The sequence below is a fragment of the uncultured Bacteroides sp. genome (assembly GCF_902491285.1).
Classification (GTDB): Bacteria; Bacteroidota; Bacteroidia; order Bacteroidales; family Bacteroidaceae; genus Bacteroides.
Map to the genome: position 1 here is coordinate 1 of NZ_CABUHK010000030.1, position 53,910 is coordinate 53,910.

35 protein-coding genes, 1 tRNA gene, 3 pseudogenes and 1 riboswitch are annotated in these 53,910 nt (G+C 43.6%); of the genes and pseudogenes, 18 read left to right on the forward strand and 21 right to left on the reverse strand.

Annotated features, from left to right (window positions below; all coding sequences use genetic code 11):
- Window positions 1–324: 324 nt before the first annotated feature.
- The 8 genes from RDN93_RS09875 to mutA all read right to left on the reverse strand — a co-directional run bounded on the left by RDN93_RS09875 (window position 325) and on the right by mutA (window position 14,547).
- Window positions 325–1,884, reverse strand: a complete 1,560-nt coding sequence (locus tag RDN93_RS09875) for an endonuclease/exonuclease/phosphatase family protein (RefSeq protein WP_308745358.1) — start codon at window positions 1,882–1,884, stop codon at window positions 325–327.
- 24 nt (window positions 1,885–1,908) lie between these two features.
- Window positions 1,909–3,666: a RagB/SusD family nutrient uptake outer membrane protein gene (locus RDN93_RS09880; RefSeq protein WP_308745359.1), complete on the reverse strand. Its 1,758-nt coding sequence runs from the start codon at window positions 3,664–3,666 to the stop codon at window positions 1,909–1,911.
- Window positions 3,667–3,685: 19 nt separating this feature from the next.
- On the reverse strand, window positions 3,686–7,207 hold the full coding sequence (locus RDN93_RS09885; protein WP_308745360.1) for a SusC/RagA family TonB-linked outer membrane protein: 3,522 nt from the start codon (window positions 7,205–7,207) through the stop codon (window positions 3,686–3,688).
- 181 nt (window positions 7,208–7,388) lie between these two features.
- A complete protein-coding gene (locus RDN93_RS09890) occupies window positions 7,389–8,534 on the reverse strand; it encodes a peptidase M26 (protein ID WP_308745361.1) in 1,146 nt (381 codons plus the stop codon).
- A 32-nt stretch (window positions 8,535–8,566) separates the two neighbouring features.
- Complete coding sequence (locus RDN93_RS09895) at window positions 8,567–9,550, reverse strand: FecR domain-containing protein (protein ID WP_308745362.1); 984 nt, start codon at window positions 9,548–9,550, stop codon at window positions 8,567–8,569.
- A gap of 119 nt (window positions 9,551–9,669) precedes the next feature.
- Window positions 9,670–10,290: an RNA polymerase sigma-70 factor gene (locus RDN93_RS09900; protein ID WP_308745363.1), complete on the reverse strand. Its 621-nt coding sequence runs from the start codon at window positions 10,288–10,290 to the stop codon at window positions 9,670–9,672.
- 206 nt (window positions 10,291–10,496) lie between these two features.
- Window positions 10,497–12,644 (reverse strand): methylmalonyl-CoA mutase, encoded by a 2,148-nt coding sequence (gene scpA / locus RDN93_RS09905; protein WP_308745364.1) that lies wholly within the window; start codon window positions 12,642–12,644, stop codon window positions 10,497–10,499.
- Window position 12,645: 1 nt separating this feature from the next.
- Window positions 12,646–14,547, reverse strand: a complete 1,902-nt coding sequence (gene mutA / locus RDN93_RS09910) for a methylmalonyl-CoA mutase small subunit (protein WP_308745365.1) — start codon at window positions 14,545–14,547, stop codon at window positions 12,646–12,648.
- 258 nt (window positions 14,548–14,805) lie between these two features.
- Between mutA and RDN93_RS09915 the strand changes: the two genes are divergently transcribed.
- A complete protein-coding gene (locus RDN93_RS09915) occupies window positions 14,806–16,470 on the forward strand; it encodes a putative transporter (RefSeq protein ID WP_308745366.1) in 1,665 nt (554 codons plus the stop codon).
- 83 nt (window positions 16,471–16,553) lie between these two features.
- Here the strand turns inward: RDN93_RS09915 and RDN93_RS09920 are convergent, their stop codons facing one another.
- The 6 genes from RDN93_RS09920 to RDN93_RS09945 form a co-directional block, all read right to left on the reverse strand.
- Complete coding sequence (locus RDN93_RS09920) at window positions 16,554–17,189, reverse strand: cytidylate kinase-like family protein (protein ID WP_308745367.1); 636 nt, start codon at window positions 17,187–17,189, stop codon at window positions 16,554–16,556.
- A 52-nt stretch (window positions 17,190–17,241) separates the two neighbouring features.
- Window positions 17,242–20,001 carry an outer membrane beta-barrel protein gene (locus RDN93_RS09925; RefSeq protein WP_308745368.1) on the reverse strand — a complete coding sequence of 920 codons (2,760 nt, stop codon included), beginning with the start codon at window positions 19,999–20,001 and terminating at the stop codon, window positions 17,242–17,244.
- Window positions 20,002–20,270: 269 nt separating this feature from the next.
- Window positions 20,271–21,671, reverse strand: coding sequence for a DUF5074 domain-containing protein (locus RDN93_RS09930; protein ID WP_308745369.1), 1,401 nt, complete (start codon window positions 21,669–21,671; stop codon window positions 20,271–20,273).
- A 26-nt stretch (window positions 21,672–21,697) separates the two neighbouring features.
- Complete coding sequence (locus tag RDN93_RS09935; RefSeq protein WP_308745370.1) at window positions 21,698–22,693, reverse strand: PKD domain-containing protein; 996 nt, start codon at window positions 22,691–22,693, stop codon at window positions 21,698–21,700.
- Between the two features lie 31 nt (window positions 22,694–22,724).
- Window positions 22,725–23,873, reverse strand: a complete 1,149-nt coding sequence (locus RDN93_RS09940; RefSeq protein ID WP_308745371.1) for a YncE family protein — start codon at window positions 23,871–23,873, stop codon at window positions 22,725–22,727.
- The gene (locus tag RDN93_RS09945) at window positions 23,870–25,915 is read right to left on the reverse strand and encodes a TonB-dependent receptor plug domain-containing protein (RefSeq protein ID WP_308745372.1); all 2,046 of its coding nucleotides are present in this window, start codon (window positions 25,913–25,915) and stop codon (window positions 23,870–23,872) included. The genes RDN93_RS09940 and RDN93_RS09945 overlap by 4 nt, the downstream gene beginning before the upstream one ends.
- Window positions 25,916–26,121: 206 nt before the next feature.
- Window positions 26,122–26,334, reverse strand: a riboswitch (cobalamin riboswitch).
- A 127-nt stretch (window positions 26,335–26,461) separates the two neighbouring features.
- Here RDN93_RS09945 and RDN93_RS09950 point away from each other — a divergent pair.
- The 5 genes from RDN93_RS09950 (at window position 26,462) to RDN93_RS09970 (ending at window position 31,454) form a co-directional block, all read left to right on the forward strand.
- Window positions 26,462–27,595: an ABC transporter substrate-binding protein gene (locus RDN93_RS09950; RefSeq protein WP_308745373.1), complete on the forward strand. Its 1,134-nt coding sequence runs from the start codon at window positions 26,462–26,464 to the stop codon at window positions 27,593–27,595.
- Window positions 27,592–28,608 carry an iron ABC transporter permease gene (locus RDN93_RS09955; RefSeq protein ID WP_308745374.1) on the forward strand — a complete coding sequence of 339 codons (1,017 nt, stop codon included), beginning with the start codon at window positions 27,592–27,594 and terminating at the stop codon, window positions 28,606–28,608. The genes RDN93_RS09950 and RDN93_RS09955 overlap by 4 nt, the downstream gene beginning before the upstream one ends.
- On the forward strand, window positions 28,605–29,360 hold the full coding sequence (locus tag RDN93_RS09960; protein WP_308745375.1) for an ABC transporter ATP-binding protein: 756 nt from the start codon (window positions 28,605–28,607) through the stop codon (window positions 29,358–29,360). The genes RDN93_RS09955 and RDN93_RS09960 overlap by 4 nt, the downstream gene beginning before the upstream one ends.
- A gap of 152 nt (window positions 29,361–29,512) precedes the next feature.
- Complete coding sequence (locus RDN93_RS09965) at window positions 29,513–30,865, forward strand: MATE family efflux transporter (protein WP_308745376.1); 1,353 nt, start codon at window positions 29,513–29,515, stop codon at window positions 30,863–30,865.
- A gap of 16 nt (window positions 30,866–30,881) precedes the next feature.
- The gene (locus RDN93_RS09970; protein ID WP_308745377.1) at window positions 30,882–31,454 is read left to right on the forward strand and encodes a Crp/Fnr family transcriptional regulator; all 573 of its coding nucleotides are present in this window, start codon (window positions 30,882–30,884) and stop codon (window positions 31,452–31,454) included.
- Window positions 31,455–31,482: 28 nt separating this feature from the next.
- Here RDN93_RS09970 and RDN93_RS09975 read toward each other — a convergent pair.
- A pseudogene (locus tag RDN93_RS09975) lies at window positions 31,483–32,206 on the reverse strand (hypothetical protein); the annotation flags it as partial.
- A 252-nt stretch (window positions 32,207–32,458) separates the two neighbouring features.
- Between RDN93_RS09975 and RDN93_RS09980 the strand changes: the two are divergent.
- Complete coding sequence (locus RDN93_RS09980) at window positions 32,459–33,145, forward strand: hypothetical protein (protein WP_308745378.1); 687 nt, start codon at window positions 32,459–32,461, stop codon at window positions 33,143–33,145.
- A complete protein-coding gene (locus RDN93_RS09985) occupies window positions 33,135–34,910 on the forward strand; it encodes a DUF4303 domain-containing protein (RefSeq protein WP_308745379.1) in 1,776 nt (591 codons plus the stop codon). The genes RDN93_RS09980 and RDN93_RS09985 overlap by 11 nt, the downstream gene beginning before the upstream one ends.
- A gap of 555 nt (window positions 34,911–35,465) precedes the next feature.
- Here the strand turns inward: RDN93_RS09985 and RDN93_RS09990 are convergent.
- A pseudogene (locus RDN93_RS09990) lies at window positions 35,466–36,470 on the reverse strand (MATE family efflux transporter); the annotation flags it as partial.
- Window positions 36,471–36,622: 152 nt separating this feature from the next.
- A pseudogene (locus tag RDN93_RS09995) lies at window positions 36,623–37,021 on the reverse strand (MATE family efflux transporter); the annotation flags it as partial.
- A 75-nt stretch (window positions 37,022–37,096) separates the two neighbouring features.
- Here RDN93_RS09995 and lysS point away from each other — a divergent pair.
- Genes lysS through RDN93_RS10010 form a run of 3 tightly spaced genes read left to right on the forward strand, consistent with a single transcriptional unit; the run spans window position 37,097 to window position 41,202 of the window.
- Window positions 37,097–38,827 (forward strand): lysine--tRNA ligase, encoded by a 1,731-nt coding sequence (lysS, locus tag RDN93_RS10000; RefSeq protein WP_308745380.1) that lies wholly within the window; start codon window positions 37,097–37,099, stop codon window positions 38,825–38,827.
- 23 nt (window positions 38,828–38,850) lie between these two features.
- The gene (locus RDN93_RS10005) at window positions 38,851–39,846 is read left to right on the forward strand and encodes an NAD(P)H-dependent glycerol-3-phosphate dehydrogenase (protein WP_308745381.1); all 996 of its coding nucleotides are present in this window, start codon (window positions 38,851–38,853) and stop codon (window positions 39,844–39,846) included.
- 18 nt (window positions 39,847–39,864) lie between these two features.
- Window positions 39,865–41,202: a glucose-6-phosphate isomerase gene (locus tag RDN93_RS10010; RefSeq protein WP_308745382.1), complete on the forward strand. Its 1,338-nt coding sequence runs from the start codon at window positions 39,865–39,867 to the stop codon at window positions 41,200–41,202.
- Window positions 41,203–41,301: 99 nt separating this feature from the next.
- Here RDN93_RS10010 and RDN93_RS10015 read toward each other — a convergent pair whose 3' ends face one another.
- A complete protein-coding gene (locus RDN93_RS10015) occupies window positions 41,302–41,805 on the reverse strand; it encodes a DUF5035 domain-containing protein (RefSeq protein WP_308745383.1) in 504 nt (167 codons plus the stop codon).
- A 191-nt stretch (window positions 41,806–41,996) separates the two neighbouring features.
- Here RDN93_RS10015 and RDN93_RS10020 point away from each other — a divergent pair, with 191 nt between their 5' ends.
- The 4 genes from RDN93_RS10020 (at window position 41,997) to RDN93_RS10035 (ending at window position 47,027) form a co-directional block, all read left to right on the forward strand.
- Window positions 41,997–42,806 (forward strand): hypothetical protein, encoded by an 810-nt coding sequence (locus tag RDN93_RS10020; RefSeq protein WP_308745384.1) that lies wholly within the window; start codon window positions 41,997–41,999, stop codon window positions 42,804–42,806.
- Window positions 42,807–42,842: 36 nt separating this feature from the next.
- Window positions 42,843–43,517, forward strand: coding sequence for an HAD family hydrolase (locus RDN93_RS10025; protein WP_308745385.1), 675 nt, complete (start codon window positions 42,843–42,845; stop codon window positions 43,515–43,517).
- A gap of 50 nt (window positions 43,518–43,567) precedes the next feature.
- On the forward strand, window positions 43,568–46,420 hold the full coding sequence (locus RDN93_RS10030; RefSeq protein WP_308745386.1) for a bifunctional fucokinase/fucose-1-phosphate guanylyltransferase: 2,853 nt from the start codon (window positions 43,568–43,570) through the stop codon (window positions 46,418–46,420).
- A 181-nt stretch (window positions 46,421–46,601) separates the two neighbouring features.
- Entirely contained in the window at window positions 46,602–47,027 is a 426-nt protein-coding gene (locus RDN93_RS10035; protein WP_308745387.1) for a hypothetical protein, read from the forward strand.
- A 104-nt stretch (window positions 47,028–47,131) separates the two neighbouring features.
- On the opposite strand, the gene RDN93_RS10040 is transcribed toward RDN93_RS10035, so the two are convergent.
- Window positions 47,132–47,204, reverse strand: a tRNA-Arg gene (locus RDN93_RS10040).
- Between the two features lie 221 nt (window positions 47,205–47,425).
- On the opposite strand from RDN93_RS10040, the gene asnA reads away from it, so the two are divergent.
- Both asnA and ung read left to right on the forward strand, forming a co-directional pair.
- Complete coding sequence (asnA, locus tag RDN93_RS10045) at window positions 47,426–48,463, forward strand: aspartate--ammonia ligase (RefSeq protein WP_308745388.1); 1,038 nt, start codon at window positions 47,426–47,428, stop codon at window positions 48,461–48,463.
- Between the two features lie 5 nt (window positions 48,464–48,468).
- Window positions 48,469–49,131 (forward strand): uracil-DNA glycosylase, encoded by a 663-nt coding sequence (gene ung / locus RDN93_RS10050; protein WP_308745389.1) that lies wholly within the window; start codon window positions 48,469–48,471, stop codon window positions 49,129–49,131.
- A gap of 61 nt (window positions 49,132–49,192) precedes the next feature.
- Here the strand turns inward: ung and RDN93_RS10055 are convergent, their stop codons facing one another.
- Window positions 49,193–51,907 carry a putative LPS assembly protein LptD gene (locus RDN93_RS10055; RefSeq protein ID WP_308745390.1) on the reverse strand — a complete coding sequence of 905 codons (2,715 nt, stop codon included), beginning with the start codon at window positions 51,905–51,907 and terminating at the stop codon, window positions 49,193–49,195.
- An 89-nt stretch (window positions 51,908–51,996) separates the two neighbouring features.
- Window positions 51,997–52,533 carry an HDIG domain-containing metalloprotein gene (locus RDN93_RS10060; RefSeq protein WP_308745391.1) on the reverse strand — a complete coding sequence of 179 codons (537 nt, stop codon included), beginning with the start codon at window positions 52,531–52,533 and terminating at the stop codon, window positions 51,997–51,999.
- A gap of 70 nt (window positions 52,534–52,603) precedes the next feature.
- On the opposite strand from RDN93_RS10060, the gene RDN93_RS10065 reads away from it, so the two are divergent.
- On the forward strand, window positions 52,604–53,767 hold the full coding sequence (locus RDN93_RS10065) for a DUF1343 domain-containing protein (protein ID WP_308745392.1): 1,164 nt from the start codon (window positions 52,604–52,606) through the stop codon (window positions 53,765–53,767).
- Window positions 53,768–53,910: the final 143 nt, after the last annotated feature.

A 53,910-nucleotide genomic window follows, 5' to 3' on the forward strand; every position in this document is an offset into this window, starting at 1 on the left:
TTCCTTCTATATATCCTTCTTTTCTGGTATGAGCGCCGAGTACTTCGGCTATATCGCGTGCTACAGATGGTTTTTCGGCTATGCAAACTATCATTCTTTCTCCTCTTGTTTTTTATACTAACAGTTTGCAAAGTTACACGAATATTTGTCTAAAAGAACAATATTCTGCAGAATATGTTACTCCTACCAAAGTAAAGCACTCATAATGAGAATACGAGCAAAATAACATCCCGTTTCTTCATTCTATCTATCTGGAGTGAAAAAACGGGATTATTACATTTTAGTCAATTAGTATCCATATAGCATTCCGCACCCAATCATGTTTTATTTCAAACCTGTGAAGTCACAGAAGAGAGGATAGTGTGAAGAAGCGGTCGCAACGTCGGCTCCGGTCAGATATTCCATCACGTCGGCTTGCGTCACAGTAACGTCATGGTCTTTCAAAGATACAATAAAGTCCAGACGACGCTGTTTTCCACCGTTTTCGGTCGACTTGTCCGCACTAAGAAGATTCCAATCTTCCTTTACTTTCTTGAAGAAGTCGCTTTCCAAATTGCCTTCATTGAAATAGCCAGCCAAGAATGCCGGCTTGTTATAAGCGGACAACTTCGTATGCAATGTCTGAAGCGCCTCAATACGTTTAGCCATATCCGTATCAAAATTCGTACTAGCTACCACAAATTTCTCATATTCCACTACCATTGCCGCACGCATCTCACTCTTTCCCGGCATCTGATACCTGTCCACACTGATTGGTTCGTCTTTCGTCAATATACCTACGCCAAACTCTCCGCCCTTGTAATCAATCGCTTTAGCAAAATAATCATGCATATTACTCTTTTGCGCCAATGTATTCAACTGGTCTATGCCGCTTGAGCGCTCCGTCTCCTTATCCAGTCCCTGCAAGCAGATAATATCGGAATTCATTTTATTTATAACAGCAGCGATGCGGTCATAGTCAATAATTCCGTCCGTACCGGCACAGTTTTTCATGAAGTAATTAGCTATGCGCAAATCGCCCGCGGCTTTCGGAAATTCTTCGAGTGCCGTCACCTTGCGGAAATCGCAATAAAGAGGATAATGGTCGGAAGCCATCGAAACGTTAACACCGTCCAGATTATACACGACATTCGATTTCACCACACTCGTTGCAGGACTCTTCAATGCCACAACAAAGTCGATGCGCTTGGTAGATTGCCCCGTAGGGAAAGTATTTTCCGTAGAACTAACTACATTCCATTCCTTTTTCAACTCCGTAAAGAATGCCCCGTTCATCAAGTCTTCATTAAAGTCACCTGCCATATACACTACCTTTTTGTATTCTTTGGCAAGCTGTGTCAATAACTTCGCAGACTCTATTCTGTTATTTTCTTCCAGAGCCAGATGCGTGGAGATGACTACATAATTCTCAAATTCGGCTATGGCAGCAGAACGAAGTTCGGCACCGGGAAGCGGGTAAGTCCGTGTACTGACCGGTGTTCCTTTAAATAAAAGACCGTTTCCATATTCACCTCCCTGATAGCTGATTGACTTACTGAAATAGTGGTTCATTCCTGTTTTATCTGCCAAGATTTTCAACTGGTCGACTTTATTGCTGCGGGTAGTCATATAGTCCACTTCCTGCAAGCAAACAATATCAGGCTCCATTCCATTGATAATAGCGGTAGTTCTGTCATAATTAATCACGCCATCGCTGCCGGCACAATGCCTTATGTTAAAAGTCAGTACTCTGAGATTATCCTCTCCTTTCGGGTAAGTATAAGAAACCTCCTGCTTGCCGTAGGGTATCATATTATCGAACTTGGAGTTGTCCATGTCATCGGCACAGGACAAGTTGGCAAACACTGCTGCCAGAAGACATATATAAGAAATCATATTTTTCATAAGAATTTATATTTCTGAATCTAATTAATTAAAGTTCAATCCGTCATTCCAACCGGGATTCTGTGTGACTGCACCATTGGACAAAGTACGTTCGCTGATAGGAACAGGATATAAATAATCTCTGTCTTCATTCCATTTTTTAGTAATCAGACTATGACAGATGATATAACCGCTCTCACCGTTCGACAAACGAATCTGTTCGCCAATTTCCAGATATAAAGGTACATTTCCGGCAGGTTTCGTTCCAACGTAGAAGCAGACATCATCCGTACCGTCCTGGTCCAAATCGTAAGTACCCGGACCGGGGATATAGATTCCCAGCAAGTCATTCTCGAATAATTTTCCTTCTTTCCAGCGCATGATATCGTAATAGCGGAAACCTTCCATCGCCAGTTCGATAGTCCGTTCACGGCGAATTTCAAGAATTACCCCCTGGTTAGCTCCTTTCACATTCGGATAACCTGTGGCAGCACTCATCAGGTACGGATCCGGTTTTGAATTAGCCAGTTCCATATCCAGATTCCCCATCCCTACCCTGTCTCTGAGTAACTTGATGGATTTATTAATATCCGCCTGCTTCAAAGTTCCCAATTCGGCTTTTGCTTCTGCAAAATTCAAGTATATCTCTGCCGTACGGAACAGTGGAATATCATTGCATGATTTATTATATTCATCATAATTAGCCGTCATCGAATATTTTATCAGGTGATATCCCGTCATTGTGTAAGCAAGGTTCGGAGCCTCTTTCTTTGTACTTCCTATTCTCGTATATCCGGGAGTACGGATAGTTTGTGCCAGTCGTGGGTCCCGATTCTGACATTCCTGCTCGAAAGTCATTGTTTCATAACCGGCTTTATCCGTGAAACGGCTTCCGTCCGCCATCAGATAAGAATTCACAATCTTCTTATTTAATCCCGGGCGCCCCATCGTAGTGGCATTCTCATAATTCTGCACATTATGAAGAACAGAAAGAGAGGCTTCATAGTCGCGACCGAAAATGATTTCATCCGCTTGCAGATTCATGGAAGCGAATAAATCCCTGTAAGGTGTACTGCCCGATTTATAGAGCGTATATCCGCTTTCATTCATAAAAGTTTCGGATGCCGAGACACAAGCATCCAAATATTTCTCATAATCCTCTAATCCGTGATATTTGCGGAAAGTCCCCTCGAACAGACAGACACGGGATTTCAGTGCTAAGGCTGTCCACCGGGTCAGTATATATGCATTTTTTGTTTTCGGAAGATTGGTAATCGCAAAATCCAGGTCGGACAACATTTTCTGCATGACGAATTCCCGTGAATCCCGGGCCTTATACAAATCCGGGTCGTCCGAATCAAGTGCTTTGTCATACCAGGGAATGTCACCGTACCTCTTCACCTTCTCAAAATAGAAATAAGCTCTGAAAAAACGGGCGACACCATCATAACGGTTACGGGCATTCACATCCGTGCAGTTGTGAGAATACTGCAAATAGAAATTAATATCCCGGAGTGCAGTAAAATTCCAGCCGTTTCCCTCATCGGGGATGATACGCTGCCCGGACATTTCGAGCATCAAATCGGACTTGACAATTAAATCGGATGATTCGGAATAGATATCGGCGGCAGCCGGAATCAAGTTATTATAAAACTGGTTCGTAAACAATCGCAACTCATCCTCAGTCTTGAAGTACACATCAGGATACAGACGGTCTTTAGGTGTCTTATCCAACCAATCGTCGCAAGATACGAAAGATACCGCCAATGCGAGCAACCAAGATACTATATAAACAGGTTTCATAATTCAGATATTATTTAGTTTAAAAAGTTACGTTCACTCCAAAAGAATAGGTCTTCGACCAAGGATACAGTTTAGCGTTACCATTTGCCGACTTAATGGAGTTCTCCGCCGATGCCTGTTCCGGATCAATGTAATCACTCTTTAGTGGAGAGAAAGTAAACAGGTTCTCGCCACTGAAATAGATATGCAGGCGTTCTATCTTCACTTTCTTCGTCCATACGGCGGGAATCGTATAACCTACTGTTATATTTTTTACCCTGCAATAGGCTAGATTCTGCAAATAACGGTCGTTCACCACTCCCAAAGAACGATTATTGCCCAAAGCAAGATACCCTATCGGACGCGGGAAATAAGCATCCGGATTTTCCGGACTCCATACATTACTCAAGAAATCACGGGGAATGAATGATGAGTACGGACGCGCATACGGTCCCCAAAAGAATACGGAGTTAGTGCCCGGATACCAGTCCTGATGTCCTACGCCCTGGAGATAGATAGAGAAGTCGAAACCGTACCAGTCGAAACCACCTTGAATACTATACGTATAACGCGGCAATGAGTTTCCGATTATTTTCCGGTCACCCGGGTCATCCGCTGTATTCGAACCGGAAGATATTTTATTGTTACCGTCCAAATCTACGAACTTCATATCACCGGCATGAAGTCCCGGATTCACCTGTGCCGTGTTGATAACGAAGTTCACTGCCGTTTGGTCAACGTTATAGTTTGCCGCTTCTTCGTCCGTTCTGAAAAGTCCGTCCACTACATATCCCCAAATATCTCCCAGTTTCTGCCCGACATAATAATCGCTCAATATCTTGGACGGATTATCGAATTTCGTTATTTCCGATGTATTGTCCGCCAAGCCTACGGACAGGTTATAGCGGAAAGGCTTGTTTGCCAGCTTGAAAGCGTCGTTCCATGTCAGCATCAATTCCCAACCTTTGGTACGCAGGTTGGCTGCATTTTGCTTGGGTTCATTAGCTCCGTAAGCACCGGGAAGTTTCTTGCCGGAAGTTTGCATACCTTTGGTATCCCTGATATAAGCATCGGCAGTCAAGTTCAAACGATTATTCAAAAAGCCGAGGTCTAGTCCCACGTTCCAAGTCGAAACGGTTTCCCAAGTCAGGTCGGCGGAATTCGGATCGGAAACACTGGCATAAGAGCCTTTCTTCTGATCACCAAATATATAATTCATTGTGCCATTGGTGTTAATGGTTTGTATATAGTCATAATATCCTACCTGCTGATTTCCCAACGAACCGTACGACAAGCGTAATTTCACATTATCAATATTCTTCTTTAAGTTTCCGAAAAACGGTTCTTCACTGATTCTCCATCCTACGGAAGCTGAGGGAAAGAAACCAAAACGGTGTCCGCTTCTGAAACGAGAACTTCCGTCATAGCGTCCGCTCGTCTCAAATAAGTAACGGCCGCCCTTGTAGGAGTAATTAAGACGATAAAATGCACCTAGAAGTGCGTATTCATTCTGTCCGCCGGACATAGTCATTGCGTCACCGACTGCCAGATTCAAGTCATTCAGGTCATCGGAAAGCAACCCTTGGCGGGAGACTTTAATGTCTTTCAGACGCTTGGTTTCATAGTTATAACCAGCCATAATCTTGAACTGATGACCGGCAAAATCCAACATATAGTCACCATACACATTGAAGGCCTGATACCAATGATTGGTTTGTGTTTCTTTCAACTGATTCACACCGTTTCCGGTAGTCAGGTAGGATATTTCACCTGGATATTTGGAATAGGGCACATTCACCGTTCTGTTCATGGTTTGATAATTATAGTGCAGGTAACTGTAATTGGCACGGATATTCAGGTTTTTCATTACATTGAAACTTGCCTCAAATGTTGTGGAAAACTCATACCGCTGGTCTTCATTTTTATGCTTTCCATAAGCAAGGATAGCCCCCATCCCATCCAAAACTGCGGAATTACTCAATGAGGTCAGATACACGGCACTACCGTCAGGATTGACAGGTACAAAGCTAGCCAACGCATGATTCACAGCAGTATTAAAGTTGTTATTAATGCCCGACAGTCCCGGATAAGAGTAACTATTGTAATGGTACTTCGTATTATTGCTGATGGTCAGCCTCGGAGTTATTTTAGCCGAGATTTTACTTCTGAAGTTATATACCTTATACTTATCGGGGTTCTGCCTGAAGATACCAGTCTGGTCAACTGTATTTCCTGATAAGTAATAGTTCAGCTTGTCATTTCCCCCGCTAACACTGATATTATGCTCCCACATCGGTCTGTTTTTACGATAGAGATAATTATACCAGTCAAAATTACCGTAATATACATATGTGTCCCTTCCATCGCGTTGGTCGGTCACTACCCAGGGACGTTCCGGATTCTCCGTTTTATCATTCCGCCGTAACCAAAGCTGACGGTAATCTTCTTCCGTATAATTAGTATAAGGCTTTCCATTGTAGTTGGTATAAAACAGGTCGTTAATACCAGCCGAATAATAGCCTCTGGTTTCAAAATCGGTAGAAGTCGTCTGATTACTCCATGAGTATCTCCCATCATACGAAACGGTAGTCTTACGGGCAGACCCCTCTTTGGTAGTCACAAGAATAACACCATAAGAGGCACGCGCACCGTAAATGGCAGCAGAAGAGGCATCTTTCAGCACTGAAATAGATGCGATGTCATTCGGGTTCAAGCGATCGACATCTCCCTCTATACCGTCAATCAGAACCAGTGGCGATGCATTGCCGCTAATAGAATTGACACCACGGATATTGATAGTTGCCGAAGCCCCCGGATAGCCCGACCCGAAAGTAACATTCATATTAGGAACTGTTCCTTGCAACATCTGCGAAGCTCTCGGCACAGGTCTGTCTTCCATCGTTTTAGTGTCTACTACAGCTACGGCTCCCGTCAGATTGACTTTCTTTTGAGTACCATAACCAACGACTACCACTTCTTCCAACGTCGCTGTATCCTCACGGAGCATCACTCTCGAAGATTTCTGCAACTCGGAGACTTTGATTTCTTTCTTTTCAAACCCGATATATGACACTACGATTACCGCATTGACCGGAACGGACGACAACGTAAATTCACCATCCAAGTTTGTGACTGTCCCCATAGATTGTCCCACCACCTGTACACTGGCACCAATTATCGGTTCGCCATTCACATCGACTACTTTCCCCACAACCCGGTGTAAGGACTGTGATGGGACAGTAGCGGTATTGCGTGCTGTTTTCTTTGTGATGATAATCATCCGGTTTTGTAGCTTGTACTCTACGTCTTTATCCAAAACAGCAGCAAGCACATTGTTTACAGTTGTTTGTTGAAAGGAAGCTGTTATTCGCTTGTTTTCATTAACCTCGTCTGTTTTATAGATAATGGAGTACTTTGTCTGCCGCTCAACTTCTTTCAATACCGCTTTTAGCGGCTCATTCTTAAAGACCTTCGTAACTGTCTGCGCCCTAAATGACTGGACGCCCATACATAACAGAATCAGGAGAAACAATCTAAAAAATGAGTTTCTTCGGTCATTCATAATTTTATCAATTAAGTTGTTACAATTTAAAGTGATTTATATTTAAGGATATATATATATTCGATTGTAGTAATTTCCAAGAACCGCCTCTATAAGATAAAACAACTCATCGTCCATCTACCCAACTCCTATAAACACAAAAAAGCAGATTATTTCTGCTTTTTGTATTTATAGGCTCTTATTATTCAGACCACTGGAATATCGGATAACCGTCCGTTCCTTTTTTCCAAAGATTCGGATTCCAAGCTACGATAATATCTTCCAGCTCTCCGGTCGTTTTTGCCACTCCGTGAAATGTCGTTCCCGTAGCCGACGATTCGTCCGATGGAATAATTATACTTTCATTCACTTTCAGTACGATACCATCATAAGCATAACAATTCTCATAGCTGCCCAATGAAGCAGATACACCGACAATGCGTCCTACGGTTGACGAAGTATCTACTCCGGTCATATTACTCCATGCTGCACTGTTCTTGATGGCAATATCACTATTCTTGTCGATTTGTCCTAAAACACCACCTATGCCTCCTTTTGTCGCGCTGACCGCCCCATATGCATAACAGTTTTCAATAAAGCCACCGACACCAACTTTCCGCCCGACAATACCACCCGCTTTTCCACCGCTTGCAGCCTGGTCGTTGACCGTTGCACTTGAATAGCAGTTCTTTATATAGCTTTCCTGTCCGTCATAGCTGTTTGCCAACACACCGGCGATTCCACCAGCAGCACCGGATCCTATCACCTCACCGGTCGTATAGCAATTCACAATTCTTCCCGTCTTACTACCATTTCCCTTATCTTTAAGTCCAAGATAACCGGTGATAATTCCTATACCTTGCCGAGTGGACGAAACGGAAGCGTCAACAAAACCTACATTACGGCAATCACCACACAACACCCCAAAGAAACTCGGATAATCACCGGCAGAGCATTTAAAGTTCTTAATGACATGACTGTCTCCGTCAAAGTCTATCTCATAAGGGAAATCTCCTGAGCCATTCAATGATTGCCAATCATCAATACCTGCCATATCAATGTCAGCGCCCAACTGAAAATAAACTTTTATTCCCGATTTCAATACACTACGCATATTCTTAATCTGCGTCCCATCCATTATCACATAAGGTTTGCTGTCCGTTCCGTTTCCTTTCTCGAACAAACCGCTGGCACCGTCTCCGTCACCATCACTAGTTCCATCGTCCGTTTCCGTCTTTTCAAATGGAACACGGGTATATGAGTCTAAAGGATTAGAGTCAGAACACGAAATTGCAACAGATGCCATCATCAACAGCATCCCCAATCTGCCTATTTGAGTAATATTCATACTTGATTTCTTTACAATTAAACATAGAGTTCTTATCTTATATATATATCCTTTTCCTTGTATTCTACTTTGATAGGTATGATTTCTTTAAGCGCATCCATTACGTCTACGATTGTCTCTTTATTACGCAACGAAACACGGAACTTCATGTCGCCCAACTTCTCGGACTCCAACTGAATACGCACATCGTACTGACGGGAAAGTTTCTTCACCATCTCTCCCAATGTTATATCGTCATATTCGATTCTGTCTTCCGCCCACGCCATTGCCTGCCATGCATTGACTTTCTTTCCTTTCAACTGCCCTGTCTGCAAATCCAAAGAAATGGATTCTCCCGGCGACATCCGTATTTGTTCTTCCTTATAATTCAACTCTACCGTTCCTTCCTGTAAGGTAGTAGTTATATAAGAATCGTCCGGATAGGCGGATACATTAAACTTCGTACCTTTCACCACCACATCATATTCCTGCGTCTTTACCGTGAATCTCTTTCCATTCCGCCTGGTTACTTCAAAATATCCTTCTCCTTCCAGTTCCACAACCCGGTCGGCAGTATTGAAATGATTCGAATATCTTAGTACGGAACCTGAATTCAGCCATACGATAGTCCCATCCGAAAGCTGTATTTTACTCTTATCCCCCAGCGGGGCTTCGCAAACAAAGAACGTTTTCGGTGTAAACAGGTAAACAGTTTGCCGGATACCCAGCGTGCTACTGATAATCAACGCTACCACGGCAGCGATACGGGCTATCTTCCATATATTCAGTTTCGGTTTCTTCAATAATGGAACAATAGCTTCCTGCGTGTACATCTTATGCTTCAATGCTTCCCATTCGGCATCAGTCTGCGAATCAGACACCCGGTTGCTCATCCATTCTTTCTCCCATTGACGGAATCTGCCATAGCCACCCTCAGTCTGTTCAATACATTCAAACAGGGTCTTTTCGTCAGCTCTTGATATACGTCCTTCAAAATACTGAATAGCCAATTCTCGGATATTTTCTTCTTGCTTCATTATATTCACTTTCTATAAGATGTAACAACCCATATTTCATTTACCCAACTCCCGAAACAAAAAAAGCAGAAAAAACTTTCCTGCTTCTTATTCTTTAATATAACTAAAGAGCAAATTAATCAGTTTTGCTCCATCATCAGCCATGCCAATATCATCATATACAAATCCACCGGATAGTGCTCACTGAAATGCCTGGAAAAATATTGTAAAGCTCTTGCAATATGTTTTTCGACTGCCGTAGTCGATATTTGTAGTTTTTCCGCGATTTCCCTGTTCTTCAATCCTCTGAAACGACTTAACAGAAAAATCTCACGCGACCTGTCCGGCAACTGATTGAGCACAAAAGCAATCTGTTCCTGTAATTCATTATATAATAATTTATGTTCCGCATCCTGCATAAAGTCTGCGTAGTAGAGTCTTTCTTCTCCATCCACCTTTGCCAGATACTCCACCCGGTACTTTTCAACAATCGAGCGATGTTTTAAATAATTCAGGCATCCATTACGAACCATAGAAAAAAGAAGAGAAGTGAGTGAAAGAGCAGATAACATTTCACGACGTTCCCAAAATCGCAAGAAACACTCCTGAATAATATCACGGACTGTTTCTTCATCTTCAATAAAACGGATAGCATACCCTCGCAAACGAGGATAATAACTCTTGAACAGAAACTCAAAAGCCACATTATTGCCTCTTTTCAGCTCCCCCAATAATTGTTTATCATCCATGAAATCTACCATAGTTTAGAATTTTATACGCAAAGGTACGGTCCAATAGTTAACAAAGTGATGACAATATTATGAATATTTTTTCAATAAATCAAATTTAAGGTACTTTTTATAAAATCCCCCAAAGGGAATATTTCAATAATAGGATACAAAAAAAGGGTCAGCAACTGACCCTTTTTTAATTATCATTTCATGGTTTATACAACCCGTTGATTGCCTTATTCTTCATCCATAAGAATTTCCAAAATCTGACAAGCAGCTTTCGCAACCGGAGTACCCGGACCGAAAATAGCGGCTACACCTGCCTTATACAAGAAATCATAATCTTGTGCAGGAATAACCCCACCGGCAATCACTACGATGTCTTCACGTCCCAGTTTCTTCAACTCTTCGATAATCTGCGGAACCAATGTCTTGTGTCCGGCAGCCAGTGAAGAAACACCCACTACGTGAACATCGTTTTCTACTGCTTCGCGAGCCGCTTCCGCAGGAGTCTGGAACAATGGCCCCATGTCCACGTCGAAACCGCAGTCTGCATAACCTGTCGCTACCACCTTGGCACCACGGTCGTGACCGTCTTGTCCCATCTTTGCAACCATGATACGAGGTTGACGTCCCTCTTTTTTCGCAAACTTCTCTGCCAGTTCACAAGCACGCTTGAAGTCGCTATCGTTTTTACTTTCTGATGAATACACGCCTGATATCGTTCTAATTATTGCTTTATAACGTCCTACAATCTGTTCGCACGCATAAGAAATTTCGCCCAAAGTAGCACGAACACGAGCTGCTTCAACTGCCAGTTCCAGCAAGTTACCCTTGCCAGTCTTCACACATTCAGTGATAGCAGCCAATGCTTTATCCACTTCTGCCTGATTACGTCCTTCTTTCAAACGTTTCAGGTTTTCAATCTGTTCAAGACGAACGGCAGTATTATCAATTTCAAGAATATCAATTGGAGCTTCTTTATCCAGACGATACTTGTTCACACCAACAATAGTCTGCTGACCGCTGTCGATACGGGCCTGTGTACGTGCGGCAGCTTCTTCAATACGCATCTTCGGAATACCGGTTTCGATAGCTTTCGCCATACCGCCCAGTTTTTCGATTTCCTGAATGTGTTCCCAAGCCTTATGAGCCAGTTCGTTCGTCAGGGACTCTACATAGTAAGAACCACCCCACGGGTCAACGTTCTTACAGACATAGGTTTCTTCCTGAATATAAATCTGAGTATTACGGGCAATACGTGCGGAGAAATCTGTCGGAAGAGCGATAGCCTCATCCAATGCATTGGTATGCAAAGACTGAGTATGTCCCAAAGCAGCGGCCATAGCTTCGATACAAGTACGTCCTACGTTGTTGAACGGATCTTGCTCCGTCAATGACCATCCGGAAGTCTGTGAGTGAGTACGCAAGGCCAGTGATTTCGGGTTCTTCGGATTAAACTGTTTCACAATCTTCGCCCACAACATACGTGCAGCACGCATCTTGGCTATTTCCATAAAGTGATTGGTTCCGATTGCCCAGAAGAAAGAAAGACGCGGAGCAAATGCATCGATATCGATACCTGCCGCTGTTCCGGCACGGAGATATTCCAAACCGTCGGCCAATGTATAAGCCAACTCAATATCTGCGGTAGCACCTGCTTCCTGCATGTGATAACCGGAAATAGAGATAGAGTTAAACTTAGGCATCTTCTGTGAAGTGTATTCGAAGATATCAGAGATAATCTTCATAGAGAATGCAGGTGGATAAATATAGGTATTACGCACCATGAATTCTTTCAAAATATCGTTCTGGATAGTACCTGCCATTTCTTCGAGTTTAGCGCCCTGTTCCAAACCGGCATTGATATAGAATGCCATAACCGGAAGTACAGCACCGTTCATCGTCATGGATACAGACATCTTGTTCAAAGGAATACCATCGAACAAAACTTTCATGTTTTCCAATGAACAGATAGATACACCTGCTTTACCTACGTCACCCACTACACGTTCGTGGTCGGGGTCATAACCGCGGTGAGTAGCCAAGTCAAACGCTACTGACAAACCTTTCTGACCGGAAGCCAGATTACGGCGATAGAAAGCATTGGATTCTTCGGCAGTAGAGAATCCGGCATACTGACGGATAGTCCAGGGGCGAAGGGTGTACATTACTGAATACGGACCACGCAGATAAGGAGGAAGTCCGGCAGCATAACCGAGATGTTCCATTCCTTCGAGGTCTTCTTTTGTATAAACAGGCTTCACTTCAATGTGTTCCGGCGTTTTCCAGTCAGCGGAGATACCGTTAGCCTTTTGCCATTCAGCACCGTTAACTGGCTGAAATGCGGCATATATATCTAAGTTCTTAAAATCTTTTCTCATCTTACTTCAATAGTTTGGCGTTAAACTCTTTCAAGGTATCCAGTACGTTGACACGAACATGGATGAAGTTTTCGATACCTGCTGCTTTCAGTTCATCCATACAAGCAGGAGCACCGGCAACGATAAACATAGCGCGACCGTTCAATGCCTTGAATGCTGGAATTGCATATTCCGCATATTCATCATCACTGGAACAGATTACGACAATATCAGCTTTCGCAGCCATCGCAGCTTCCACTCCGGCTTCTACTGTTTCAAAACCGAGGTTATCAACCACTTCATAACCGGCACAAGCCAAGAAGTTGCAAGAGTATTGTGCACGTGCCTGACGCATAGCCAGGTTACCGATAGTCAGCATGAACGCTTTCGGACGTTTGCCCGATGCTTCCGTTTCAAGACGGAGTGCTTCAAATTCACTGGCAGCACGGTCGAATACCAATGTATCCACATCTTTCTCACAGGTATGGTCTTTTCCACCGCAGCAGCATTTTGCTTCAACCGGGCGTTTATCACCGGCCTTTTCATTGAAGTTAGGGAATTGGTTAGTACCCAGCAAAACTTCACGACGCTGAGCCACTGCCTTATGACGGGCTTTATTACTTTCGTTCACAGAAGCCTGAACAGTTCCGGCTTTCAATGCAGCATAGAAACCACCGGCTTCTTCTACTGATAAGAACAGATTCCATGCTTGCTGTGCAATAGATATTGTCAAGTTTTCAATATAGTAAGAACCGGCAGCCGGATCAATTACTTTATCGAAATGCGATTCTTCTTTCAACAACAGTTGTTGATTACGGGCCAAGCGTTCTGAGAAGTCGTCCGGAGTTTCGTAAGCCTTGTCAAATGGAGTGACAGTCATTGAATCTACGCCACCCAATGCAGCACTCATCGCTTCAGTTTGTGTACGGAGCAGGTTCACGTGCGCATCAAACAGAGTAAGATTGAAAGTCGAAGTTTCGGCATGAACCGCCATTTTCGCCGCGCAACGACATTCACCGTTAGGGCCTTTGTTTTCACAGTCGCGCAAGCATTCAGGATTGTAAGAAGCTACGATATTCGCCCATAACAGACGTGCAGCACGGAATTTAGCAATTTCAAGGAAATAATTGGAGCTGATACCGAAGTTGAATTTGATTTTCTTAGCCACTATAGCAGCAGGAACACCGGCATCGGTCAGTTGGGTCATATATTCGTTACCCCAAGCCAACGCATAACCCAATTCCTGTGAGATATAAGCTCCGGCATTGTTCAAAGTCAAAGCGTTCACATTCAGTACACGGTAGAAAGGAAGCGGTTGGATAGCTTCAATCAGTGCTTTGGCAGTTTGTACCATATCGCCCTTTTCCTTGCCGCGGGTCAGCATCTTGTTGAAGAAATCATAATTGATGGAACCTTTCAGCTTCTTCACATCATAATCCTTCTTTTGGAAATAAGCTACCAGCAGATTAGCCAGTTCTACAACGTGTCCCTGGCAAGTAGAGAAGTTCAGTTCAACACACTCAGCCTGAATATCATTCAACAAAGTTTCAAGATATTCTGCATTGAGTTCTTTTGCCTTTACATGGAAAGAAAGTGAATCGACACCCTTGTTCAGGATATCCAGTGCTTTCGCATTGGCCTCTTTGGGGCATTCCACTCTGATTTCCTGGCGAACCAGCCACTCATTGTTGTCTTTCTTAGTTCCTCTCAGATACGGGAATTCTCCGGGAAGCGCATCAGTAGTCTTTAAACCTTCCAGATCTTCCATCCGGTAGAAAGGTTTCACTTTGAACCCTTCGTTTGTCTTCCAAACGAGCTTCTTCTCAAAATCAGCACCTTTCAAGTCGGCTGTAACCTTCTCCATCCATTGTTCGGTGGAGACAGGAGAAAAGTCTGAGAAGAGTTTTTCTTTTTTGTCTGCCATAGTTTATCTAAAATTAAAACAAGAATTAATATTGTCTTTATTTTTATCTGTCTCTTTCCAAATGTCTGTTGTTCGACTTGCAAATATAACTAATTAGTTAAAACAAAGCTCTTTTTTATAGAAAATTCGCATAGCCCGCTTGCAGAATGTCGGACATTTGATGAATAAAATAAAAGAGAAGAAATACTTGATTTACATCAATGTTATAAGTAATTTTGCACCCGTTTTGAAAAAGACATTATAAAAACTGCTATATTTATGGATTGGTTACAAAGTTTATTGTGGGACCCCAGTTCCGTGGCACACATCGTGTTCCTCTACGCATTCGTAGTGGCAGCCGGCGTGTATCTCGGTAAGATAAAGATATTCGGTGTATCTTTGGGCGTCACATTTGTTTTGTTTGCCGGCATCCTAATGGGACATTTCGGCTTCACAGCCGATACACACATCCTACATTTCATCCGTGAATTCGGATTGATCTTGTTCGTATTCTGTATCGGTCTTCAGGTGGGGCCATCTTTCTTCTCTTCTTTCAAAAAAGGAGGAATGACATTGAACCTGTTGGCTGTAGGCATCGTAGTGTTAAATATTGCTGTTGCATTGGGGCTTTATTACCTCTGGAACGGTCGTGTGGAACTGCCGATGATGGTAGGTATCCTCTACGGAGCTGTGACGAACACTCCGGGACTTGGTGCCGCCAATGAAGCCCTGAACCAATTGAGCTACAACGGCCCGCAGATTGCGCTGGGTTATGCATGCGCATACCCACTTGGTGTAGTAGGTATCATCGGCTCTATCATCGCTATCCGCTACATCTTCCGTGTCAACATGGCGAAGGAAGAAGAAAGTCTGAAAACACAGAGCGGAGATGCACATTTAATGCCTCACATGCTTAGCTTGGAGGTGCGCAATGAATCTATCAACGGGAAGACACTGCTGGAAGTTAAGGAATTCTTAGGACGCCAGTTCGTCTGCTCCCGCATCCGTCATGAGGGACACGTAAGTATCCCCAATCACGAAACCATTTTCAATGTTGGCGACCAGTTATTCATTGTCTGCTCTGAAGATGATGCTGCTGCCATTACCGTATTTATAGGTAAAGAGGTGAATATAGACTGGGAGAAGCAAGACCTTCCGATGGTATCCCGCCGTATCCTGGTCACTAAACCGGAAATCAACGGAAAAACTTTGGGTTCCATGCACTTCCGCAGTATGTACGAAGTCAATGTAACCCGCGTTAACCGCTCCGGTATGGATTTGTTTGCCGACCCGAACCTTGTGTTACAAGTGGGCGACCGTGTCATGGTAGTAGGCCAACAAGATGCTGTAGAACGCGTAGCAGGTGTATTGGGTAATCAACTTAAACGTTTGGACACACCGAACATCATCACTATTTTCGTTGGCATCTTCTTAGGAATTCTTTTAGGCAGCCTGCCTATCGCTTTCCCCGGTATGCCGACACCATTAAAACTTGGCTTGGCCGGTGGACCGCTGGTAGTTGCCATCCTTATCGGACGCTTCGGTCATAAGTTCCACTTGGTGACTTATACGACAATGAGTGCCAATCTGATGCTTCGTGAAATCGGTATCGTGCTCTTCCTTGCCAGTGTCGGTATAGATGCCGGTGCCAATTTCGTACAAACGGTAGTCGAAGGTGACGGTCTGCTATATGTAGGTTGCGGTTTCCTTATCACAGTCATTCCGCTACTTATCATCGGTGCTGTCGCACGGTTATATTATAAGGTAAACTACTTTACCCTGATGGGATTGATAGCCGGTAGCAACACCGATCCACCCGCATTGGCTTATGCCAACCAAGTAACATCGAGCGATGCTCCCGCAGTAGGATACTCTACCGTTTATCCATTATCAATGTTCCTCCGTATTCTGACAGGACAGATGATATTATTGGCGATGATGTAAATCGAGCTTAGCATATAAGCAGTAAAGCCGGCTATATCTTTCAAAGGAATATGCCGGCTTTATTTATTTTACATATGTTCGTTTTATACTATCAACTTCAATTTCTTCACTACAAATTCTTCCACAAACCGCACGGTTTCTTCCACCCCCAAAGAAGAGGAATCCACACACAAATGATAGGTAGCTGCCGCTCCCCAAGTCTTATAACTATAATAATTATAGTATTCCGAACGTCTCTTGTCTGCTTTCTCAATAATCTCTTCCGCAGCCTCTTCATTCACCTGATGAATCCGGCATACCCTTTCAATGCGGTCTTCTTTGGAAGCTGAAATAAAGATATTTGCACAACGGGGATGTTCACGCAAGATATAATCCGCGCAACGCCCTACGAACACGCAGGACTTCTCTGCCGCCAAACGACGGATAACATCACTCTGCACCTTAAACAGAGCATCATTGCTTAGGCAATTAGTACACGGCATCGCCCCTTCACTGATAAACGGGAAGCGCATACCGAACAATCCGCCAATAATTCCCTGCGAAGCCTTTTCGTCCGCTTTCTCAAAGAATTCCTTACACAGGCCGCTTTCTTCGGAAGCCAAATTAATCAGTTCCTTATCATAGAAGTCGATTCCCAAACGAGCTGCCAACTTCTCTCCGATTTCCTTGCCGCCGCTACCCAATTGTCGACCGATGTTAATTACATAATTACCGCTCATAGTACATTTTGTTTTATGGTTTGGTAGCAAACATACGAATTATTTCTAAAACTCACATCATCAGACGAAAGTTATATTTGAAAGTAACGATGAAATATCCTTTAATTTCCTGCGTGCGGAACTCATAAAAACCATCGGCAGTGGGCATGCGATTGAAACTTTTCCGTCTCCCTAATATATCCGCCCAATGAGCCGATAACTCCGCCTTCTTCTCTTTCAGGAACCGCCAGGTAGCAGTCGCGTTCCACACAATCTCGTCATCTTCCCCTTTCTGGATATTCGTACCGCTACGCAACATATAAGCGGCATCCGTACGCAACTGCAAACCAAAAGGAAAATCCACATAACCGTCAAAACGGAAATTATAATAGCGGGTATAGTTATCATTATCATTCAGAGAATTAAGCGAATACTGGTAATTCCAGGAAGCGGCAAGTTCAAGTCCGCCCCAAGCAGGCTGATAGCCCGTCCGCACTTCGCAATCCAGTCCGACATCACGCGTCGTACTCTTCTCCGGTTGCACATTCCTGTCCTCATTTACCATACTGACACGGTTGTCATACCTTCCCCCCGAATTCAGCCTTAAAGAAAAATGTCCCCAACGCTTCCACCAGTCCGCGTTTCCATAGGTATTCCAATTGCCATTGATATTTATAGGATACGTTTCCCGCCCGCCGCTCTGTACATCATAAAGCATCACTTGTGTCACACTGTTCTGCTCCATCTGCCATCCCGCATTAGCCGATATGCCTTTAGTAGGATACTGAAAGTTCAAACGGATATTGTGAATAAACATCTGCTTCAAGTCCGGGTTTCCACGAGTGATGTACAACGGATTACTATTATCCGTCAGCGGCATCAAGGCCGATAAAGAAGGCTGCCGCGTTCTGCCGTCATAACTCAGGTTGACACGCATTTTCTCCTTTTTCTGCCACCCCACCCAAAGCATAGGCTGATAGTCAATGATATTCATCGCAGTATCCGCATGAAGCGTCCCCACTTTCCGGTCGATGGTACGTTTTTGCGGAGTGACGCCCAACGACGCATTAAACATCCAGACATCATCCGAATAATTGAATCCCACATTCAAGTCATGACCATTGCTACGGCTATGGCTCCGGTTGCTCAAACTATCCACATATCCGGTTTCATAACCGGAAGGCAGTTCACCGAAACCCGCCGAATGAGTCAATGAAGCCAAGTCATAAGTAGAGCGATTATCCCGCTCATACCGGGTACTCCAATTATATGCCGCCCGGAAATGTATCTTTTTACCGACGGGCTGAGTGAAATTCACCCCTACCCGCCATGAATTATTCCGTTGGGGAGAATCCAAATACTGATTCCGATAAAGCACCGAATCATTTCCATACTTGTCTTCCAACTTAAAATACGTTGTCTGCGACAGCGCAAAACTTTCATTATCTCCCCACGATTCCGAATTCATAATATTCACCCCAATAGTTGTCCCTTTCTCATTCAGACGCCGCATAATCCCTACCGTCCAACTGGTATTATTGGATTTTCCGTCCGAGAGCGAACGGTTCTCACTACGATTCACCTTTATACTTTCAGGGATAGATTCAAAATCTTCAAACAACCTTTCATGATTCACACTGGGCGGAGCGTCAAAAGAAGCGCTCTGGCTGTTACTTTCATTCTGATTAGGAGAAAAACCTAAATTTACATTGAAATGAACCTGTGTACGTTTATCCAGCTTACCGAATCCCATAAAACTGGAATTTATCGACCGACTTTTAGAGTTACCCTCATTGGCAGACGCAGAATACTGGTTACCGGTCTTTAGATACTGCTCCTGATACATGGAAGTAATGTTTCCATTCCGGTTGAGATTATAACTCACATTTCCGTTCAGAGTAAACTTCTTGCCAAATTTATGTGTCATATTCATCCCGATGGAATTATTGATATTATCTTTGTATGTACTATTCTGATAGCGGTTGGTAGAACGGGCGATAAAAGAAAGATTCTGTCCGTCCTTGCTAAAATAGTTCACCTGCCCTTCCAAATCCCTCTTCTTATTGTTACCATACCCTACCGTCGCATTTGTCAGCCAAGTTTTGTTCAATTCCTCTTTGGTTTGCAAGTCGAGCACATATTTCTTTTCTCCCGAGCTGATACCCGTAAACTCTTCCTCTTTTGATTTCTTATCATACACCCTTAGTTTACTAATCAAGTTTGCAGGCAGATTTTCGAGTGCCGTCTTTTTATCTCCTGAAAAGAAGGACTCCCCATTTACATTGATTTCGCTGATGGGCTGACCGTTGTAAGTCAGTGAATGATCTTTCTTGTTATACACCAATCCCGGAATACGTTTCACCAAATCTTCCAAATAAGCTCCTTCGGGAGTTTTATAGGCGGAAGCATTGATAACGGTCGTATCCCCTTCCATTACCACTTCCTGCAATTTTCCGGTCACTACCACTTCACCAATCCGAAGATCATCATCCTTCAACACAATAATGCCTGCATTTATGGATGTGGAATCTCCCAGCGTGCGATAGAAAGACTGCATTCCCATAAAAGAAACTTTCAACAGGTATTCTTTCTTGTCCTGCGCCTGATAAGTTAGAGTAAAGCGACCATTTTTATCACTTGCCGTACCTTTTACAAAAGTAGAATCCGTCTTTTCCAGAACGACAATGCTGGCAGAAGGCAAAGGCTGTTTCTTTTCACTTCCGGTTTCCAGCATTTGTACCCTTCCTCTGACAGTCCTCGCCTGTTGTGCATACATTATTGTATGTACACAAAATAACAGTAAAAGTAATCCGCCTAGTCTGCAAGTTTTCATGTCAATAGCAGTATAAGTCTGTATTTTAGTTTGAGCCTCAATAATGCATGTAAAATTAAGAAGTTTATTTAGAAAACTTACTACTTTATTCGTTTTATTAAAACAAATTACATTCCAATCACACAAAGCATAGATACGTACATCTGAAAATCACCTTTGAAAATAGCAAGACGAAAGCATAGTTTCCGAAAACTGGAGAGTATAAAGAAAGCGGCTAAAAGCAAGAGTGGCTTATTCTTGCTTTTAGCCGCATTTTTAGTAGTTGCTAATTATTTATTTAAACCTACATCCACACGTACTTTTTTCTCTACTCTCTTTCCATTCGAAATAGCAGTTATCTTACACTCTGTACTACCAATGTGCTCTTTAGCAGTCACAGTCAACATTCCAGCTTCCAAAGAATAGTCTACTAGTTTATTTTCTGCAAATTCCACCTGACGGATGATTGAAGCAGAAGTATTATCCGCATCAACTATTTTTTCAGCCAAATCAATGGCCTTGGTTTCTCCCGGAGACAATACTATCTGATTAATTAAGATTTCCGGTTTGTTGGCATCCTCAAAGAAAGGTACCGCAGGAAACCAGTAATACCCACTTTCTCCGGAATCTCCTCCACCTTTCACTTCTATTTCTTTTTCCAAAGCTCCACTCGGGCTGATGATATAAACCCAGTTATAATTTTCATATCCACGAGCTACTGTGGCAATTACACAATCTGTAATAGGGTCTATACGAATACCGGCTCCATAGAAAGTCAATTGTTTATTTTCATGTTTTCCCAAAGTATAAAAAGCCGAATTAAACGTCTGGGTATCTATATCATATTTCACTACTATAGTACTGCTCCAACCACCCTTTGTCCAATAGAGAGTATTACTTTGTGTACCAGCGCAAAGACTTCCCGCATTCCAAGCTCCCCAAGAGCCACTGATTTTTACTTCTCCAGGATATTCCATCGTTTCTTTTTCCAATGTGACAGGATTTACTTTTAAGAAGTTATCAGCCGTAGCAATCCATATTGTTCCATCTTTGCTTCTCGTTAAAGTATTAAATGACCCCTCTAATGTCTTTTCGACTTTATTGGTCGCTACATCAATGATATAGACTTTTTTATTTGTCAAAGCAAAAACACGTCCTTCCGCAAAGCACATTGCTCCCATCTGGTCGGAAATACCTTCCACCGGATTTCCCAGTTGCAAATTAGCTATATCAAACTGACGGATACCACCACTGTAGCCAATATACCCCAATTTATCATCTACTCCAACGAAAGAACGTCCGTCTCCTCCTATATCCGTAAATACCGCTTTCTTCTTCAATGTGTTTGCGTCTGCTACAACAAAGCGGTTTCCTTGTTTAGAAAGCAAATAGATATTATCTCCCCATGTTGTTCCAAATTGAGTTGTCACACCTAATGTTTCGTCCTCATTAGCTGCCCGATAAGCCCGATATACGACATCGTAACCGTCTCCATTCACTTTAAAATAGTTCACAGTACCATTATCATGTCCGAACCAATCCTCATTAGCTACATAAAAGCCTTTCGCCGGAATGACAGCAGACGGCTGTGAATCCTCTATAACTTCAACATACTCCAATTTTTCATCATCATCACAAGCTGTAAAGCCAATGCCAAGCGCAACAAACGCCAATAAAAAATACTTTTTCATTTTCTTCAGTTTTCTATATTAAAAAATTATTGATTTGCTAACACATGAAGATCCTCAATCCGACCAACCTCCGTAGAAGTCTCCCCAAGCCAACCACAGTATTGATTCACTCCAGTATATACTTTTATGAAATCAGCTCCTGGCAACTTTACAACCTGTCCTTCGGTATCGACAGCCCAACCAATATCAAATACATCTCCATCTTTTGTATTATCGGCATACCCCCAATCATAAGCATTCAATGTCCAACGTGCATAGGCGTCAGGTCCATTATCAACCCCATTATCAGCCAATAATGTACCTTTGAATACTATCTGATTATCAGTAATCCATTTCGGGAAATAATCTTGGTCATGGTATATGTTTTTATACACATAGCCACTTCTACTCTGGTTATCAGTCCAAGGGCAGTACGTGTCATCGGATAAATAGTTTTCAAGATCCGGAGTAGGTACGTGGTCTTTTTCGTTTCTGAAATAAGTGATCTCATACCCTTTAATCGTAGGCTTTTTATAATACTCACTGCCAGCCAATTCATACCATTCATCAGCGTCCGGTTTTCCATTCTGGTTTTTATCATAAGCTACCATCACAATAGCTGGTTCACTATTACCGATAAATGCATTTCCAACTATCCGAAAATCCTTTTCTCCTTCCACATTCTGAATAGTATGGTCGAAGCCAACAACTACATATCCCCCATAAGCTCCTAAAGTAATAACACCGTTCTTTCCGTTTCCGATAGTAGACAGTACTTTCGCATTCATAGTTTCCTGTGTATCACCCTCCTCGTAGGACGGCATCGTATTAACAAACTGCCCCGGGGCAGGACGATAATCAAGTACTTGTGTAATGTAAGGACTACCCTCAAAATTCAACTCCGGCTCAGGCTCTCCACTTCCTCCTCCTTCGCCACCTTCATTTCCGTTCTTTTCTTCCTCAGAACAAGCGGTCAACAAACTTCCACTCAGTAATGCTGCCCCTATTAGAGCAAACATCCATTTTACACTTTTCTTCTTCATAAAAATAAGAGGTATTAATAATGTGTATATATTATTTAATCAAACTTTCAGTTATAAAAGCAAAATGCCCGGGGATATTCCCCCCTTCTGTTTTCCATTTCAACTTTCCTTCGGGTGAGAAACAATAGACGAAGCCGGTCACCACATAATTTTGAGCATCCGACATAAATATCTCTTTAGTTTCAGGGTTAACGGCAATGCCATAAGGTATCATAATATCCTTATCAGTGCCGTCGGTAATAATCCGATCCGTTATTTGTCTCTTAGTCCGGGTATCCAAGATTCCATATGTTACCTTATTTCCGCCCGATGTCATGCTATAAGCCACACTATAATAATAAAGCTTATCGCCGTCTATACACATTCCTCCCACCGGAATATCCAAACATTGCTTTACTTCATCGGTCGTACTATCTATCACATACAGATTAGAAGGAGTATTCTTATAATCTCCACGCGAACTCACATAAATATCCCCACGTTCATCAATCGCCATCCGATACAAATTGATAGCTACATCTATTTTCTTTTCTTCTTCAAATGTTTCCAAATCAATCACAGACACCGTCCGGTCATAATTCGGTGCACGGTATCCTCCCGAATTAGCCACATACAGTTTCTTATTATGCACAACCATTTCTTCCGGCTGATATCCTACCGGCACTTTCCGGGTCACTTCCAAGCTAGCCGTATCTATTTCCGCCACAAACCCGACTTCCGCATTCGGATCAATCTGCACAGGACCCGCATAGGAACTGATATACGCCTTATCCTTCCAAAATGCCAGATAACGGCAATTAGGAACCTCTATCTCCTTGATTCTACGCGCAGTACGCACATCAAACACTACGATCAGATTGGAAACATTAATTACCGCATATACTTTCTGCCCATATACTTTAATATCATTCCCCACATCTCCCAACTCTTTTACAATCTCTGGATTACGTTCGGAAAAAATATCACGGGTATAATGCCCTGTCGTATAATCAAAATAATCAAGTGAAGCACGGTTCATTCCCATATTTCCCTCGTTGAGTTGATAAAACCCTTTAATACGGGTTCCTACCATAGGAAGCGCCACTTGCACACTGTCCGAAAGGAAAATCTGCTCATCCTCCCGACAAGCCGACAAACTCATAAAAAGTATCAGCAGATATATAAAATGTATTTTTTTCATAAGCTAAGACTAACAATAAACCGGAAATTCCGCCCCGGCATCGGATAATTGAGTACCACATCGTAATATTGGTTCAGCGCATTGTTCATCTCTACCGAGGCCTTCAACAGATAACGACTACGAATCCGGAACTCCTTTTGCAAGGAAAAATCATGTGTGTACCACGGTTCCACATAGTTACGCGGAATATTATTCACAGCCCCGTTATAACGCTCACCCACATAAATAAAACTGTAATTCAACGTCCACGTACCATATTCCACTCCCGCAATCACCGAGCCGCTATGCCAGGGAGTATAAGGAATCTGGTCGCCATACGAAGACAGTTTCTTCCCGTTGATTTTTGTAAAATCCTGCGCTTTCGCGAAAGAATAAGAAAGATTGGCATTCATCCTTACCGGTCCTGCATGACCGAATACAGCCGCCGAAACATCTACCCCCTTACTCTCCACTTTTCCCATATTTGTCATCATCCAGCGAAAACTGCTCCCGGTAGGCGCAGCAATAATCTTATCGGTAATCGCGGCATAGTAAATATCAGCCTGTGCAGAAATCCGGTCAATAAATCCTTTTTTGAATGTCTTTTGATAACTTCCACCAATATTAAATTGGTCGGTAAATTCCGGATTCAACTGACTAAAGCCTATTTGCGCATAATAAAGGTCATTGAAAGTAGGCAAACGGAAGATACGCTTATAGAAAGCACGCAAATTAAAATCATGGTTGTGGAAAGGTTTATACCCGACGATAAATGCCGGAGAAAGTTCCGATTTGTCAGGAGCTTGCACATTATTACGGACTTTCTCGATAACGAATGTCCCCAACACATCAGCCTGTAATTTCCATTTTCCCAGATTCAACGCCGTAGCCAGTGCCGCCCAAGTTGTATAGCGTTGCGGGAACGTGAAAGGAGTCCCTACTCCACGCATGACGGCATTCAACTTATTATATTGAAAATCGACAGATAAAGAAACATCCCAAACAGGCAGAATACTATACATATTCACCACCGATAAATACCAGTCCTGCTGATAATAGGTATTATCGAACTGCATCTTTTTTGTCACACTCTCTTGCAGAAACTGCACTGTATCCCTTGACAGATAATGTGTATAGTCATAGGCAAACTTCCCGTTCAGTTGCAACTTATATTTCGGGGTGACATCTTTCACAAATGTAGCTTGGGCAAAGAAATTCTTATCCTCCTGCCGTTCTCCATTCTGCCATACATTTTTCACGATAGCTCCGGGCAGTCCTCTGTCCGAATCATAATAATACAGTTTAGCCTGCCAATAGCCGTTATGAATAGTGCCATATACACCGGCTTCGATACGATAAGCCTCGATATCACTGTTCCATCGGGTAGCTGTCGTATCATAAGCCACTTTACCCTCCTGATTCAAACGTCTGTAACGAAACTTATATTGCCCGTCGGATTTCGTATATTCACCGCTCAGACTCAAGCTAAGGTTATCGTTCAGTTTATGTTCCAACCGGATGGAAGGATTAATCAACTGGATACTTCCTACCTTATAGCGTACCAGCAGATTCGTTTTCTTTCCTGTTTCAAACTTCGGTTTCCGGGCTTTCATATATACAGCCGAAGCCGAAGCAAAGTCTTTGGCAGACTGGAATATCTCACTTTTTTGTCCGTTATAAAGAGATAATTCTTCCAAATCATCCAGCGAAAAACGTCCCAAATCAACCACTCCGTTTTGTGCGTTTCCAATCTGAATGCCGTCATAAAACACCCCGACATGGTGAGAACCCATATTGCGGACATCTATCGTTTTCAATCCGCCCATACCACCGTAATCTTTGATTTGCACACCCGAAAAGTAACGCAAGGCATCAGCTACATTATGCGTATTCAGCCGTTCCAGTTGCAGCCCGTTCAGCCGTTGGGCAGGGATTACTTCTTTATACGGCTTCGCCGTAACCACTACCTCATCCAAATGTTGCAAACTATCCAAACGGCTTTGAGCTCCCAGCAACGCCGGAAGTCCTAAACAACCTACTGTCCATAGAATTTTTCGAATCATTCTTCCTGTCATCTCGTCTGTTTATTTTCTTTCGATTATAAACTTTCAGGAATACACAAAGACAGAAAAGGGCAGTCTGCTCCCCTTCAAAAAGAGCATAAGCCAGCGTCCTGCACAAACAGACACTGCGCACTTTGTACGTCGCATAAAAACAAGTACTATGTGATTACTAAAAACTGCACTCTTCAAACTTTAATCCCGGAAAGTTTCAAGAATTCAACTTTGGCAGGTCTTCTGACTTACTCCATTTCCCTAACGCCCTTCCCATTCCTCCAAAGCGGAACAGTGGATTTGAGTATTGTAGGAAAACTTTTGGCGGAGCTTACAGCAGCGGGTCTGTTCAGGATTTACACCTGATTCCCTTTTCACCACTCTTTCCGTAGAATCGGAAAAGTGACACCAAAATTTCTTGGAGACAAAGATACACAAATAGAAAGAAAATGGAAGAAAAATCCAATTAAAATAAAAACAAACTAATAATAAGTCCTATCTTTGCCGTTCGAAAGGATCCACTATTATTTTTATCTAATTAAAATTCTTATAAAAGTGAAATCTCCTGTTCTGACTATCACGTTGCTTTGCCTGCTCTTTTTGGCAAGCTGTATCACCCGTAATAAAACATCTCTGGAAACATTCAACCAAGATGTATATACCCCTGAATATGCTTCGGGATTTAAAATTCTGGGTGCCGAGAACGCCGCCAGCACACTAATACAGATTACCAATCCGTGGCAAGGCGCCAACGATGTAACAATGTCCTATTTTGTTACGCGCAACGGTGAGCAGGCGCCTGCCGGATTCAATGGTCCCGTTATCCCTGCCGGAGCAAAACAGATTGTATGTATGTCTTCTTCCTACATTGCCATGCTTGACGCATTGGGAGAAATTAGCCGGATCGTCGGAGTTTCGGGTATCGATTATATCGCCAATCCCTACATTCTTGCCCACAAAGATTCAATCAAGGATATGGGGCCTGAAATGAACTACGAACTGTTGATTGGATTAAAACCCGATGTAGTTTTGCTCTATGGCATAGGTGACGCCCAAACCGCTGTAACAGACAAACTAAAAGAACTTTCCATACCTTATTTATATATGGGAGAATACTTGGAAGAATCACCGCTCGGCAAAGCCGAATGGATGATTGTTCTTTCCGAACTGACAGACAAACGGGAAAAGGGAATAGAAATATTCCGGGAAATCCCCCAACGTTATCATGCACTGAAAGCCCTCACAGATTCCGTCAGCCAGCGCCCTACCGTAATGTTCAACACTCCGTGGAACGATAGTTGGGTAATGCCTTCCACTCAAAGTTATATGGCACGACTGATTGCCGATGCAGGTGCAGAGTACATTTATAAAGAAAACAGTTCCAACAGTTCAACCCCAATCGGACTGGAAACAGCCTATGGACTGATACAAAAAGCCGATTACTGGATTAATGTCGGTTCAGCAACTACGCTTGATGAGCTGAAAGCTGTCAACCCCAAATTCGCAGACGCAAAAGCCGTGAATGCAAAGACTGTTTATAACAATAACTTACGGTTGACACCGACAGGCGGAAACGACTATTGGGAATCGGCAGTTGTCCGTCCCGATGTTGTATTACGCGACTTGATTCATATTTTTCATCCGGAACTTGTATCCGACTCACTTTATTATTACAGGCGTCTGGAATGAAACAACCTCGCAAACATACCGCACTTTTATTTATCGCGCTAGGCATAACCGCCCTGTCATTACTAGTCATAGATATGGCAACCGGAGACACGTATATCCCTGTCTCCAAAGTATGGGCAGTGCTCACCGGGGGTGAATGTGATGAAATGACACGCAACATTCTTCTTTCTATCCGGTTTATACGGGTAATAGTAGCGGCACTGATAGGTATAGCACTCTCTATAAGTGGTTTGCAGATGCAGACGGTTTTCCAAAACCCATTGGCAGACCCCTATTTGCTGGGAGTTAGTTCGGGGGCAGGATTAGGGGTTGCCTTGTTTGTACTGGGAGCCCCATTACTCGGTTGGTCGGAATTTCCACTACTTCAGTCATTAGGCATCGTTGGTTCCGGCTGGATAGGAACGGCTGTCATTTTATTGGGAGTAGCCATTATCAGCCGGAAAGTAAAAAATATCCTCGGTGTATTGATTATGGGAGTCATGATAGGTTATGTGGCAGGCGCCATTATCCAGATACTACAATATCTGAGTTCTGCCGAACAGTTGAAAATGTTCACACTTTGGTCAATGGGCTCTCTCGGACACATCACCACTACCCAACTGGGAATCATGACGCCTATGCTATGTCTGGGACTACTCATTTCCGTAGCCTGTATCAAACCGTTGAACCTGTTGCTTCTCGGAGAAAACTACGCACGGACAATGGGAATGAATATCAAGCGCTCACGCACATTCATCTTCATTTCTACCGCATTGCTGACAGGAACGGTGACCGCATTCTGCGGTCCGGTAGGTTTTATCGGGCTGGCAGTGCCGCACGTCACACGGTTACTATTTAACAACGCCGACCACCGGATACTTGTCCCCGGCACTATGCTGACAGGACTTATCAGCATGCTTCTCTGCGACATCATCGCCAAGCAATTCCTGCTTCCGGTGAACTGCATCACCGCCTTGCTCGGTGTTCCGGTCATTTTATGGGTAATAGCTAAAAACTTGTATAGATTCAAATGATTGAGCTTAAGGAACTGACACTAGGATACGGACAGCGCACGCTGTTGAAAACGGTAAATGCCCGAATCACAGGCGGACAACTCGTCGCACTGTTGGGACGCAACGGAACTGGAAAAAGTACCCTCCTACGTGCTATTATGGGACTGGAAAGTCCCCAATCGGGAAAAATCAATCTGCAAGGAAAAGACATAGCTTCACAAAAACCGGAAAAACTAGCCCGGAACATCAGTTTCGTAACCACCGACAAAGTACGCATCACCAATCTTCGTTGCAAGGATGTGGTAGCGTTAGGACGCGCTCCCTACACAAATTGGCTCGGTCAGCTTCAATCAGAAGACCAGAAAATAGTGGATAATGCCATGCAGTTGGTCGGCATGTCCGGCTATGCAGAAAAGACAATGGATAAGATGTCCGACGGTGAATGTCAGAGAATCATGATTGCCCGTGCACTTGCGCAGGATACTCCGGTTATCCTGCTCGACGAGCCGACTGCCTTTCTTGACTTGCCCAATCGTTATGAACTCTGCTTACTACTGAAAAAATTGGCACAAAAAGAAGGCAAATGTATCTTGTTCTCCACACATGACCTTGACATCGCATTATCGCTTTGTGACTCCATTATGCTGATAGATAACCCGTATATGTACACTTTACCCACTTCGGAAATGATAACCAGCGGACATATAGAAAGGCTTTTTCGTAATGAATCGGTGACATTCGATGCTCAAGAGATGAGAGTGCGTATCAAATGAAGTTTTTCTACATATACCATCAATCTGTCGTACAAATATATCACTAACATAAGAAAATCTCACTGACCGGACAGAAATTACCAAATGGTAATTTTTATCTCCTTTCATACCTCTACCTTTGCACCCGCTTTAATAAAAAAAGATAGAAAGTTATGAAAGATAGTATAGATTTCGACAGTATGGACATCTCCACGTTATTCCGTAAATTACTGATACCTACGGTTCTTGGAATGGTTTTCTCCGCTATATTCGTTATTACGGACGGTATATTTGTAGGGAAAGGAATTGGTAGCGATGCACTGGCAGCCGTCAATATCACAACACCACTTTTTATGATTGCCGCCGGTATCGGGTTGATGTTCGGAATTGGCGGTTCGGTAGTTGCCTCCATTCATTTATCGCAAGGCAAACGGAAGGCGGCAAGTATTAATATCACTCAGGCACTTGCTTTCTCCGCACTTATCATACTGATTATGTCAGCTTTGTGTTTCTACTTTGTAGAACCGTTGGGACGATTGCTCGGCAGTTCGGAAAAGTTGTTGCCGCTTGTGATAGAATATATGTTGTGGTATCTGCCTTTCCTTGTGTTTTACGAGTTATTGAGCACAGGTATGTTCTTTATCCGCCTGGACGGTTCGCCCAATTATGCAATGATGTGCAATGCCATAGCAGCAATACTCAACATCATTTTAGATTATATTTTCATTTTCGAGTTCGGCTGGGGAATGATGGGAGCCGCTTTTGCCACCAGCTTGGGAACAGTAGTAGGGGGATTTATGACAGTGGGTTACCTTACCAGGTTCTCCCGCTCTATCAAACTGTACCGCATCAAGTTAAGCCTTAAAAGCCTGATGCTGACATTGCGTAATGTAGGCTATATGATAAAGTTGGGAACTTCCGCTTTTATCAGTGAGGCATCTATCGCCTGTATGATGTTTTTAGGAAACTACGTTTTCATCCGTCATCTCGGAGAAGACGGAGTAGCCGCATTCAGCATTGCTTGCTACTTCTTCCCTATCATCTTCATGGTCTACAATGCCATTGCGCAATCCGCCCAACCGATTATAAGTTATAACTTCGGAGCCGGACAAGCCGGACGTGTCAGGAAAACTTTGCATCTTGCTCTTCGGACAGCTCTAATCTGCGGAATCAGTTTCCTCGTTATCACCGCTCTGTGCCGTCAGGAAATTGTTGCATTATTCATCGACCGCAGCTATCCGGCATTTGATATAGCAGTGAACGGCATTCCTTATTTCGGTATCGGATTTATTTTCTTTGCAGTGAATATGATAGGAATCGGTTATTATCAAAGCATTGAACGGGGACAAAGAGCTACTATCATTACCCTTCTCCGAGGAATCGTCTTTATGTTGATCGGATTCTTTGCATTACCACCGCTTCTTGGCGTGAAGGGTATTTGGCTCGCTGTTCCGTTAGCCGAGTTCCTGACAACACTTTATATTATCGGAATTTATCTAAAAGACCGATTCATTGTCCGCCAATGATGAGTATATTTGCAGTATGGATGCATTCATTGAGAAACTTAGCGACAGATATAAAGTATCAAAAAACGACATACAGACTTTATTGGACTGTATGGAAGAAGTACATTTCAAAAAAGGAGAATTGATAGTACGCGAAGGAACAAAGAACAACAATCTTTATTTCATAAGAACAGGAATCTGGCGGGCATATTACCATAAAGACGGAGTAGACACCACTATCTGGTTTGCTTCAGACGGAGAAGCTGCTTTCTCCGTCTGGGGATATGTGGATAATGCTTATTCACTGATAAATATTGAAGCGATGTGCGACAGCGTAGCTTATCGCATTTCCCGTGCCGCTTTGAATCAGCTATTTTCTTCCTCTATCGGACTTGCCAATCTGGGCCTTCGCCTTATGGAGCATCAATTACTTTTACAGGAAAACTGGCTTATCAGTTCCGGAAGCCCACGAGCTAAAGAGCGTTATCTCACTCTTATCAAAGAGACTCCGGAACTGTTGCAATACGTACCCTTAAAACACATCGCTTCTTATCTGTGGATAACACCCCAATCATTGAGCAGGATTCGGGCGGAACTTGCCTCTACATAATGTGTATTATAGACTAAGCAAGAAAATATCATTTCTCCGCTAAAATTCCCGATGCAGAATGTCCCCAAAGTAGCCGTTCCAAACTTTCATCAACAACACCTAATATATGAAGTTTGGACAACAACCGATAATACGAAGTTTTTCCGACACCTTCTATTTTCAATATGCTTTTCCAACCCCCTACTAATACTATTTCAAATAGTTCCTTAACTGTTCCTATCTCCTTATTATGTAGAATATTAGCCAAACGAGTATCGGCAACTTCATGGACAGACAGATTAAGAACTCTTTCATCCTGCTTCTTATTTACTCTCTTACTATCTTCTGCCAAAAATAGAAAGCGGGCATTCATGGCACGTTTTCGATAAGTAGCCAATATACTTTTTCTCAACATCAAACCTTTTAGATGAGAATTATAAATCTGCAATGTACGATCGTAAGTGATTCGATGCCGGCGAGCAACCTTCTCTATTGGTTCTCCTGTGGAGATAGAATAGAAAATATCACGGGCTTCGGGATGAATAGATTAATTGAGCCAGTTCACGGATAATGATTGCATACAAAGGCTTGCACACTTTTTGAGTTCTTAAAACATAGAGCAAATCATCATATTTAGACTGGATAAAATCGCGTTCCAATTTTCTACAACTCTCGACAGGTAATCCGCCTCTAAATCAAGTTTTTTTGTGAGCTTCCAGATAGGCAAGCAGAGTATCATCATCCAGAAACAATTGTTCACCAATTCGGGAACTATGCGTTGGTATAAGACGTGCCGGAAAATGGGCAGACAAACTCCGAAAGTAAAAAAAAACGTTCAACTAATAAGAGGTTATCATAGAAAATGAATATTTTTGCACTCAGATTGAATTAGATTTTTTATGACGAGGTTTGATCCAAAACATCCACAGGGCAAATACCCGGGCACAGCGACAATGAAGCCACAGTATGTGCTCATTACCGGGAATGGCGAGGAGCGCACAAGTCATGTGACCGTGCCAAAAATCATGAAGGCTGTGTATGAAATTGCCTCCAACAAGTATGTCACTCTTGAAAAATGCCGTCCGGTCCGTCTTGTACGGGAAGCTGAGTATTTCGCCATGAGTTTCTATCGCGACTCACACATTGCAGTTTATTTCAGAGTAAGGAAAAAGGTGCTCCGAATGGTTAAGAGCGGTTTTTCCTGCGAGGCGGCGGCCGACATGATGTGCGATTTCTTTCAGTCAGCCAGATTGTCCGATATGTCGGACTGGACGTGCGAGGAATTGAACCCCGTACCCCGAAAGAGTGAATCAAGCCTTAGTGTCGATGGCGAAGATTTCCGCTATTTCGGTAGTGCTGATGTTGTGGCAGCTCTTGAAAATATTATCGATGGCAAATCCGTATGGATGCTTTATGATTTTACCTGCGAGAACGGAGGGTATATAAACATTCGACGGTGTGGCGATGACTCAATACACACAGCAAAGTACAAAGTGGAATGTGTCAGATGGACTGAACCGACACCGACCGGATACCGGGCTGTCATATCTGATGTCAACCCCTTGCGGAACTGGCTGTGGAATCTGGTCGATGGTCGCAAATTTCCTGACCCCACACCTGAATGGGAGAGTTTTGATGTGACCGACTATTTCCAACGATTGGCTTTCAGGTTTTTAGACGAAGAAGATAAATTAGATAACGATGAACGGTAAATACAGTTTGCCCGTAGTGAAGGCAGTAGATATGATCTGGACGAGTTTCGACCGTGAAGAAATACGACGCGGCTACGCGATGCTTTTCCAGGCGGCGCAGCAAGGCGACGCCGATGCACTGGCATTCGTTGCCCGGTGCTTTATGGGTGAGGAATATGTGTGGAGCGGAGCCGGCTTCGCCACCGACAATGCCAATGCCTCAAAGCTAATTCAGAAAAGTGCGTTGATGGGCAGTGCCACCGGCGTGCTCTGTGCTGTAAGAAGCGGCAACTTCACCCCTGCCGTGCAGCGGGGGATGCCTTTCGCATCGTTCAAGGAAGCTTTCGAGGAGATTCTCAGTCAGGCGGAGCGTGGCAATGCGTTTTGCTGCTATATGATAGGCAATGTCTATTACTGGGGCGACTATCTACTTGTCGAACCAGAACTTGCCAAGCAATTCAAAACAGAGAACAAATACTATGCCTGGGCCTACCTGATAGCCAAAGAATGGTATGAGCGCAGTTTCAACGGACGCATCTGTGCCGGTTGGGGCAACTACTGCAAGATCCGCGAGTCGGGACTGTGCGACATCAAAAAAGATGTCTTTGAAGCTTATTACCAAGCCCTCGCAGAGATTTCCCCGGTGATTTGCAACAACTACGGACATTATCTCGGGCATGATAAGAAAAACCCTCAAGCAGCTCTGACATACTACGCTAAAGCTGCTTACCGTGGCGACCCACAGGGTGCGTACAATGCCGGTCACACCTACGAGGGAGGCGAGGAAGTGGAGGAAAATATCGAGGTCGCCTATCAGTTCTATGAAATGGCTGCCAAAGGAGGACATCCCGCGGGACAGTTCGAGATGGGTTACTATCATTTTGAAGGATGCGGCAGTGTGGAACAGGATTACGCCAAGGCTGTACAATGGTTTGAAAAGGCGTATGAGAATCCCAAATGCAGCGACGTCACCAAGACGCAGGCAGCCGCCTATCTCGGCATTTGCTGTCAGGACGGTTTGGGAGTGGTGCAGGACGATGACGCGGCGTTGGAGTATCTTCAGGAAGTTGAAGAGAGAATGGACGATTTATGGGATAGCATCAAGGGGAAGGTGCTCAATGCGCTGGGGGTGGCATACGCTTTCGGTCGTGGCACCGATGAAGATATAGAACTTGGCTACCAATATTTCGAAGATGCTGCAAAACTCGATTCGGAGGAAGCAAAAGAGTATCTACAATATATAAATTCATCGGAGTACGAATCTGATGAACGGGTAAAGAAAACAAAGGATATAGATTCGTTTTATCAGGGATTGGCAGAAAGAATCAGAGAGGCTGCCGAAAAAGATTTGCATGAAGTTCTTGAGCAAATAGGAGATGAACATATTTATACGGCAGCCTTGGTCACCGACAGATACTGCTGCACCCTGTTCCTCGCAGTAAACACCGTTGAGTTTCTGAATGGGAACGGCGGACCGGACAGCGAGAGCAAATGGTATCCCGATGAATGGGGGTATTCTGACGCCGACAACAGCGAACTGTCGAAACTCAGCAAATTGCTGTGGGAACATCACGACAATCTGCCGGGCGAAGCCTTTTTCTTCGATGCCATCATATCCGCTATGAAACAACTCAAGGAGGCGGGAACATTCGGGGGACGCTCGGAAGAGATAACATTCTTTGTCTCCATATCGGATGATGAAGAGGCTGAGAATCTTGAAGATTTTTCAGCAAAACTGCTGAACTCGCCGGAACTGGCAGCCGCGTTTTTGAATCGGGACAAATGAACCAATCTACAAGAATCATGATAAAGTATCAGGACAAATACATTCGCTCACTATTTGAAAGCAGCGGAAGCAAAATAATCAAATTCACTAATTTGCCTTACGATAAAGAACCTCAATGTTTAGCGTGTATAAACCTCCTGAATTATCGGTAATTGTGATAGTCGAATTTCCCGTAGAGAGCGGAGTAATGTTAATATGCATACTCTCCAGAGTAACATTAACTACTGTTTCGTCCGAGTTGCTGATAGCATAATGACCATCACCACCGAAAATTATCAATTGAGTTTTGTCAGATGCAGGAAACAATAAGCTAACCCGATTACCTTCTACCGGATTTGGCTTGTCATTATAAATGGCATAATGTAATTGAATGGGCTTGTTATCATCATCTTTACTACATCCTGTACTAAAAACAACCAATAGAGACACTAGTAAGAGACTTTAGAGCATCAGGTATTTTCTTTCGCATTATCATGTACACATCCTCATAATCTTTTACTACCTCATTCGCCAACTCCTCGTATGTCATTTGTGCAGTTATCATATTTTCATTTTTTAATGTTTCATATTATTGTTCGACAACGAGAACTGCCGGAACTGCCACCAAAGCATTGTTCCCGCTATCAGGCTGGCTGTCAGGTCGGAAATCGGCATACTTATCCAGACTCCTAATTGCCCATAATAGTGAGGAAGAATCAGTAGGCAGGGAATGAGAATAAGAACCTGGCGGGATATCGAAAGGAAGATTGCCTTACTTGCCATACCGATGCTCTGAAAGAAATTGGAAGTCACCATTTGAAAACCGACAATGGGGAAGAACATCACCACAATACGTAACCCTTTGGCAGAAATATCCACCAATTCTTCGTGCGTCGTAAAGATAGAAACCGCTAAATCGGGAATCAACATTCCCATCAGGAATCCGGCAGTAGTAACAATCGTTGCAGCATAAATCGTTATTTTCAATACTTTTGTCACACGCGGATATTGTTTGGCTCCATAATTGTAGCCGGCAATCGGCTGCATACCCTGGTTCAGTCCCATTACAATCATGACAAAGAGGAATACCAGCCGGTTTACTATTCCGAACGCTCCGATAGCCAAGTCGCCGCCATGATGCTGCAAGCCTTGATTGATTAGAATTACGATGAAGCAGGCTGCCAGATTCATAAGAAAAGGCGCCATACCAATAGCCAAAGAATCGGCTACTATTTTCTTCTTCAACCGGAAAATTCCTTTATGGAAATGCAAGAGTTCTTCTTTGTTAGAAAACAGTTTGAACTGCCATGCCAATGCGATGACCTGTGCCGTAATAGTAGCAATAGCCGCTCCCTGTATCCCCCAGCCGAAGCCATAAATAAAAACAGGGTCGAGTATTGTATTAATCACCACCGTAGCAATTGTGGCATACATCGCCTTCTGCGGATGTCCCGCCGAACGAAGCACGGCATTCAGCCCTAAATAAAGGTGAGTGATGACGTTACCCAATAAGATAACGACCATATAATCACGGGCATAACCTACCGTGGCGTCACTACCACCGAAGAAATAAAGAATAGGGGTTCTTCGTCAAATTTGGTGGTAAGTTTTTCTCCGCTCATTTAGCTAATTCAGTCAGTGCCTATATTTTCTTATGAAAGTGAGTAAAAAGGGATAATTATTAACTTGGAAATAAAGAGATAAAGAATTTACCACCAAATTTGACGAAGAACCAGAATAGGGTCGAGAAAAATCAGTGTGACCACCGTAAAAACAAGTCCGATAATGATATTCAGTACCAGCACATTGCCGAGTACCCGTTGTGCGGTGTCGTAATCTTTCTGTCCCAGTTTCACCGAGACCAATGTAGCCGCTCCCACACCGACCAGCGAGCCGAAAGCGGCAGCGAGATTCATTAGCGGAAAGGTCAGCGCCAATCCGGAGATAGCCATTGCCCCTACCCCGTGACCGATGAAAATACTGTCTACCATATTATATAAAGAAGACGCCGTCATGGCGATAATTGCCGGAATGGCATACTGCATTAAAAGCTTCCCAATCTTTTCCGTTCCCAACGCAGTGGGTGTCTTTTGTCCTGTCATACCTATTAGTTTGAGGGCGCAAAGATACAAAAAAGAGACAGATTACGGGATATATGAGAAAAGTTTCGTATTTTTGCCCACAAAATTGAGTTAATACGTAACGAAATGAATATACTAGAACTAAGTGAACAGGAAATCATTCGACGCAACAGCCTGAATGAGCTTCGTGCAATGGGTATCGACCCATACCCTGCAGCAGAGTATGTAACCAATGCTTTCTCTACAGATATTAAAGCTGAATTCAAGGACGAGGACGAGCCGCGCCAGGTTTCTGTAGCCGGACGTATCATGAGCCGCCGCGTAATGGGTAAAGCTTCTTTTATCGAATTACAGGACTCTAAAGGTCGCATCCAGGTGTACATCACCCGCGACGACATCTGTCCGGGAGAAGACAAGGAACTGTACAACGCTGTATTCAAACGCCTGCTCGACTTAGGTGACTTTATCGGTATCGAAGGTTTTGTATTCCGCACACAAATGGGTGAAATCAGTATCCATGCAAAGAAACTGACCGTACTTGCAAAATCTATCAAACCGCTACCTATCGTAAAATACAAAGACGGTGTAGCTTACGACTCTTTTGAAGATCCCGAACTCCGTTACCGCCAACGCTATGTAGACCTGGTGGTAAACGATGGCGTAAAAGAAACATTCCTGAAGCGTGCCACCGTAGTGAAAACACTGCGCAACGCTCTCGATGAAGCCGGATATACTGAAGTGGAAACTCCTATCCTGCAATCCATCGCCGGCGGAGCAAGCGCACGTCCGTTCATCACTCACCATAACTCACTGGATATAGACCTTTACCTGCGCATCGCAACGGAACTTTATCTGAAGAGACTGATTGTAGGCGGTTTTGAAGGTGTATATGAAATCGGCAAGAACTTCCGCAACGAGGGTATGGATAAAACTCACAATCCGGAATTTACCTGCATGGAACTTTATGTCCAGTACAAGGATTATAACTGGATGATGAATTTCACCGAAAAACTGCTGGAACGTATCTGTATCGCTGTAAACGGTTGTACGGAAAGCGTTGTTGACGGAAAGACTATCAGTTTCAAAGCTCCTTACCGCCGTCTGCCTATCCTTGATGCCATCAAGGAAAAGACCGGATACGACCTGAACGGCAAGAGTGAAGAAGAAATCCGCCAAGTCTGCAAGGAACTGAAGATGGAGGAAATCGATGACACAATGGGTAAAGGCAAGCTGATTGACGAAATCTTCGGCGAATTCTGCGAAGGTACTTACATCCAGCCGACTTTCATCACCGATTATCCTGTTGAAATGTCTCCGCTGACCAAAATGCACCGTTCCAAACCGGGGCTGACCGAACGTTTCGAATTGATGGTGAACGGCAAGGAACTTGCTAACGCCTACTCGGAATTGAACGACCCGATTGATCAGGAAGAGCGTTTCAAAGAACAGATGCGCCTGGCTGACAAGGGTGACGACGAAGCAATGATTATCGACCAGGACTTCCTGCGTTCTTTACAATATGGTATGCCTCCAACATCGGGTATCGGTATCGGTATCGACCGTCTGGTTATGTTAATGACTGGTCAGACTACTATCCAGGAAGTACTATTCTTCCCGCAAATGCGTCCGGAAAAGGTAGTGAAGAAAGATGCAGCCGCCAAATATATGGAATTGGGAATCGCAGAAGAATGGGTTCCGGTTATTCAGAAAGCCGGCTACAACACTGTAGAAGACATGAAAGATGTCAATGCGCAAAAACTGCATCAGGACATTTGCGGCATCAACAAGAAATACAAATTAGAATTGGCCAATCCGTCGGTAAACGATGTAACTGAATGGATACAGAAAATTAAATAAGTTCTTCATCCAAATCCATACAAATGAAATTACCCGGTAAGATAGCGATAATGGGCGGTGGAAGTTGGGCCACAGCTATTGCGAAGATGTGTCTGGCTCAAGAAGACTCTATCAATTGGTATATGCGACGCGATGACCGTATCGCCGATTTCAAGAGATTAGGGCACAATCCGGCTTATCTGACAGGAGTGAAATTCGACACAAAGCGTATCACTTTCAGTTCCAACATCAATGATGTTGTGAAAGAATCGGATACGCTGATTTTCGTCACTCCGTCCCCTTATCTGAAGGCTCACCTGAAAAAGCTGAAAACCAAGATAAGGGATAAGTTTATCATCACCGCTATCAAAGGAATCGTACCCGATGATAACGTTATCGTATCAGAATACTTCACCAAAGAATATGGCGTCCCTCCCGAAAACATCGCTGTACTGGCAGGTCCCTGCCACGCAGAAGAGGTAGCCTTGGAACGCCTTTCTTACCTGACCATCGCCTGTCCGGACAAAGACAAAGCACGTATCTTCGCGCGTCGGCTGGGAAGCAGTTTTATCAAGACATCTGTCAGCGATGACGTCGCAGGCATCGAATACAGCTCGGTACTCAAAAATGTGTATGCCATCGCCGCTGGTATCTGCAGCGGACTGAAATATGGCGACAACTTTCAGGCCGTACTGATTTCCAACGCCATCCAGGAAATGAACCGTTTCCTGAATACGGTGCATCCGCTGAACAGAAACGTGGATGAATCTGTTTATCTGGGTGACTTGCTGGTGACGGGATATTCCAACTTCAGCCGTAACCGGACATTCGGTACGATGATAGGAAAAGGATATTCCGTAAAAAGCGCACAGATTGAAATGGAAATGATTGCCGAAGGTTACTACGGTACGAAGTGTATCAAAGAAATCAACAAGCATCATCATGTCAATATGCCGATACTGGACGCTGTATACAACATCCTGTACGAACGTATCTCGCCTATGATCGAGATTAAATTACTAACTGATTCTTTTAGATAACCTTTAAACAAGAAAGATATGATTAGCTTGAACATTGAAAAGACTTTTGGATTTATCTCCAAAGAAAAGGTTTTTGCTTACGAAACTGAAGTAAAAGCCGCACAGGAAATGCTTGAAAAAGGAACAGGCAAAGGTAATGACTTTTTAGGATGGTTACACCTGCCTTCTTCTATCACCAAAGAACATCTGGAAGATCTGAACGCTACTGCAAAAGTATTGAGGGATAATTGCGAAGTAGTAATCATTGCCGGTATCGGTGGCAGCTATCTGGGCGCGCGTGCTGTAATCGAAGCGTTGTCTAACAGTTTCACCTGGTTGCAAGACAAGAAAACGGCTCCTGTCATGATTTATGCCGGACATAATATCAGCGAAGACTATCTGTATGAACTCACTGAATATCTGAAAGACAAGAAGTTCGGTGTTATCAATATCTCCAAATCGGGAACAACAACCGAAACAGCACTTGCGTTCCGTCTGTTGAAAAAACAATGCGAAGACCAACGTGGCAAGGAAACTGCAAAGCAGGTTATCGTAGCCGTTACAGACGCCAAGAAAGGTGCTGCACGTGTTACTGCCGATAAGGAAGGATACAAGACATTCATCATCCCCGATAACGTAGGCGGACGCTTCTCTGTTCTGACTCCGGTTGGTTTGCTGCCGATTGCAGTTGCCGGATTCGATATTGAAAAGCTGGTTGCCGGTGCTGCCGATATGGAAAAAGCATGCGGTGCAGACGTTCCGTTTGCCGAAAACCCTGCTGCTATCTATGCCGCTACCCGTAACGAACTGTACAGAAGCGGAAAGAAAATCGAAATTCTCGTCAACTTCTGCCCGAAACTGCATTATGTAAGCGAATGGTGGAAACAGCTTTACGGAGAATCAGAAGGTAAGGACAACAAAGGTATTTTCCCCGCATCAGTAGACTTCTCTACCGACCTTCACTCTATGGGACAATGGATTCAGGAAGGTGAACGTTCTATCTTCGAAACTGTCATCTCACTAGATAAGGTAGACCATAAACTGGAAGTTCCTTCTGACGAGGCTAACCTCGACGGTCTGAATTTCTTAGCCGGCAAACGTGTGGACGAAGTGAACAAGATGGCGGAACTCGGCACTCAGTTGGCTCACGTAGATGGTGGCGTACCTAATATGCGTATCGTTCTCCCTTCATTGAGCGAATACAATATCGGCGGTCTGCTGTATTTCTTCGAAAAGGCTTGCGGTATCAGCGGTTATCTGCTGGGTGTGAATCCGTTCAATCAACCGGGCGTAGAAGCATACAAGAAGAATATGTTTGCTCTGCTTGACAAACCGGGTTACGAAGAAGAATCTAAAGCTATTCGTGCTAAACTGTAATAGAATAAAGTCTGTATATAAAAAAAGAAGCGATTTTCTGTAAATCGCTTCTTTTTTTATATACTGTACCGAAGTTGTTTTTATTCTTCTTCGTCACCTTTATTCTTTTTCGTCATCGACTTTTGTTTTTAAGCCGATTTCTTCTTGAGCTCCTTCACATTCAGCTTTAGAGGAAAGATAGAATTCCAGTCTTACATCACCATTCTTATCCACATGCTCAATGGTAGCCCGCACCATAATTCTGGTTTGCTTCACACCGTCTTTAAAACGCAGTTGTCCTTTCTCTTCATCCGTCAGATTTCCTTCGGTAGATACTTCTGTCTTTTCATAGAAAAGTTTGGTATCCAGTTCGTCATCGTTCTGAAGTTTAAAGGTTTTCAGTTCGGCACCGTTCCCATCCAGAAACAAAAGGGCTTTTACTTCATCACCCACTTTCAAGTCCGGCAGTTCATCCATCTTATTGGCATAGTCTTCTTCCTTAGCTCCATCACTATTCGATTCAGCCTTCACATATAGCTTTTCGATTTTAATCACAGGACTTTCCCCGCTATTGGAACAAGCGCCTAAAAACAATGGTAGCAACAATAATACTCTCTTTTTCATGCTATCGTCGAGTTTATAATGCTACAAAAATACACATAATCTTCTAAACAACAAACATTTGTGTAGTTAATCACATAATAGCCTTGTTTACAACTATCTTGGCATTCTACTTCATCTCTCATTTTTTATCATTATCTTTGTCTCGTATATAGAGATAGTTAAAAAAACGACTCAACTAAAAAAATAACAAAATGGAACGGAATCTATTAAAGAAATCCTACGGATTCGTGCTACTATGTAGCTTATTATTATTGATGGTATCAATCAGCAGTTGTCAGGAAAGCAAACTCAAAGCAGTGATTGCCATCGCAAATAAACAATGCCCAATGGACATGGGAGAAGTCGGAACAATTACCAGCATTGTTTATGATGGCGGTAATGTAGTGTACACGCTCAATATGAATGAGAGTATTACCGATATAGCCATATTGAAAGACAATCCCGAAAGCATGAAAGAGTCCATAAAGATTATGTTCCGGAATCCGGCGAAGGATGTCAAAGAAATGCTAAAACTGGTAGCCGAATGTAACGCAGGACTTCAAATGAAGTTCGTAGGAAAAGACTCGGGCGAAGAAGCGGTTTGCGGCATCACTCCCGAGGAAGTGAAAGAAGTTCTCAAGGCAGAATCCGACCCGTCACAAAGCGAACGTGCCAAACTCGAGGCGCAACTGAAAATGGCGAACTTGCAATTCCCGATGCAGGCAAGTGAAGAAATTCTTATAGAGAAGATTGAACTCAGTGACGAATCGGTCGTATATATCTGTAAAGTAGATGAAGACGTATGCCCCATCAGCCAGATTGAAACAAATGCGGAAGAAGTAAAGAAAGGAATTGTAGCAAATTTGGCGGCACAGTCCGACCCGGCAACCCAGGTATTCTTGAAAACCTGTATCAATAATGACAAAAGCGTAGCTTACAGATATATCGGAACGAAATCAGGCAATCACTATGATATAGTCGTCACCCTGCCCGAACTGAAGAAAATGATAATAAAAAAATAAGTATTACGAAAAAAAAGATTCTACGACGTACTGAGTATGAAAAATAAACTGAAAGCCGTCCTGTTCGACATGGACGGCGTACTTTTCAACTCTATGCCTTATCATTCCGAAGCCTGGCATAAAGTAATGAAATCTCACGGGCTTACTCTCAGCCGCGAAGAAGCGTATATGCACGAAGGACGGACGGGAGCTGCCACTATCAATATCGTATTTCAACGTGAATTGGGCAGAGAAGCTACTCAGGAAGAGATAGAAAGCATCTATCAGGAGAAAAGCGTCCTGTTCAACTCATATGCGGAAGCGGAACGTATGCCCGGTGCATGGGAGTTATTACAGAAAATAAAGAGCGAGGGACTGGTTCCTATGGTAGTGACCGGCTCAGGTCAGCTATCACTGCTCGAACGACTGGAACATAACTTTCCGGGAATGTTCAAAAAGGAACTGATGGTTACGGCATTTGATGTAAAATACGGCAAGCCGCATCCGGAACCTTATCTGATGGCGCTTAAAAAAGGCGGATTGAACGCGGACGAAGCCGTTGTTATAGAGAATGCTCCGTTGGGAGTGGAAGCCGGACACAAAGCAGGTATCTTCACGATTGCTGTAAACACAGGGCCGCTGGACGGACAGGTATTACTGGATGCGGGAGCCGGTTTGTTATTCCCCTCCATGCAAGCGCTTTGTGATGCCTGGGACAACCTGGACATATAAACATCTGTTTCATTCATTAATACGTTTATCTTTAAAATACCGATTCTACCATGCAAAAGTTATTATCCTTACCCCCTAACTTAATCCATTGTTTTCACGAACTGGAAGAAGTGAATCACGCCGACTGGTTTTGTACGTCAGACCCTATTGGAAGCAAACTGGGTTCCGGCGGTGGAACTACCTGGCTGCTGCAAGCCTGCCATCAGGAATTCGCACCTCAGGATACTTTTAGCGACTGGATAGGGCGTGAGAAGAGAATACTGCTTCATGCAGGCGGACAAAGTCGCCGTCTGCCAAGTTACGGGCCTTCCGGTAAGATATTAACTCCCATTCCCATTTTCAGTTGGGAACGGGGACAAAAATTAGGACAGAATCTGCTGTCATTACAGCTCCCATTATACGAAAGAATCATGAAGCAGACCCCCGCCGGGCTGAACACTTTGATAGCCAGCGGAGATGTGTATATCCGTTCGGAAAAGCCATTGCAAGACATTCCCAATGTAGACGTCGTGTGCTACGGTCTTTGGGTGAACCCATCCCTGGCAACGCACCACGGTGTGTTTGTATCCGACCGGAAGCGCCCGGAAGTTCTTGACTTCATGTTGCAGAAACCCTCACTCGAAGAATTGGAGAGTTTATCCAAGACGCATCTTTTCCTGATGGACATCGGCATTTGGATACTGAGCGACCGTGCCGTGGAAGTATTGATGAAGCGTTCATTAAAAGAAGGGACGAACGATATTAATTATTATGATTTATATTCGGACTACGGACTGGCTTTGGGCGAGCACCCCAAAACAGAAGATAAAGAAATCAACCAACTGTCCGTAGCCATATTGCCTTTACCAGGCGGAGAATTTTATCACTATGGCACAAGCCATGAACTGATTTCTTCCACACTGTCCATCCAAGATAAGGTACGCGACCAAAGAAAAATCATGCACCGGAAAGTAAAGCCCAATCCGGCCATTTTCATTCAGAATTCCATCACGCAGATTTCTCTTTCTGCCGATAATGCCAACCTTTGGATTGAGAACAGCCATATAGGAGAAGGCTGGAAACTGGGGTCCCGCCAAATCATCACCGGAGTACCAGAGAATCATTGGGACATTTGTCTGCCGGATGGTATCTGTGTGGATATTATTCCTGTCGGGGAACATGATTTCGTAGCCCGCCCATATGGATTGGATGATGTATTCAAAGGAGCGTTGGAAAAAGCCACGACTACTTACCTCAATATCCCGTTCCCACAATGGATGGCAGAAAGAGGGATTACATGGAACGACATAAAAGGCCGCACGGACGATTTGCAAGCAGCTTCCATTTTCCCAAAAGTCGCTTCCGTAGAAGAGCTGGGTATATTAGTACGCTGGATGACATCAGAGCCGCAACTGGAAGAAGGAAAAGAACTTTGGTTGAAAGCAGAAAAAGTTTCGGCTGATGAAATTTCGGCGGGCGCTAATCTTAAACGCCTTTATGCACAACGCAGCAGTTTCCGCAAAGAAAATTGGAAAGGGCTGGCAACCAACTACGAAAAGAGTGTTTTCTATCAACTCGATTTACAGAACGCTGCCAATGAATTTGTACGTTTAGATTTAAATGTTCCTAATGCTCTGAAAGAGGATGCCGCACCAATGGTCCGGATACACAACCGGATGCTTCGTGCACGGATTATGAAGTTACGTGGAGACGACTCCTGGCAAAAGGAAGAACAGGCAGCTTTCCAACTGCTTCGTGACGGTTTACTGGGAGTTATGCCGGAACGCAAAAACCGTCCTGTGCTCAGTGTCTATTCCGACCAAATCGTATGGGGACGCAGTCCCGTGCGGATTGATGTTGCCGGGGGATGGACAGATACTCCGCCCTATTCTCTCTATTCCGGCGGAAGTGTAGTTAATCTCGCCATCGAATTGAACGGGCAGCCACCATTACAGGTATATGTGAAACCCTGTAAAGAATATCACATCGTACTCCGCTCCATCGACATGGGAGCAATGGAAATTATCAGGAATTATGAAGAACTGCAAGACTATAAGAAAGTCGGCTCTCCGTTCTCCATTCCCAAAGCAGCGCTTAGCCTGGCAGGCTTTGTACCAGCGTTCTCTGCTGAAATTTACGCCTCGTTGGAAGAGCATTTGAAAGCTTTCGGATCGGGAATAGAAATTACGCTATTGGCTGCCATCCCGGCAGGCTCCGGCTTGGGAACCAGTTCTATCCTGGCGTCCACCGTTCTCGGAGCTATCAATGATTTCTGCGGACTGGCATGGGACAAGAATGATATTTGCAGCTACACATTAGTATTAGAACAATTCCTGACCACAGGCGGTGGTTGGCAAGACCAATACGGCGGTGTATTCTCAGGCGTCAAACTGCTCCAATCCGAAGCCGGTTTTGAACAAAACCCTCTAGTACGCTGGCTACCCGACCAACTCTTTGTCCATCCCGATTATCGCGACTGCCACTTGCTATACTATACAGGAATCACCCGCACGGCCAAAGGCATATTGGCCGAGATTGTCAGCTCCATGTTCCTCAATTCGGGTATGCATCTGAGCTTGTTGGCTGAAATGAAAGCACACGCCATGGATATGAGCGAAGCTATTCTACGCGGCAATTTTAGTAGTTTCGCCAATTTGGTAGGCAAAACCTGGATACAAAACCAGGCATTGGACTGCGGCACGAATCCACCGGCAGTAGCGGCTATTATCGAGATGATTAAGGATTATACATTAGGATACAAACTTCCCGGAGCAGGTGGGGGCGGTTACTTATACATGGTAGCCAAAGACCCGCAAGCGGCAGGACAAATCCGCCGGATACTGACGGAGCATGCTCCTAATCCTCGTGCCCGCTTCGTAGAAATGACGCTTTCCGAAAAAGGACTCCAAGTCTCAAGAAGCTAAGAACCTCAAAAAACAAGCTTGGGCATAGAATCCGATTTTCCGTCTATGTCCAAGCTCTAATTCTCAAGCCTCAATTACTGTTGATATATAATGCAAAAGTTGTACATTTGCAAACTTTATAAATAAAATCAAGCTTAACACAGTAAACAAAGAAAAAATATAAAACCTATAAAATACAAATATGAAATTACTTAAATTATTATTCGTTGTTCTGTTATTCTCTTGCAATAACGATTCAACAGAGACTCTGGAAACGGGAGAACCAAAACAAATTATCGTAGAAATGGAAAATCCTGATGCTACGGATATAATAGATGTCTCTGGTACTTATAATCTCGAGAAGAATAAAGAATACTGTGTTCGGGAAGATGGCAAGTATAAGATTTTTTTAGCCAAAGATTATTATACGGATGAAAAAGAAAAGGAACAGGAAATTCTTTTCTACTCCATTTTTGACGTAGCAAAGCAAGCCCCCGTCTACTTTACCGAAAAAATAGACGTAGCCAAAAGACTTGAAAGGGAGTGGGAATATTATGATAAAAAAAACACTCCAGCAAACACTGATAAAAAACTAGTTTGTACTTCTCGGATAAAAGAAGAAGAATAAATACATCATCACTTATATTTTTAGCAGATACCAGACAAGTACTGAAAACATCATAAAGAAAAACCGCAACTACTTCTTGATGAAGTTATTGCGGTTTTCTAATGTGACCCCGGTGCGATTCAAACGCACGACCTTCAGAACCGGAATCTGACGCTCTATTCACTAAGCTACGGGGCCATTCTTTTCAAATGCGATGGCAAAAGTATAAAAAAACTTCTCATTTTCCTAATGTTTCTTCTTTTTTTATACTTCTCATGTCACTTCTCATCATCCGGTCTCTATTATTTTGAAATGCTTTAGAGCACTTACTTTATCAATTTGACAATCTTTTAGAGAATATCCGTTACATATATCAATTTTATTCCTATCTTTGCCGACAATTAACATTCAACAAACCTATGAGTTACTTGATAAAACCAAAGAACTATAACCCGCTACTCGACCTCAAACAGACCGAGCTGGGAATCAAACAAATAAAAGAGTTCTTCCAGTTAAACTTATCATCCGAATTGCGCCTCCGACGTGTGACCGCCCCCCTGTTTGTGTTGAAAGGAATGGGTATCAATGATGACTTGAATGGAATAGAACGTCCTGTTTCTTTCCCTATCAAAGACCTGGGCGACGCACAAGCAGAAGTGGTTCATTCATTGGCTAAATGGAAAAGACTGACATTAGCCGATTACCATATCGAACCCGGATATGGCATTTATACAGACATGAACGCCATCCGCTCTGATGAAGAACTGGGCAACCTCCACTCCCTCTATGTAGACCAATGGGACTGGGAACGTGTCATCACTAACGAAGACAGAAACATACACTTCCTGAAGGAAATCGTAAACCGCATCTATGCGGCCATGATCCGCACGGAATATATGGTATATGAAATGTATCCTCAAATCAAGCCATGCTTGCCACAGAAGCTACACTTCATTCACTCGGAAGAGTTACGCCAACTCTATCCCGACCTGGAACCGAAATGCCGCGAACATGCTATCTGCAAAAAATACGGAGCTGTATTTATCATAGGTATAGGTTGCAAACTAAGTGACGGCAAGAAACATGACGGACGTGCACCGGACTATGATGACTACACAACAAAAGGCCTGAACGACCTTCCCGGACTCAACGGTGACCTGCTGTTGTGGGACGATGTGCTGCAACGCTCCATCGAACTGTCATCCATGGGTATCCGTGTAGACAAAGAAGCCCTGCAACGTCAGTTAAAAGAAGAGAAAGAAGAAAAAAGACTTGAACTTTATTTCCACAAGCGACTGATGAACGACACCCTTCCATTATCTATCGGCGGTGGTATCGGACAATCCCGTTTGTGTATGTTCTACCTGCGCAAAGCCCATATCGGAGAAATACAAGCCAGCATCTGGCCCGAAGATATGCGCAAGGAATGTGCGGAACTTGAAATACATCTTATATAATTACTATGAACGTACAGATTGAAGAAAGCTGGAAAACACATCTGGCACCCGAATTCGACAAAGACTACTTTCGCACACTGACCGATTTCGTCAAAAGCGAATATAGCCAATATCAGATATTCCCGCCGGGAAGACTGATATTCAACGCTTTCAATCTTTGCCCTTTCGACAAAGTGAAAGTTGTAATCATCGGACAAGATCCTTACCACGGACCGGGACAGGCACACGGTCTCTGTTTTTCTGTGAACGACGGAGTCCCCTTCCCCCCTTCATTGGTGAACATCTTCAAAGAAATCAAAGCAGATATAGGCACTGACGCCCCCACAACGGGGAACCTGACACGTTGGGCGGAACAAGGTGTATTGCTACTCAACGCTACCTTGACCGTACGCGCCCACCAAGCAGGCTCACACCAAAACCGTGGTTGGGAAGCATTCACCGACGCTGCCATCCGCGCTTTAGCAGAAGAAAAAGAAAACCTGGTATTTATCCTGTGGGGATCATATGCCCAAAAGAAAGGAGCATTTATCGACCGCAACAAACACTTGGTACTTACTTCCGCTCATCCTTCTCCCCTTTCCGCCTACAATGGCTTCTTTGGAAACAAACATTTCAGTCGTGCAAACGATTATCTGAAAGCACACGGAAAAACTGAAATCACATGGTAATTGGATAAGTTGAGAATGGAAAACTTTCACTTTCCATTCTCAACTCAACTCTCCACTTATTTTAGTACCACTGAATATTGCTTTGTGTCTGACTTCTCTGCTCATACTTCAAATCCTGCAGGATACTTGCATTTGCACGGATTGTTACATTATAGTATTTCCAGCGTCCAAAAGGCGAAAGACTGGCCGACAGATTGAAACAGTGCAAGTCACGAGAGATAGTGCAGGAAGTCTGTGTAATCTCTTTTGCCTGGAAATCATATCCTGAGTTGAAAGATAAAGACCAGTTATTGGAAATCTTCACATTTCCGTTCGCATTAATATTATGCGTATAAGTATAAGGATATCGCATGGAATGACGATTGATAGGCTTCGTTCTATCTTCACGAATGTTAAACGAATAACTGAGACTTAATGACCAAGGCATTTTAAACACTTGATAACCATCCGAGTCTGCCTGTGCCTTTTCCACTTTCTTGGTTGCAGTACCATCTTCTCCGTCCGTTCCTTCCGCATCATCATCCTCGCCATCCCCTTTCTTTTTATCCTTGCCTTTCTCATCCTCTTTCGGGCCGAACCATTTCTTCCATGTATCATTGTTGAAAGTATAGTTGAAAGAAGAACCATAGCCCTGAAAACGTCCGAAACGTCCGTATGACCATTCCGTACGGTTACTTGTCACCACATTACCATTTTTATCGAATGTATAGGCATAGGTAGCAAATTGGGCATTCATATTGAAGGTATAATTCTTGGTCAGCTTTAAACGTAGATTCATTGACAAATCACTCCACGGTCTTTCCTTGGCAGCCATATTATAAGACATATTCGCGCTCAAATCATCAATAAGACTAACCTTCTTGACCGTATCTTTTTTCGCATCATAATACTTCATCTCCAAGTTATTAGCTATCGAGAAACTTACCGTTCCCGAGCCCTCACGCGAAGGCACGCCATAAGGCTGTCCGGTGAAAGGAGAATAATACTGTGTATTACCGTTATAATCCGTATATTCTTCCCAGTACTTGCTGAATCCCGGAGCACCACTTAAACTTACTTGCGGCGTGAACACGTGACGAATCTGTATCTCCTTCTTCTTCGCAAAAAGCGGTTTATACATACCATATAACTTCGTACTCAAACTCAAGCTTGCCGAGTAATTGGATACACGATAAAAACCATTGAGAGAATCGCCCGGCAATGATTCCAACTTGTGAGTATCCTCGTTGTAATGCTGATTGATTTTACGGGTGTACCAGCGTTCCGTATAATTCACCGAAGGATTGACCTGCAAATATTTAAACAACGTGAAAGTGGCACTAATGGGAATATTATGATTCATCGCATTCTCCCATTCACTCAGTCCGGCTTTGAACAGACGGTCATCTTTCGTGCGGATACTGTTCGTCAAACGTCCTGAATAGCTGACAGAAATCTTTTCATACCAGCGTTCGGCTCCTGCCGCTTTCTTACGTTTGAAAGGGAACAGACGGCTTAATGTGATATTAAGGTCGGGCAACGTCACCGCAACCGAAGAGTCACGCATTGTCTGGGCGATATTGGTCGTTCCGGACAATGTCAGACCGATATCGGGAAAACTACGTGAGTAACTGATACTTGAAGTCTTGGTATTCTGCGTCAACAACTGAGAGTTATAAAGGTTGTTGATATTAGAACGTTCGTAACTACTGGTCGAGAAGTTCACACTGGCGGAGAAAGTACTGTTCGGGCTGGCTTTAGCATCCTGGCGATGGTTCCAGACCACCTTGAAGTCCTTGGCAACCGCATAATCCGGCATTCCCTTATCCCCCGTCTTGGTAATCTGATAGTCCGCCTGCAACGTACCGGAATATTTATAGCGCTTGTTATAATTAGTCAGTCCGGAAAGTCTCCACGAACCTTTCGTAAAAATATCCCCTGTCATCTTCAAGTCCATAATGTCACTGATGGCAAAATAGTATCCCCCTTCGGCCAAACCGAAACCACGGCTGGAGTCGTCCATATAAGTCGGCATGATGAAACCGGAAGAATAACTGCTGGAGAACGGGAAGAAAAAGAACGGAACAGCCAACGGCAAAGGAACATCTTCCACCACCAGGTAGGCAGGCCCTGTCACCACATTCTTTTTAGGACGTACTTTCGCACGTGTCAATTGCATATAAAAGTGAGGATGATCGTGATGATCGCAGGTCGTATAGCGTCCGTGCTCCATAAAAATTTCATCATTTGCGCCTTTCTTGGCCTTACTACCGGTCACGTATCCTTCTCCCTGTTGGGTGACAATATCGGTGATTCCCGCTTTCTTAGTCTTGAAATTATAGCGGATAGTTTCCGTATCATAGGAAGTATCCCCTTCCTTAAATACCGGTTTACCTTTTTCCACTCCGGTGGAGTCCTTGATGCCATAGGCATGAACAGTACTGCTATCCAGATTCATCGAAATAACCTCGGCAGCCAGTTCGATATTCTGATAATTGACCTTTCCGCTACCGTAAAGTGTAGCAGACCCACCCAAAGTAAATACGGTGGAGTCGTTAGATTCATATACAACCGGTGCGTCAAGCGGTTGCTTCTTCTGAACGGGTGCGATGGAATCAATGCGTACCGTAACCGTATCTGCCTTCAATGAGTCATTCCCATTCAGGGAATCCTTCTGTGCAGTATTGGACGTAATCATTCCTCTTCTTCGACGCTGAGACGTAGCCTCATCGGGAAGCATCAGTAAGACAATCAGCAGTATAAATGATATAAGTATTTTTGCTTTCAATGGCGCCATTAACTAATAGTTTACGCTTGAAGTGGCAAAAGTACACAAACTTCACCAATAATGAGTCAGAATCTCCGTTATTTAATTATTTTTTAGTGCTATAAAAAGAGAGAGCACCATCTGTCAAAGCGACTTAACCCCTCTTCTCCATATTTAGCAATACTTTTCCGTGCCTTTTCCACTGTCTTCTCTTCATCCAGACGGGTCTTAGAAAAGAATTTATCGGCAAAACAAATCAACTGTTCTTCCATAGTGACAGGCAACATCTCACGGTGAGGAATGGGAAGCTGCTGGTCGATAATATCCTGCAAGGAAAGCCCTGCTCCCGTATGACGTTCGCAGACCAGCGCATGTTGCGGAAAGCCTTCCGCCCGCAAAATCTCAGCCCCCAAATATCCGTGGGCGATATAAGGATTCTCTCCAAAGCACTGAATGGCCGGAGCATCCGTCTGAAAAATGCCAATATCATGCAAGAGAGCAGCCTCTTTCACAAAACTCCGGTTTAAACGCAGTTCGGGATGCGCATCCAGTATTTTCATAGCTTTCCCCGATACGGAAAGACTGTGTATCACTAAAATCTGACGCTGTTCTGTGTTCTCCGGATAATACTTATCAATGATTTCGTATGGATTCATATGCTTGTTTTTTTGCTCTCTTGATGAGAAATTAATATTTTTGTGCAATATTACAAAAAAAATTACCGATATGCAAACTCGAAATTCTTTCACTCTCTTTTTTCTGTTCATTATGTCCTTTCCACTGTACGTATGCAGTCAAATTGTCACGGGAGCAGAACAGATGGAGCAATATCTGCCGTTGTTGAAAGGAAAACGCATCGGAATGGTAGTCAACCACACTTCGGTCGTGGGAATGAATCAAACTCATCTTCTTGACACCTTATTAAAAAGAAACGTCCGGATCATCAAAGTATTTGCCCCCGAGCATGGTTTCCGCGGAAATGCGGATGCAGGGGAGACTGTGAAAGACGGAAAAGATTCGCGCACCGGAGTCTCCATCGTTTCTCTTTACGGCAACAACAAGAAGCCGACTGCCGCCCAACTAAAAGATATCGATGTTATCTTATTTGATATTCAGGATGTGGGAGCGCGCTTTTATACTTATATCAGCACTATGTACTATGTGATGGAAGCCTGCGCAGAAAACAATAAAGAGATGATTGTATTAGACCGCCCCAATCCATGTGATTACGTAGAAGGACCGATACTCAAACCGGCTTACCGAAGTTTTGTCGGTATGCTCCCTATCCCGGTGCTTCACGGATGCACCATCGGCGAACTGGCACAAATGATAAACGGGGAAGGATGGATTGCCAACAAGAAAAATCCTTGTCCACTAAGGGTAATCCCAATGACCGGATGGAAACACGGAGAACCTTATTCACTTCCCATAAAGCCCTCTCCTAATCTACCGAATGACCAGTCCATCCGTCTCTACGCCTCACTTTGTCCTTTCGAAGCAACCCGCGTCAGCGTGGGGCGGGGAACTACATTTCCTTTTCAAGTGTTGGGAGCACCCAACAAGAAATATGGAGATTTTACTTTTACTCCCCGCTCCCTCGCCGGTTTCGACAAAAACCCGATGCACAAGAATGTAGCTTGCTATGGAGAAGACCTTCGGAACGCGGATGCCGTGAACGGATTTACACTTCGCTACTTCCTGCATTTCTACCGGTTGTCCGGTGAAGGCGCAGCCTTTTTCTCCCGTGCCCGATGGTTTGATTTGCTTTTGGGTACGGATAGTGTACGCAAAGCTATCCTTAGAGGGGATTCGGAAGACACTATCCGGAATAGCTGGCAAAAGGAATTGCAAACTTATAAGGAGATTAGAAAGAAATATTTACTCTATTGATTACTTGCTTATTCTTGTGCGAAAATGAATGAAACGGTGCGAAAATGGACCAACTATACTATCCGCACCTTACTATAAAGTTGAAAAGGGTTCTTCGTCAAATTTGGTGGTACTTCTTCTATTGTGAATAAAGAATCTTGGCT

Bases quoted from the DNA above. Each gene is read 5' to 3' on its own strand.
- RDN93_RS09915 (WP_308745366.1), top strand. From the start codon at position 14,806: ATGGATTGGTTACAAAGTTTATTGTGGGACCCCAGTTCCGTGGCACAC.
- RDN93_RS09970 (WP_308745377.1), top strand. From the start codon at position 30,882: ATGGATGCATTCATTGAGAAACTTAGCGACAGATATAAAGTATCAAAA.
- RDN93_RS09985 (WP_308745379.1), top strand. From the start codon at position 33,135: ATGAACGGTAAATACAGTTTGCCCGTAGTGAAGGCAGTAGATATGATC.
- ung (WP_308745389.1), top strand. From the start codon at position 48,469: ATGAACGTACAGATTGAAGAAAGCTGGAAAACACATCTGGCACCCGAA.
- RDN93_RS09880 (WP_308745359.1), bottom strand. From the start codon at position 3,666: ATGAAACCTGTTTATATAGTATCTTGGTTGCTCGCATTGGCGGTATCT.
- RDN93_RS10015 (WP_308745383.1), bottom strand. From the start codon at position 41,805: ATGAAAAAGAGAGTATTATTGTTGCTACCATTGTTTTTAGGCGCTTGT.
- lysS (WP_308745380.1), top strand. From the start codon at position 37,097: ATGAATATACTAGAACTAAGTGAACAGGAAATCATTCGACGCAACAGC.
- RDN93_RS09935 (WP_308745370.1), bottom strand. From the start codon at position 22,693: ATGAAGAAGAAAAGTGTAAAATGGATGTTTGCTCTAATAGGGGCAGCA.
- RDN93_RS10010 (WP_308745382.1), top strand. From the start codon at position 39,865: ATGATTAGCTTGAACATTGAAAAGACTTTTGGATTTATCTCCAAAGAA.
- RDN93_RS09890 (WP_308745361.1), bottom strand. From the start codon at position 8,534: ATGAATATTACTCAAATAGGCAGATTGGGGATGCTGTTGATGATGGCA.
- RDN93_RS10020 (WP_308745384.1), top strand. From the start codon at position 41,997: ATGGAACGGAATCTATTAAAGAAATCCTACGGATTCGTGCTACTATGT.
- RDN93_RS09955 (WP_308745374.1), top strand. From the start codon at position 27,592: ATGAAACAACCTCGCAAACATACCGCACTTTTATTTATCGCGCTAGGC.
- RDN93_RS10025 (WP_308745385.1), top strand. From the start codon at position 42,843: ATGAAAAATAAACTGAAAGCCGTCCTGTTCGACATGGACGGCGTACTT.
- RDN93_RS09895 (WP_308745362.1), bottom strand. From the start codon at position 9,550: ATGAAGCAAGAAGAAAATATCCGAGAATTGGCTATTCAGTATTTTGAA.
- RDN93_RS09925 (WP_308745368.1), bottom strand. From the start codon at position 20,001: ATGAAAACTTGCAGACTAGGCGGATTACTTTTACTGTTATTTTGTGTA.
- RDN93_RS10005 (WP_308745381.1), top strand. From the start codon at position 38,851: ATGAAATTACCCGGTAAGATAGCGATAATGGGCGGTGGAAGTTGGGCC.
- RDN93_RS09900 (WP_308745363.1), bottom strand. From the start codon at position 10,290: ATGGTAGATTTCATGGATGATAAACAATTATTGGGGGAGCTGAAAAGA.
- mutA (WP_308745365.1), bottom strand. From the start codon at position 14,547: ATGGCAGACAAAAAAGAAAAACTCTTCTCAGACTTTTCTCCTGTCTCC.
- RDN93_RS10030 (WP_308745386.1), top strand. From the start codon at position 43,568: ATGCAAAAGTTATTATCCTTACCCCCTAACTTAATCCATTGTTTTCAC.
- RDN93_RS09965 (WP_308745376.1), top strand. From the start codon at position 29,513: ATGAAAGATAGTATAGATTTCGACAGTATGGACATCTCCACGTTATTC.
- RDN93_RS09930 (WP_308745369.1), bottom strand. From the start codon at position 21,671: ATGAAAAAGTATTTTTTATTGGCGTTTGTTGCGCTTGGCATTGGCTTT.
- RDN93_RS09945 (WP_308745372.1), bottom strand. From the start codon at position 25,915: ATGATTCGAAAAATTCTATGGACAGTAGGTTGTTTAGGACTTCCGGCG.
- RDN93_RS10060 (WP_308745391.1), bottom strand. From the start codon at position 52,533: ATGAATCCATACGAAATCATTGATAAGTATTATCCGGAGAACACAGAA.
- RDN93_RS09875 (WP_308745358.1), bottom strand. From the start codon at position 1,884: ATGAAAAATATGATTTCTTATATATGTCTTCTGGCAGCAGTGTTTGCC.
- RDN93_RS09885 (WP_308745360.1), bottom strand. From the start codon at position 7,207: ATGAATGACCGAAGAAACTCATTTTTTAGATTGTTTCTCCTGATTCTG.
- asnA (WP_308745388.1), top strand. From the start codon at position 47,426: ATGAGTTACTTGATAAAACCAAAGAACTATAACCCGCTACTCGACCTC.
- scpA (WP_308745364.1), bottom strand. From the start codon at position 12,644: ATGAGAAAAGATTTTAAGAACTTAGATATATATGCCGCATTTCAGCCA.
- RDN93_RS10065 (WP_308745392.1), top strand. From the start codon at position 52,604: ATGCAAACTCGAAATTCTTTCACTCTCTTTTTTCTGTTCATTATGTCC.
- RDN93_RS10055 (WP_308745390.1), bottom strand. From the start codon at position 51,907: ATGGCGCCATTGAAAGCAAAAATACTTATATCATTTATACTGCTGATT.
- RDN93_RS09940 (WP_308745371.1), bottom strand. From the start codon at position 23,873: ATGAAAAAAATACATTTTATATATCTGCTGATACTTTTTATGAGTTTG.
- RDN93_RS09920 (WP_308745367.1), bottom strand. From the start codon at position 17,189: ATGAGCGGTAATTATGTAATTAACATCGGTCGACAATTGGGTAGCGGC.
- RDN93_RS09980 (WP_308745378.1), top strand. From the start codon at position 32,459: ATGAAGGCTGTGTATGAAATTGCCTCCAACAAGTATGTCACTCTTGAA.
- RDN93_RS10035 (WP_308745387.1), top strand. From the start codon at position 46,602: ATGAAATTACTTAAATTATTATTCGTTGTTCTGTTATTCTCTTGCAAT.
- RDN93_RS09960 (WP_308745375.1), top strand. From the start codon at position 28,605: ATGATTGAGCTTAAGGAACTGACACTAGGATACGGACAGCGCACGCTG.